Source organism: Micromonospora orduensis (assembly GCF_006228125.1).
In the GTDB taxonomy this organism is placed as follows: Bacteria; Actinomycetota; Actinomycetes; order Mycobacteriales; family Micromonosporaceae; genus Micromonospora; species Micromonospora orduensis.
On record NZ_VDFY01000158.1, the window covers coordinates 1 to 57,671 of the forward strand.

Here is a 57,671-nt window from a genome sequence, read left to right on the forward strand (position 1 = left end):
GTCCGGATGGCCGGCCCACCCCGGCCTGACCGTGGGTGTCAGGCCGTCCGCCGGCCGGGTCCCGTCGTTCCCCCGGACCCGGCCGAACCCCCGGGGTGGGCGGGGGCGCCACCCACCCCGGGTCGTTGTCAGCCGTTCGGGAACAGGTTGCCGTAGTCGGCGTACGCCATGGCGACGTCGGCCTGCGCCCAGAAGCGGTGGTAGTTGAATGTGGGTTCCGGGCCGCCGTTCAGGTACGCCTGCACCTTGGGCCAGTCCGGGTCGTTCTTGTAGAAGGAACGGATGTCCAGGAAGCTCTTGCCCGCGGCGATGGCGTCGCCGTTTGGCATTTTTCCGGTCCAGCCCGGCGGGACGTAGAGGCCCTGCCCGGTGGACGCGTCGTAGGTGTCGTCGAAGCGCCGGTAGTCGCCCCGCGACTCGGTGGTGGAGACACCCTTGGCGTCGCTGGCGGCCGAGAGCGCGTCGAGCAGACCCTTGGCGGTGTCCTTGGCCGCCGTGTTCCCCGACCTGGCCGCGTACGCGATCAGGGTCCGGGCGTAGGCGGCGGTGACGCCGACGTCCTGGCCCTTGACCGTGACCTCGACGTGCAGGTTGGTGTTGGGCTGCGGGCTGCTCGGGTTCCAGGTGGTCGGCTGGCCGGTCCACTTCATGTCCGAGGGGATCGACCAGTTGGTGCCGAGGGTGGTGTTGGCGATCGCCCAGGGCACCCACTTGTCCAGCAGCGCCTTGGCCTTCGCGTTGCCGGTCTGCTGGTACAGCTCGGCGATCCGCTGCATCGACCACGCCTGCATGCCGAACCACTGGTTCGACGGCGGGTCGTTGTAGACCGGGTCGACGTCGTAGTACATGCCGTAGAAGGTGCTGGTGCCGGCCGGCGGCTGGGCGTAGCTGCCGTCCCAGCTGTTGGTGGCGCCACCGGCGATGCCGCCCTCGGCGGACTGCAGCCAGGTGTAGAACTCCAGCTGCCGTTCGAAGCTCTTGGTCCAGTCGGCGACCGCGGTCGCCGACTGCGGCTTGAGCTCCGGGGTGTTGGTCAGCGCCCAGGCCGCGAACGGGTTCTGGTAGCCGAAGTGGTTGTGGCTGGAGCCGATCCGCCAGGACCAGTTCTGGCTGGCGTCGTACGCGCCACCCCAGGCGTAGTACCAGGACAGCAGGTAGTGCGCCGAGTCCTTGCCGCTGCCGGCAGGGCAGGTGCTCGCACCGACGCAGTTGCCGATCTTCTTGAAGTACTTGTCGAACATCGCGTACCGCAGGTAGTCGCCCATCTTGGCGGCCTTGGTGATGGTGGCCGCGACGTCGGCCTGCTTGTTCTGCGCCTTGGCCCAGGTCAGCGCCCAGTAGGCGGCCTGCACGGCGCGGGCGTCGGCGTCCGGGGCGTTCGTGTACTTCCACTGCTTGGCGGGGGCGCCGGTGTCCTTGACGAACAGGTCGAGGTAGCCGTACTGACCGCCGTGCTTGAAGGTGTCGCAGGACGGCTGCGGGACGGTCTCCCACACCGATTCCTGGGTGCCCCGCTGGAAGGTGTTGATGTAGGCCGGCTTGGTGGTGCCGTCGCCGCAGCGGCCGAAGCCGTAGGTGTTGTCGACGTCCAGCAGCCAGTGCATGCCGTAGATGTCACCGGTGCCGTAGGTGGACTGCAGCTCCGAGCGGAGCGGGTCCTGTCCGACCGGGATGTTCGGGTTCAGCGCCGAGGGGTACTGGCTGGGCAGGTTGTACTCCGCGGCGTACTGCGGCGTTCCTGCGGACCCCGCGGTGGGCTGGTCGGCGTGCGTCGGGATGATGTACTTCTCCATCACCGTCCAGGCGTTGTTGAACGGGGCCCAGTTCTGGGTGACCCGGCCGTAGTAGGCCTCCAGCCACAGCCAGAAGCTGAACGCCTCGGAGGTGGTCTCGTGGCCGTGGTCCGGCGCCTCGACGATCAGCGTCTCGACAGAGTGGTAGGGCACGCCCTCGGGGCTGAAGTAGCCCGAGTTCTTGATCTTGCCGTACTGGTCGAGGAACTTCTTGATGTAGGCGTTGTCGCCGCCGCCGGGGGTGTCGTTGTCGATCTCGGTGGCGGTGACCGCCAGCGAGGCGAGGCCGGTGGCGGAGGCGGTGATGGTGGCGGCGCCGCCTGCGGTGTCGCTGTCCTCAGCCGCGGCGACCGTGACGGTGACCCCGGTGTTCCAGTTGCTGGGCGTCAGCGTGACGGTGGCCGGCGAGACGGTGACGTCGGTGTCGCCGGTGCGGGTGAGGGTGACCGGCACGTTGGCCGTCGGCGCGGAGCTGAGCTTGAGGTTGAAGGTGGTCGTGCCACCCTCGTTGACGCTCACCGCGGACGGGGTGGCGACAAGCGTCGGGCCGGTGGCGGCGCCGACGGTGAACGACTTCTCGGCGACACCGATGCCGTTGGCGTTGTCGTACGCCTTGGCCTGGACGGTGTAGCTGCCGGCCGGCAGGTCCTCCTGCGTGTACGCGTACGGCGCGGAGGTGTCGGTGTTGATCAGCAGGCCGTTGCGGTAGAACTCGACCTTGCTGATCGTCCCGTCGGGGTCGCTGGCGGTGGCGGTCAGCGGCACGTCGGCGGGCGCGGTGAACGGCCCGGTCGGCACGCCGAGGGAGACCGTGGGCGGCTGGTTGGCCGGGGTGCCGTTGCAGGTGGTCCCGTTCAGGGTGAACGAGGTGGGCTTCGGGTTGCTGCCCGTGTGGGAGCCGTTGAAGCCGATGGTGGTGGAGGCGCCGGTGCCGAGGTTGCCGTTGTACGACTCGTTGGTCGCGGTGACCTCACTGCCGGACTGGCTGTACCTGGCCGACCAGCCCTGGGTGACCCGCTGGCCGCTGTTCGGGAAGGTCCACTTGAGGGTCCAGCTGCTGACCGCGTCGCCCAGGTTCTTGATTGTGACGTTCGCGGTGAAGCCGTTGTTCCAGTCGTTGGTCGCGTAGACCACGTCGCAGGCGGGTGCGGCCTGCGCGGCGCCGGCGGGCAGGGTCACCCCGCCGACGGCGAGCGCGATGGCGGCGATGATCGCCACGCGGCGGCGTCGTGCCAGTTGTCTCATGTGCGCGGTGTCTCCTCGGGCCAGGCCGGGATGGTCCCGGCGGGCGCCTGCCCGCGAGGGTGGTGGTCCGCGGGGATTCGAGGCGCCGGGAAGGTGGTCTCCCCCGGGCCCGGCCGGGGTACGGCGGTGTGGCCCGCACGGGAGGGGGTCCCGTCGGCCGCATTCGGGTGCCGTGACCGGAAGTCGTGCTGCCGGCTGCCCTCGGCGGACCCGCGCTCACGCGAAGTTGGCTCCTGTCGCGTCGAATCGACAGTGTGCCATGGAAGCGCTCCCACGACAAGCGCGGAGCGGATCGGATCAGCTCCGTGTTTCGATCTCGTTTTGGGTCTTTCACAAAGGCGTGACGGGCGTTACAGTCGCAACATCGGTCGATGGGAGCGCTTCCATCGACAAGGTTCCAACTAGAAGATCGCCGGGACCGTCCTCTGGACGGACCCGGGGAACCAGCCCGAAGGCCGACGGCGGGCCAGCCCGGACGCCGCCGTCAGCCATCGTCCCGCCACACGGAGGGAGGTGGAACCAGAGCCACTCGCGTGGCCCGGCTCCCGCGCGACACGCACGGCAGGACCCAAATTCCGCCCGTGTGTGTGCAGTTACGGTGGGGACGGGGGTTGCCCTCCCCCGTCCCCACACTAAACCCCCGTACACGATGGGAAAAGAGGCCGACGGGACAGGCGCACCGCGCCGCCCGGTCGGCCTCGTTCGCTGTCCGGGGCCCTCACCCGCCTCAACCCGACATCGTCGGCCGCCAGGACGGCCGGCTGACCGGGAGGGCCGCCCCTGACCTATCCTGGGAGCGCTCCCGAATCTCGGCGGTGGCCCCGTATCCACGAGGAGAATCCATGTCGATACCCACCGGGCCCGCCGGCCCGCTGCGCTTCCCCGACGACTTCGGATGGGGCGCGGCCACCTCCGCGTACCAGATTGAGGGCGCCGCCAAGGAGGACGGCCGCGGCGAGTCGATCTGGGACACGTTCAGCCGCGCCCCCGGGCGCACCCGCAACGGCGACACCGGCGACGTCGCCGCCGACCACTACCACCGGTACGCCGAAGACCTCGACCTGATGCGCGACCTCGGGCTGCGCAGCTACCGCTTCTCCATCTCCTGGCCCCGGATCCAGCCCGACGGCACCGGAGCACCCAACCAGCGCGGCCTCGACTTCTACCGGCGCCTCCTGGACGGCCTACACGACCGGGGCATCGCCCCGATGGCCACCCTGTTCCACTGGGACCTGCCGCAGGCGTTGCAGGACGCCGGCGGGTGGGAGTCGCGCGACACCGCGCTGCGCTTCGCCGACTACGCCGACGCGGTCTTCACCGCCCTCGGCGACCGGGTGCCGGTCTGGCTCACCATCAACGAACCCAAGACCGTGGTGCAGAACGGCTACCTCATCGGCCACCACGCCCCCGGCCGGCAGGACCCGGACGCCGCCTACCTGGTCGCCCACCACCTCCAGCTCGCCCACGGGCTCGCCGTACGCGCGCTGCGCGCCGCCGACGGCACCGCCCGGATCGGCCCCGCGCTCAACCTGCACCCCTGCTACCCCGCCGACGACTCACCGCAGGCGGCCGCGGCCGCCCGGCTGTACGACGGCTACGAGAACCGCCTCTACCTCGACTCCCTGCTCAAGGGCAGCTACCCCGAGGACGTCCTGGCCGACCTGGGCCCCGGAAGTCGGATGGTCCGCGGCATCCGCGACGGCGACCTGGAGGTGATCTCCTCGTCGGTCGACCTGCTGGCCGTGCAGTACTACACGCCCATCTACGTCACCGCCGACGGCGGCACCGAACACCGCTGGCCGACCTCCGAGGCCGGGTGGCAGCAGATCTACCCCGACGGGATGTACGACATCCTGACCCGGGTCACCCGCGACTACGGCGCCATCCCGCTCACCGTCACCGAGAACGGCCTGCCCACCCCCGACAGCCTGGCCGCCGACGACACCATCGACGACGCCGGCCGGATCAGCTTCCTGCGTGACCACCTGGCCGCCGCGCACCGCGCCATGACCGACGGGGTGCCGCTGGAGAGCTTCCACGTCTGGTCGATGCTTGACAACTTCGAGTGGGACGAGGGGTACGACCAGCGCTGGGGGCTCGTCTACGTGGACTATCCCAGCCAGCGGCGGGTGCTCAAGCGCAGCGCCCACTGGTATCGGTCGGTCATCGCCGACGGCGGCTTCTGAGGCAGGCAACCCGGACGGACGGCCGGGCCCGGACGGCTCGGCTCCGGCGCAGAGCCGTGACCGTCCGGGCAGCGGTCGGTCAGCGCGGCAGCGCCTGCTGCAACTCCGCCCGCAGCGCCGGGGTCAGCATCTCCCCAGCCTGCTTGGCCAGCCGGGCCATCTCGTAGCCCACCACGCCGATGTCCGCGTCACCGGCGGCGAGGGTGGCCAGGATCGACCCGTCCCGCACCTGCATCACCAGGAAGTAGCCCCGGCCCATCTCGACCACCGTCTGCTTGACGACGTCGCCGTCGAACATCTGGGCCGCGCCCGCGGTGATGCTCATCAGCCCGGAGGTCACCGCGGCGAGCTTGTCGGCGTGATCGCGCGGCAGGTGATCGGAGATCGCCACCAGCAGCCCATCGGAGGAGACCACCACCGCGTGCGCCACACCCGGCACCCGCTCCGCGAAGGCGCTCACCAGCCAGCTCAGGTCCCGCGCCTCCTGGCTCAACGTCGTCACTGTCGTCGTCCCCCTTCGTCGTGCCCCCTGGACGGTGGCACGGGTATCTCAGTGGTGTCCTCGGCCTCGGCACGCCGTACCCCGCTGTAGAGCCGGGAAAGCATGCCGCCTACCGCGTCCGGGTCCAGGTCGTCACGCGCTGGGACCGATTCGGGTCGGGCCGGGCGGGTGACCGCGGAGAGCTGTGCCATGGGCACCCGCATCGGCAGGCCCCGTTCGTTCGTGCCGGCGGTCACCGGAGTGGCCGGCGGCACGGCCGGCCCGGACGACGCCGACGCGGACGGACCCTCGCGGGACCACCAGCCGCCCACGGCGCCCGGCGCGGCGGCCGGGGCGAGCACGTCCTCGGCCCGTACCGGCACCGGTCGGGCCTGACGTGGCACGGCGTTCGCCGGCGGGCGACCGGCCACCGGCAGATCCAGCGACGCCATGACCGGCGCCGGGGCCGCCGGCTGCCGCTGCACACCCACCCCCCGGGCTGCGCCCGCGGCCACCATCCGGGCCGGCGCCGGCGGATCCAGCTCCACCCCGCCCGCCGGCGCCAGCAACCCGGCCGGCAACGCGAGCCGGGCGACCAGGCCGTTCTGCCCCCCGTCGAGCCGCACCCGCACACCCAGCCGGGCCGCCAGGTGACTCACCACGAACAGGCCCATCCGCTCGACCGCCGCGACATCCGCGGCCGGCGGGGTGGCCAGCACCTCGTTCGCCTCGGCCAGCGCCGCCGGGCTCATGCCCAGGCCACGGTCGACGATCTCGATCAGCGCGCCGGAGGCCTCCAGCCGCACGTCCACCACGACCACGGTGTCCGGGCGGGAGAAGGCGGTGGCGTTCTCCAGCAGCTCCGCGAGCATGTGCACCAGCTCACCGACGGCGTGGCCGACCACGTGCACGTTCCCCACCGGCTCGATCCGCACCCGCCGGTACTGCTCGATCTCGGCGGCGGCGGCGAGCAGCACCGCGCCCAGGCCGACCGGCCGGTTCCAGCGGCGGGTGGAGTCGGTGCCGGCCAGCACCAGCAGGCTCTCGTCGTTGCGGCGCATACGCGCGGCCAGGTGGTCCAGTTTGAACAGGTTCTCCAGCTGGTCCGGGTCGCTCTCCTCGCGTTCCAGGTCGTCCAGCAGCTCCAGTTGGCGCTCCACAAGCACCTGGCTGCGGCGGGCCAGGTTGACGAACATGGCGTTGACGTTGCGGCGCATCATGGCCTGCTCGACGGCGACCGTGACCGCGCTGCGGTGCACCGCCACGAACGCCTCGGCCAGCTCACCGATCTCGTCGAGGGACCGGACCACCGCCGGCGCGACGTCGATGGGCGGCACCCCGCCGGTGACGGTGCGCAGCCGGTCCAGCGCGTCCGGCAGCTCGACCTGCGCGATCCGCAACGCCTGGCTGCGCAGCAGCCGCATCGACCGGGCGACCGACCGCCCGACCAGCAGCGAGATCAGCAGGGCGACCAGCAGCACCGCGACGATCCCGCCGACGACCAGCAGGGTGGTCCGCAGCTGCCCGGAACTGGCCTCGTCACCCTGCCGCACGGCGTCGTCCAGCACCCCGGCCTCGACCTGTCGCAGCAGCTCCTGACGCTGCTGGCTGGCCGACCACCACTGCTCCGACGGCAGCACGTCCGGCGCGGCGCTCCCGGTGGGGAGGCTGCGCTCCTCCAACTGGGTGGCGACCACGAACATCGGATCCACCGACGTCTCGTCGTACCGGCGGATCTGATCGGTCGTCGCGGCCACCCGGAACGCGCCGAGGGCGGTCAACTGCTGGGCGCGCAGGTCGGCGAGGATCACCCGGTCCTCGGTGCCGTACCTGCCGGCGCGGGACGCCGCGTACAACTGGGCCCGGACCCGGGAGGACAGCTCCTTGACCCGGGCCAGCTGCACGTAGCGCAGCACCGCGTCGTTCAACGCCGCCTGGCCCTGCCCCGGCGTCGGCTCGGCGAGCAGGTCGAGCAGCGCGCCGACGGCACGGTGGTAGTTGCTCAGGATGGTGTCGTTGCTGAGCACCGCCGGCGGGATCGCCGGACGGATGTCGATCACCTGGTCGTACGCCTCCTGCGCCTCGGAGAAGGCCACCCGCCAGGACGCGTCGGCGTCGGCCAGCGGCTGTGCCGCCCGACTCAGGTCGGCCATCGCCCGGTCGGCGGCCGTCTGCAGGGGCTTGAGCGTGGTGGCCGCGGCCTCCCGGTCGGCGCCCCGGCGCAGTTCGCCCAGCTCCCCCGCCGTACGGTCGCGTTCCTGCTGGAGCTGGTGCACCGCCGCGGTGATCTGCCTGCCGATGCCGACCTGCCGGGCGAAGTCGTTCAACGCCGTCGTCCGCCCCACCAGCGCGCTGGTCTGCACACCGGCGAGCACCAGGAACGCCACCGACGGCACCACCAGCACGGTGGCCAGCTTGGTGCTCATCCGCCAGTCCCGCAGACGGAACGGGGACCGGCGTCGATGTGGAACGACCCGGACGTCGAAGCGACGCCGGCGATGGTTCGACACCGTGCCGTTCGCCGGGTCGGGACCTGCCGCCACCCTGCCTCCTCCGTCCTACCGCGTCCGCCGCGGTCCGGGGAGCGCAGTCCATCCAACCAGGCTCGGGAGCGCTGTCAACGGCCCGAACGAGGCGGAAGTTCAGGAAGGATACTGCGGGTGGGAACGTCCTGCCGTCGTCGGTGACGCCAGTTCGTCCATCCGGCCGATGTCGGCGAGCCCCACCGCGTCCCCGAAGCGGTCCAGCGCCACCAAAGCCGCCCCGGTGGCACCGATCTCCGGATTGCGTTGGTACGACACCGGTCGCGGCGCGAGCGCCGCGGCGAACGCCTGCCGCCACCACACCGACGCGGCCACCGCGCCTCCGCCGAGCACCACCTCGACCGGTTTGTCGATCGTGGACTCCAGCACGGCCAGGTCGTCCGCGACCAGCCCGCACAACCCCTGCATCAAGCTGGCCAGGATGTCCACCCCGGTGGTGCTGAAGCTGAGCCCGCGCAGCTCACCGGAGCCCGCCGGGGCCAGCCCGGGAGGCCTGTCGCCGCCGAAACGCGGATCGGCCGGCCGGGCGCCACCGGGCGGCACCAGCGCCAGCGCCGCGTCCAGCTCCGCGCCCCGGGGCAACCGCAGCTCCCGGTCGGCCCAGGCGAACAGGTTGCCGCCGCTGGAGTACGCCGCGCCGGTCACCACGTGGTCGTGGTCGACCCGGTAGCGCCAGAGCTGTTCGGGCAGCCGGGGCAGCGGCTCACCGGCGGGGACCCGCTGCATCAGTCGTACGGCCGCGGAGGTGCCCACGGTGACCGCGGCCCGGCTCGGGTCGACGCAGCCCGAGCCGACGTTCGAGGCCGCGCCGTCGCCCACCGGCGGCGACCACCGCGCACCCGCCAGCTGCGGCCAGCGGCGGGCCTTGTCGGGCCGCAGGCGACCGTGCCAGTCCAGCTCGCCCAGCGGCGGCAGGTCCTGCGGTCGCGCCCCGGCCACCGCCAGGGCCTCCTCGTCCCACCGCAGGCTCCCCAGGTCCAGCAGGCCGGTGCCGGAGGCCTGGGAGACCGACATGGGTGCCGCCTCCAGCAGCTCACCCAGCACGTACTCGGGCAGGCCGACGAACCGGGCGATCGGGGTGCCGGACCGTTCCCGCAGCCAGGGCAGCCGCACCGACCAGTAGGAGCGGTGCCACCAGCACCCGGTGCGCTGGTGGAAGTCGTCCGCGTCGGCCGGCCCGGTCGCCCCGTCGACAGGCGTCGGCCGGGTGTCCAGCCAGGTGATCACCGGCCCCAGCGGGGTGCCGTCGCGGTCCAGCGGGAGCACCGAGTGCCACTGGGCGGAGACCGCCACGAGATCGACGTCGCGCAGGTGACCGCCGTCGGCCAGCTCGTCGAGGCACTCGATCAGGCAGGCGAGATAGCCGGGACCGGACACGGTGCCGGTGCCGTCGTCGCCGATGGTGAGGCTGACCTTGCGCCGGGCCAGCGCACCGGGCAGCGGCTGGGTGTCGGCGTCCAGCACCAGCCCGCGTACCGAGGAGGTGCCCAGGTCGAGCGCGAGAATGTTCATCGCCGGTCAAGTTACCCGGTGCCAACGGGGCCGCGGGCGCGTAGGGTGGATCCATGCTCGCGCATCCGACCTGCTGGTGGCCCGCCGACCCGGCGGGCACCCTCCGCGCGTAGCTCCATCCACGCGGCCGCCACTTGAGGCGGCCGCCGGATCTCCGGCCCCGGACGGCCGCCCCGAACGGCGGCGCCCGGCCTGACGGAGACTCCGATGACCCACCTGACCGACCTGCTCGCCGCCGTGACCCGTGGCGCCGATCCGGGCCCCTTCGCGCTGCTGCGGCGCGACGGCGCGGACGAGCTGGAGCTGTTCACCGGCACCGTCGACACCGTCGACCAGCTGGCGGACATTCCCCTGCCGCAGGGCACGCCCGGGGCGCGGACGCTGGCCGTGGTGCCGTTCCGGCAGATCGCCGAACGCGGCTTCGCCTGCGTCGACGACGGTGCCCCGCTGGAGTGCCTCCAGGTCCGCGGGCATCACCGGATCCCGCTGGCCGACGTCCTGGCCGAGCTGCCCGACGAGGCGGTCCGCGCGGTCGACGCCGCGTTCGACGTCACCGACGAGGAGTACGCGCGGATCGTGGGCCGGGTGCTGGCCGAGGAGATCGGGCGCGGCGAGGGCGCCAACTTCGTCATCCACCGCACCCTGCACGCCACCGTGCAGGGCCCGCCGCTGGTGGCCGCGCTGGCCGCGCTGCGCCGGCTGCTGGTCGCCGAACGCGGCGCGTACTGGACGTTCGTGGTGCACACCGGCACCCGGACGCTTGTCGGCGCCAGCCCCGAACGGCACGTAAGCGTCGACGACGGCCTCGTCATGATGAACCCGATCAGCGGCACCTTCCGGCCCGCCGGTGGCGTGCCGGACCGGGCGGCGCTGCTGCGCTTCCTCGCCGACCCCAAGGAGGTCGAGGAGCTGTACATGGTCCTCGACGAGGAGCTGAAGATGATGGCCACCGTGGCCGAGCACGGCGGCCAGGTGATCGGCCCGTACCTCAAGGAGATGTCGCACCTCGCGCACACCGAGTACCTGCTCGCCGGGCGCGGCACCCGCGACGTGCGGGAGGTGCTGCGCGAGACGATGTTCGCGCCGACCGTGACCGGAAGCCCGATGGAGAACGCCTGCCGGGTGATCGCCCGCCACGAGCGTCGCGGCCGGGGCTACTACGCGGGCGTACTGGCCCTGCTCGGTCACGACGAGGCCGGCCGGCAGACGCTGGACGCGCCGATCCTGATCCGTACCGCCGAGATCTCCCCCACCGGCGAGCTGCGGGTGCCGGTCGGCGCCACCCTCGTGCGGCATTCGACGGCGGCCGGTGAGGTGGCCGAGACGCACGCCAAGGCCGCCGGGGTGCTGGCCGCGCTCGGTCTCGGCCCGGCGGCGCCCGCCGGCGACCGGGCGGCGGTCGCGCGGCTGGCCGACGACCCGGTGGTACGCGACGCGCTGGCCGCGCGTAACGCCCCGCTGGCACGGTTCTGGCTGGACCAGCGGTCGCCGGACGCGCCGGGACTGCCCGGGCTCGTCGGCCGCCGGGCGTTGATCGTGGACGCCGAGGACACCTTCACCGGCATGCTGGCCCACCAGCTGGGCGCGTTGGGTCTCACCGTCACCCTGCGGCCGTGGCACGCCGGCGGCCCGGTCGACGACTACGACCTGGTGGTGGCCGGCCCCGGACCGGGCGACCCGGGCAGCCCGGACGAGCCGAAGATGGTGGCGCTGCGCGAGCTGCTGGCCGGGCTGCTCGCCGAGGGCCGGCCGACCCTCGCGGTCTGCCTCGGCCATCAGGTGCTGGCCGGGCTGCTGGGTCTGCCGCTGCACCGCCGGGACGCGCCCTACCAGGGGTTGCAGCGGGAGGTGTCGCTGTTCGGCCAGAGCCGCCGGGTGGGTTTCTACTCGACGTTCACCGCCCAGGCGGAGGCGGATCGGCTGGACACCGCGTACGGGCCGGTGGAGCTGGCCCGGGACGTACGCGACGGTGCCGTGCACGCGCTGCGCGGGCAGGGTTTCGCCGGGGTGCAGTTCCACCCGGAGTCGGTGCTCAGCCCGGACGGCCTGATCGTCCTGGCCGAGCTGCTGGGTGACCTGCTGCCGGCGACCCGGCCGGACGAGCTGCCCACTGCCGGCGGGCGGGCATAGTCGCCCCCCGACGCGGGTAGGGCTCTGTGGATCGGCGGCGCGGACGGGTCGAGAGCCCCCGTCCGCGCCGCCGGTCGTCGGCTGAGGTCAGCCGGCCAGGCCCGCCTTCAGCGCGGCTCCGATCTGGACGGCACGGCGCGCGGTGAGCGCGCACGCCCCCAGCGCCACGGCGTCCGGGGCGATCTCCCCGTTGTTGCTCGTGTGCGACGGGCCGTACGGGTTGCCGGCGATGAACTGGCTCGTGTCGGTGTAGCCGGGGGTGACCACGACGCCACCCCAGTGGTAGAAGACGTTGAAGAGCGAGGTCAGCGTGGTCTCCTGGCCGCCGTGCGAGGTCGCCGTCGAGGTGAAGGCGGAGTAGACCTTGTTGGCCAGCGCACCCTGCGCCCAGAGGGGTCCGGTGGTGTCGATGAACTGCTTCAGCTGGGCGGCCACCATGCCGTACCGGGTGGGCGAGCCGAGGATCACCACGTCGGCCCAGGCCAGGTCGTCGACCATCACCTCGGGCACATCCTGGGTCTCCAGGTGGTGCGCCTGCCAACCGGAGTTGGAGCGGATCGCCTCCTCCGGCGCCAGCTCGCGCACCTTGCGCAGGCGCACATCGGCACCGGCGTCCCCGGCGGCCTCACACACCGCCTGCGCCATCTGGTAGGTGATGCCGGTGGCGCTGTAGTAGATCACCGCTACCTTGGTCTGGGCAGCCATCAGATGTTCCCCTTCTCGTCTGGTTTCAGCTCCCGCGACTACCCGTGACCCGCGCCGACAAACGCCCACCGGGGCGCTCCCGCCCGCACGACGGGCTCAAGTTTTCCGCAAGTTCCCGGTCATGAGGGCCTCGCGACCGTCGCGGACAGCGATCCTGATGTCACCGGTGCCGACGGAAGCCATCCGCCGCCCCGCACCGAGAGCCTGAACGGGGGATCGCGCTCCGCCGGCAACGACGCTGGCGCAGCGCGATCAGGGGATCGGCACGGGCCCGTCCGCTCAGCGGACCAGGGCCACCATCAGCCGTTCCAGCTCGGCCGCCGGGTCGGCGGTGAGCCCGGTGTGCACCGGCCCCGTCTGGATCATCGTGCTGCGCGGGGCGACCAGCCAGTGGAACCGCTCGCCGAGTCGCATCCGGGTCGCCGGCCCGTTACCGGAACATGTCCGGTCCCACGAGTCGAGCACCGCCGCCACGGCCGGCAGGTCGACGTCGGGCGCCAGCGCTTCGACCCGGTCCACGTCCAGATGGGTACGCGCGGACAGGAAGTCGCGCTGCTGGCAGTAGAGCAGCACGCCGACGTTGATCTGCTCGCCGCGCTCGATGCGGGGCACCAGCCGGATCAGCGCGTACTCGAAGGGATGCCTCACGCCACGCCCCCTGTCGGCAGCCAGTCCGCCGGCCGGGCGGCGCGGCGGGACAGGTGCGCCACGTACGCGGCCCGCGCCTCGTCGGCGGAGTCGAAGTCGGCGGCGGTCAGCCACTGCGCCGGCACCAGGTCCAGCACCTCGGCGAGCAGTTCCGGGGTGACCTGCGGGGCCAGTTCGGCGTCGGCGTCGGCGAGCCGGTCGGCGTACGGCGCGAGCACGTGGTCGTCGGCCGCCCGGTAGGCCCGGTGCACGGCGGCTTCGGCGCGGGGCCAGTTGTGGTGGAAGTACAGGGCCGCGCCGTGGTCGATGAGCCACAGCTCCCGGTGCCAGACGAGCAGGTTCGGGTTGCGCCAGCTCCGGTCGACGTTCTCCACGTACGCGTCGAACCACAGCACCCGCGACGCCAGCATCGGATCGACGGGGTGCGCGACCGGGTCGAAGCCCAGCGCCCCGGGCAGGAAGTCCATCCCCAGGTTGGCGCCGCCGCTGTTGCGCAGCAGCTCCTGCACCTCCTGGTCGGGCTCGGCGCGTCCGATCACCGGGTCGATGTCGAGCACGACCAGCGGCGGTACGCGCAGCTCCAGCCGGCGGGCCAGCTCACCGCAGATCACCTCGGCGACGAGCGCCTTGGGCCCCTGCCCGGCGCCGGAGAACTTCGCCACGTACGTGCCGAGGTCGTCGGCCTCGACGACGCCCGGGAGCGAGCCACCCTCGCGCAACGGGGTGGCGTAGCGGATCGCGGTGACCTGGCGGAGCACGCCGCCCACCCTACTGTGATCTCCGAGGGTGCCCGCCGGGAGTGCCGACACCGGTCACCGCGGTTGCGCCAGGCCCCGCAGGAGCAGGGCGACCAGGCGTCGGGGGTCGTAGCGGGGGTCCTTGTCGCCGCCGATGCAGAGGTTGCCGATGCCGCGCATCAGTTCGACCGCGCTGATGCCGGGCGTGATCTCGCCGGCGTCGGCGGCGGCGTCGAGCAACTGCGCGCAGACGGGCACCAGGTTGTCGAGGAAGTAGGTGTGCAGGGCGTCGAAGCCGCCGGTGTCCGATTGCAGCGCGTTGGCGAGGCCGTGTTTCGTGACCAGGAAGTCGATGAAGAGGTCGACCCACTGCCGCAGCGCGGCGAACGGAGAGTCGGCGCTGGCCAGCAGCGCGGGGCCGGCGTCGGCGCAGGCCTGGACCTGGTGCCGGTAGACGGCGACGACGAGGTCGGCCCGGGTCGGGAAGTGCCGGTAGATCGTCCCGATGCCGACCCCGGCCCGGGCCGCGATCTCGCGGATCGGGGCTTCCACGCCGGAGGTGACGAACACCGCGGCGGCGGCGCTGAGCAGCGTCTGCTGGTTGCGTACCGCGTCGGCCCGTCTGCCTCGGGCTGGCACCTGCGGGGACTGGCTCGTCGCCGACACCGGTTCTCCTCACGCGGACGGTTGGCAAAACGGATCAGTGTTCCGTATAGTTTTAGCGGAACGGCGATCCGCTTTGACTGTAGCGGAAGCAGGAACGTCCTGCCCGGCCCACCGCGCCGGCTCCGCACCAGCAGCCCGGGAAGGCATCACCATCATGACCGCACCCACTCTCGTCGCCGACACCAGCAACGCCCCGGTCCTGTCCGTCAGCCCGATCGCGCTACCGGCTCCCGACCGCGCCGTGGACCTGCAGGTACGCGTCTCCGCGCCGGTGACCGGCAGCGAGTTGCCGATCATCCTGCTCTCGCACGGGCACGGGCTCTCGAACAACCTCTCCTCGCTCAACGGCTACGGGCCACTGGCCAACCACTGGGCGGCGCGCGGCTTCGTCGTGATCCAGCCGACCCATCTGGACTCGAAGACCCTGAGCCTCGATTCCGCCGACCCGGAGGCCCCGCTCCACTGGCGGTCACGGGCCGAGGACATGACCCGCATCCTCGACCACCTCGACCCGTACGTCCTCTCCCCCGGCCCCAAGTCTCTCCTGACCCTCTTCGACGCCGAGCACTGTCTCGGCGGGATCTCCGGCTACGACGCTGCCGAGACCACTGACGAGAACCCGCGGCGGGTGGCGGCGGTCCAGGCGCTCACCTGGGCCTACCTCCGCAGCGCGCTCTACCCCGGGGATTCCGCGTGGCAGACGACGTGCGCCGAACTGACCTCCGGGGTCGACGGGGTCGGTCGGATCGAGTCCAAGTAGGCCCGGTCGGGGGGCCGGCGACACGCCGTGGCCCCCAACCCTCGGGCCCACTGTCAGTCGAGCTTGTCGCGCAGGTCGTCGACCTGCTGCTGGAGGCGGTCCACCGCGCCCTCGTTGTTGACGAAGGTGGTGATGCCCGCGGCGAGGCCCAGACCGATCAACACCGCGAGGATGCTCAACACCAGACCGCCGATGGCCACGCCCCGACCGGTCACCCCGGGCCGTTGGCTCATCTTCAGTCCGACGATGCCGAGAATGATCCCGATGATGCCCAGCACCAGCCCGATCCAGGCCAGGATCGCGGTCAGCACGCTGAGCAGGCCGGCGACGCCGAAGACCAGAGCGAAGGTGGCGGCCGCGCTCGTCTTCGCGCGGGCGTCCCCCCGATGGGTCCGGGACCCGGCCGATGTGCCGGCACCCCGGGCCGGCTCACTTGCGGCAGTCATGAGACTCCCTTCCGCACGCGCGGCGCGCGTACTTCCGGCCGGCCGTTTTCCCACGTCGACCACCGTTACGCCTCGCGCCGGCACGATCTGTCGGTGCCGCCGCCTAGGCTGGCGGCCCGGCCACCGGAAAGGGGCGTGGCGATGCCTGCCGACCTCAGCGCCGCCGAAGCGCTGGCACTGCGGATGACCAGCCTGCTGCTGCGTCCACATCCCGGTGGCCGACCGGGCACCGTCGCCGAGGTTGTCGAGTGGTTCGGCGCGATGCAGGCTCAGGACCTGGCCAGCGGGTTGTGGTCGCTGGGCGCCCGACTGCCCGGTTTCCGCCTGGCCGACGTGCAGGAGGCGCTGGAGCGGCGCGAGGCGCTGCGCACCTGGCCGATGCGGGGCACCGTGCACCTCGTCCCACCCGCCGACGCGCGCTGGATGCTGGAGGTGACAGGCGTCCGCTCGCTGGCCGGCGCGGCGACCCGCCGGGCGCAACTCGGGCTCACCGACGCCGACGCCGATCGGGCGTTGGACGTCCTCGGTGCCGCGTTGACCGGGGGCGGTCGGCTCACCCGGTCGCAGTGCCTGGCCACCCTGCGGGACGCGGGGCTGGGCACCGACGGGCAGCGCGGCTACCACCTGCTGTGGTTCGCGAGCGTGCGCGGGGTGACCTGCGTGGCCCCGAACGTCGGCACGGAGCAGACCTTCGCCCTGCTCGACGAGTGGGCGCCCACGCCGCGCCACCTGGACCGGGACGAGGCCCTCGCGATCCTGGCCCACCGCTACGTCCGGGGGCACGGCCCGGTCACCGACCGCGAGTTCGCGGGCTGGACCGGCCTCACCCTGACCGACGCGCGACGCGGCCTGACGGCCGCCGGCGACGCGCTGAGCACGGTACGGGTCGACGACCAGCCGATGTACGTGGACGCGGCGCTCGCCGACGCGCCGCGCACCCCGCTGGACGAGATCCTGGCGCTGCCCGGGTTCGACGAATACCTGCTCGGCTACCGGGACCGCACGCTGATGCTCGACCCCGCCCACCAGGCCGCCGTCGTGCCGGGCAACAACGGGATCTTCCAGGCCACCGTGGTCCACGCCGGTCGGGTGGTGGGCGTGTGGAAGCGCCGGATCGGCCGGTCCGCGGTCACCGTGACGATCCAGCCGCTGACGCCCCTGACCGCCACCGCGCGTGCCCGGGTGGAGCACGCCCTGGGCCGGTACGCGGACTTCCTCGGTCTGCCGCCCCGCTTCGAGTGGCCGGCCTGACCGTCAGCGCGCCGGCCGTGGCTTGGCGTCGCTCAGCTTGCCGGCCTCGGCCGGGCCCCGGTCAGCAGCGCGGCGATCCGGGCCACCCGGGGGTCGGCACGGATCTGCGCCACGGTGGCCGGCAGCGGCAGTCGCCAGTTCGGATACTCGTCCACCGTGCCGGGCATGTTGGGCTGGCGCACCTCGCCCAGCACGTCGTAGAGGGACACGCCGAGCAGCCGGGCCGGGCTGGCGGCGAGGGCCGCGTGCATCGCCACCACTGCCTCCTCGTCGTCGGGCGGCAACTCCCCGTCCGGCAGCAGACCCTCGGCTCGCAGCATCGCCAGCAACCGTTCCCGCTCCTCGGCGGCCCGCGCCCGCTCGACCGCCGTGTCGGTGCTGAGCAGCTTCAACTCGTCGCGTACCCGCACATGCTCACCGGTCAGGAAGCCGGGCGCGGTCGGCAGGTCGTGGGTGGAGATGGTGGCGAGCGCGTTGCGGGGCCACCGGCTCGGCGGGACGAAGTCGCCGTCGTCGTCGCGGGCGAACCACAGCACGGTCGAGCCGAGCATGTTGCGCCCTCGCAGCCCTCGCGTCACCGCCGGCTGGACGGTGCCCAGGTCCTCGCCGACGACCACCGCGCCGGCCCGGTGCGCCTCCAGCGCGAGGATGCCCAGCATCGCCTCGGCGTCGTAGCGCACGTAGGTGCCCTCGGCCGCGCCGCCGCCCGGCGGCACCCACCACAGTCGCCACAGCCCGGCGACGTGGTCGACCCGCAGGCCGCCGGCGTGCCGCAGGGCCCGGCGCAGCATGTCCCGGTAGGCCGCGTACCCGGTGGCGGCGAGCCGGTCCGGTCGCCACGCGGCGAGCCCCCAGTCCTGCCCGAGCTGGTTGAAGTCGTCCGGTGGGGCGCCGACCCGTACGCCCTGGGCCAGCACGTCGGCGAGCTGCCAGCCGTCCGCGCCGCCCGGGTCGATGCCGACGGCGAGGTCGTGCACCACGCCGACCGGCATCCCGGCCGAGCGGGCCGCCGCCGTGACCGCGTCGAGCTGCTCGTCGCACAGGTGTTGCAGCCAGGCGTGGAACGCCACCCGATCGGCGAGCTGGCGGCGCTGCTCGGCGACCGCTGGCGAGTCGGGGTGGTGCAGCTCCGCCGGCCACGCCCGCCAGTCGTTGCCGTGCCGCTCGGCCAGCGCGCACCAGGTGGCGAACGACGCCAGCGCCGGGTCCGCGTCGAGGTCCACCGGTTGGGCGTACGGGTGCAGCAGCTCCAGGGCGTGCCGTTTGGCGGCCCAAACCTCGTCGTAGTCGATCAGGTCGCCACGGTCGGGGCGGAGGGCGTCGACGATCGCCCGGGTCGGCGGGTCCGCCGCCCGGTACGCGGCGGTGGCGCCGACGCGCAGGTAGAGCGGGTTGACGAACCGCCGGCTGGCAGGTGAATACGGTGAGGCGGCGACCGGGTGCGACGGGCCGACCGCGTGCAGCGGGTTGAGCAGCACCAGCCCCGCGCCGTTGGCGCCGGCCCAGCCGGTGAACTCGCCGAGGTCGCCGAGGTCGCCCATGCCCCAGGAGTGCTTCGAGGTGAGCGCGTAGAGCTGGAGCATCCAGCCCCAGGTGGGGGGCGGCTCCGGCAGCCGTCGGGGCACCACGACGAGTGTCACGTCGCGCCCGTCGCAGGCCAGCCAGTGCCAGCCCAGCGGCAGGTCCCCCGGCAGCTCGGCGTCGACCGCCCGGCGGCCCCCGTCCTCGAGGGTCACCACGCCGGGGCCGGGTAGCGCCCGGGTGGCGCCGTGGGTGAGCACCACTGTCGGCGGCAGCGCGGCCTTGTCGACGGCACGGGCGGCGGCGAGCGCGTCGGCGATGGCGGCCGGGCTGGTGGCGTCCACACCCAGCAGACCGAGGACACCCACGACGGTCTCGGGGGCGACCTCGACGCGGCGGTGCCGCCAGTCCTCGTACCAGGTGGACACGCCGTGCGCGTTGGCCAGCGCGGCCAGTCGTCGGTTCATCCGTCCCCCGCTTCACGACGCGACCTGCGACCACCTTGCCACGGCCGGGCGTGCGGCGCAGGACACGACGGGGCCGGCGGGCGAAACCCGCCGGCCCCGTCGCGGTGGACGTTGTCAGTCGGCGAGCGCGCCGGCCGCCCGGCCCTCGTGCAGGGTCAGGTTGCGGCCGGTGCTCGGGTCGAACAGGTGGATCTTCTCCAGGTTGAACCAGACCCGGCGGGTCTGCCCCTCGGTGACCGGGGACTCGGCGGACAACCGGGTGACGAGGTTGCCGCCGGCGCCGGCGAAGTCTGCCGCGCCCGCGTCGGCGGCCAGCTCCTCCAGCTCGGCGGCGCTGGCCTTCTCCCCCTCCACGGTGAAGTAGACGTACTTGTCCGAGCCCATCGACTCCACGATGTCGGCGGGCGCCTCGAACTCCAGGCCCCGCCGGCGGGTGTCGTCGTCGACCAGTTCGGCGTCCTCGAAGTGCTCGGGGCGGATGCCGAGGATCAGCTCGCGGGGCGCGTCGGCGGCCTCCAGCTCGCGGCGCACCCGGTCGCCGAGCGGCACGTCACCCAGCGCGGTGTGCAGGCCGCCGTCCTGCACGGCGGCGTGCAGGAAGTTCATCGACGGCGAGCCGATGAACCCGGCCACGAAGAGGTTGCGCGGGTGGTCGTACAGCTCCTGCGGCGGGCCGACCTGCTGCACCGCGCCGCCGCGCATGATCACGACCCGGTCGCCGAGGGTCATCGCCTCGGTCTGGTCGTGGGTCACGTAGACGGTCGTGGTGCCGAGCTGCTTCTGGAGCCGGGACACCACCGTGCGCATCTGCACCCGCAGCTTGGCGTCGAGGTTGGACAGCGGCTCGTCCATCAGGAACGCCTTGGGCTGGCGGACGATCGCCCGGCCCATCGCCACCCGCTGCCGCTGGCCACCGGAGAGGTTGGCCGGCTTGCGGTCCAGCAGGGGCGTCAGCTCCAGCACCTTCGCCGCCTCGTCGACCTTGGCGTTGATGGTCTCCTTGTCGAGCTTCGCCAGCCGTAGGGGGAACGCCATGTTCTCCCGCACTGTCATGTTCGGGTACAGGGCGTACGACTGGAACACCATCGCGATGTCCCGGTCCCGGGGAGCCTTGTCGTTGACCCGCTGGCCGCCGATACGCAGCTCGCCGGAGCTGATGTCCTCCAGACCGGCGATCATGTTGAGGGTGGTGGACTTGCCGCAGCCCGAGGGGCCGACCAGGATCACGAACTCGCCGTCGGCGATCTCCAGGTCGACGTCCTGCACGGCGACGGTCCCGTCCGGGAAACTCTTGCTCACCTTGTCGAGCACGATGTCAGCCATGACTACTCACCTATCCCTTGACTGCGCCGGAGGTCAGGCCGGACACGATGCGGCGCTGGAAGAAGAGGACGAACAGGATGATCGGAACGGTGATCACCACGGCGGCGGCGCAGATCGCCCCGGCGGGGTCCTCGAACTGGGACGCGCCGGTGAAGAACGACAGCGCGGCCGGCACCGTGCGGGACCGCTCGGTGGAGGTCAGCGAGATGGCGAACAGGAAGTCGTTCCAGCAGAAGATGAACACCAGGATCGCGGTGGTGAACAGGCCGGGAGCGGCCAGCGGGGCGATCACCCGGCGGAACGCCTGGGCCTGGGTGGCGCCGTCCATCTTCGCCGCCTTCTCCAGGTCCCACGGGATCTGCTTGAAGAACGCCGACAGCGTGTAGATCGCCAGCGGCAACGCGAACGTGATGTACGGCAGGATCAGCCCCGGCCAGGTGTCGAAGATCTTGAGCTGACGCTCGATCTCGAACAGCGGTGACACGAGCGACACCTGCGGGAACATGGCGATCAGCAGGGACACGCCGACCAGCAGCCGCTTGCCGGGGAAGTCCAGCCGGCTGATCGCGTACGCGGCCATCGCGCCGAGCACCACCGCGATGAGCGTGGCGATCAGGGCGATGCCTATCGAGTTGATCAGCGCCCGGACGAACTGGTCGGTGTCGAAGATCGTCTTGTAGTTGTCAAGCGTCCACTCCCGGGGGATGAACTTCCCGTCGGTGAGGGTGGCCGGCGTCTTGAAGGACAGCGAGGCGATCCACAGGACGGGGACCAGCGCGAAGACGACCACGAGGACGTCCAGCAGACCCCAGCGCAGCTTCGCCCGCGTGGTGGTTTCGACAGCCATCTCAGCGCCTCTCGGAGTCGTCGCTGCCCGGGGCAGCGGTGCCGAACAGCTTCACGAAGACGAAGGCGATGATCGCCACGGTGATGAAGATCAGCACCGACATCGTCGAGCCGATGCCGAGGTTCAAACCCCGGATCAGGTTGTTGTAGGCGAGCATCGACACCGACGACGTCTCGTTGCCGCCGGCGGTCAACACGAAGATGTTGTCGAAGACCCGGAACGCGTCAAGGGTGCGGAACAGCAGCGCGACGAGGATCGCCGGCTTCATCACCGGCAGCATCACCTTCGTGAACTTCTGCCACGCGGTCGCCCCGTCGGTGGAGGCGGCCTTGAGCAGGTCCTCGGGGACCAGCGCCAGCCCGGCCATCAGCAGCAGCGCCATGAACGGGGTGGTCTTCCAGATCTCGGCGAACATGATGATCGCCAGGGAGCTGGCCCGCTCGGTCAGCGGCGCGCCGTCACTGAACAGGTCGGCCAGGTAGCCGGTGCCGGGCGTCCAGGCGTACCGCCAGGAGAACGCGGCGACGACAGTGACGATGCCGTACGGGATGAGCGCCGCGGTCCGCACCAGGCCGCGCCCGACAAGCGTGCGGTGCATGATGATCGCCAGCCCCATGCCGAGCACCAGCTCCACGGCCACGGTGACCACCGTGATCAGCGCGGTCACCCCGAACGCGGTCCACCAGAACTCGTTGGTGAGCACGGTGACGTAGTTCTCCAGCCCGATGAACTCGCGCTGGTCGGGAAAGCGCAGGTCGTAGCGCTGCAACGACAACCAGACCGAGTAGAGGATCGGGTACGCGGTCACCGCCACCATCACCAGCGCGGCCGGCGCGCAGAGCAGCCAGCCGAGCCTGCGTTCGGCCTTCTTGTTCTCGCTCAGCGGCGCCTTGCGGCGTCGGCCGCCGCGCTGGACGGGGACGGTGGCCTGCCGTTCGGTCTTCTCGACGGCGATGTCCGTACCGGTTGGCGTGGCGTTGATGCTCACGGCAGGACCCCCTTGGACTGGAGGGCGTCGGAGATGGCGTCGCGCAGCTCGTCGGCGGTCTGTTGCGGACGGATCGCCGACGGCGGGGACAGGATCGCCGACATGACTGTGGAGATGCTCTGGTAGGCGGGGGTCAACGGCCGGGTTGCCGGGTCCTTCAGCTCCTCCAGGATGGTGTCCTTCATGGGGTACGCCTCGGTCATCTCCGGGTCGTCGAAGACCGCCTCGATGGTCGGCGGGACGCCGTCGTTGATGGCGGAGAACTTCTGGTGCTCGGCGCTTCGCAGGCACCGGGCCGCCTCGAAGGACAGCTCGGGGTGCTTGGAGTACGAGCTGACGGCCAGGTTGACCCCGCCGATGGTGACCTTGCTGGGGGTGCCCTCGTCGACGCCGGGCACGCGGGCCCAGCCGACCTGCTTGGCCAGCTCCGGGTTGGCCTCCTGCAGGGCTGGATACACGAACGGCCAGTTCACCTGGAACGCGCCGGCGCCGGACTGGAACTCCAACCGGACCGGGTCCTCGGTGGCGTTGCTGAACGACGGCGAGGTGACGCCCGACGTGGCGAACTTCTTCAGCTGCTCCAACGCCCGGACGGTGCCGTCGTCCATCACGGCCTGCTTGCCGTCGTCGGAGAGGATCTTCCCGCCGGCGCTCTCGGCCAGGGTGTTGTAGAGCACGACCAGGCCCTCGTACTGGGCGCCCATGGTCAGCACCTGGTGTGGCTTGCCCTGGTCCCTGAGCTGCTCGGCCGCGCTGATCATCTGGTCCCAGGTGGTCGGCGGCTGCGGCACCAGGTCCTTGCGGTACCAGAGCAGCTGCACGTTCGTGTTCTTCGGCGCGGCGAAGAGCTTGTCCTCGTAGCGGGCGGTGTCCAGCGGCCCGGCGAGGGTGCCCTGCTCGACCTCGGCCTTGTCCTGGCCGGTCCACTCCCGGATCCAGTCGGCGCTGGCGAACTCCTGGGTCCACGTGACGTCGAGACCCAGGACGTCCATCCCGGGGTCCTCGGCGGCCAGCCGGCGCACCATCTGCACCCGCTGGTCGTCGGCCTGGCGCGGCAGCACGCGGTATTCGATCTTGTACCGGCCCTGGGCCTGCGCGTTGCAGTCGTCCACGACCTTCTGCAGGTTCTGCTCCGGCGGGTAGTACAGGTTGATCGTCGGCGTACCGCCGCTGTCGTCGCCGGCGCACGCGGCCAGCGGCGCGACAAGCGCCATCGCGGCGGCGGCCGCCCCCAGCCGGACAACCGGCCGACGTCGGTGTCGAGCCGTTTCGGGGTCCGTCATCGCCCTCCCCCTCTCTTCGGCGAAAGACCGGGGAGGGCATCCGTGCCCCGGCGCACGGCGAGTCGATTCCGAGCCGGCAAGCTGCGGAAACTCCGGCCCGGACACTCTGTAGCGGCTACTCTGCCCCAGTCGTGAAGCCGCGAAACCTGGCTGTCACCTCGCCCAGGAGAGGAAGCGCTCGGTCATCCGGGCCGGCGGGTGCTCCGGGTGGAGTTGGGTGAGCTGGTTCGTCGCCTCGTGCATCAGCGTGCCGAGATAGATCAACAGTGCGGTCCGGTTGGTCCGGTACTCGGTGAGCAGGGCGAGCTTGGCCGGCTGACAGGGCCACTCGCTGCCACAGCTCCGGCACCGCCACAGCGGGCGCATGGCGACGTGCGGCACGGGCGGCCGGACCACCATCATCGCCACCGCACAGCGGGCTGCTGCTTCGTCGGGCTCCACACATCGACCTCCTCGCCGGCGGGGAGGGGTCGCTCCCGCAAGGGGGGAGACGGGAGCGACCCCGAGGGCAGGGGCCCGCCGCCGCCACTCCGGCCACCGGCGGACCCGCCACTGGTGACAGTCTGGTGATGACGCGACTACCGTCGATACGTGCTCGCGCCATCCGTGCAGCTCAGCGGTCTAGATGAGCACACATGAGGGACACGCCGAGCCAGACTGAGCGAAGGTTGGGGAATCGATGGGGACCGTCACCGACTACGTGCTGGAAGAGTTGCGTCTGTTCCGAACGGGCTTCGGGCTCAGTCAGGACGACTTCGGCAGGGGCATCGGCTATTCGGGTTCACACGTCAGCTCGGTGGAGACCGGCGGCCGACCGCCCACGAAGGAGTACATGCGGGCGGTCGACACCCAGCACCAGACCGGCGGGCGCTTCCTGCGGATGCTGGACGGGTTGGCCCGGCTCGACGCCGAGCCGGCCTGGCTGCGCGAGTGGATCGAGTTCGAGCGGGAGGCGACCACGCTGCGCTGGTTCGAGTTGGCGTACGTGCCGGGCCTGCTCCAGACCGAGCGGTACGCGCGCGCCACGCTGGCCGGCGGCCGGTTCGACGCCGAGGACGTGGACCGGATCGTCGCCTCCCGACTGGAGCGGCAGGCGATCCTGCACCGCCCGCGCCCGCCGCAGCTCATCGCCGTGCTGGACGAGGCGGTGCTGCGCCGCCCGGTGCTCGACCAGCCGGGCCTCATGGTCGAGCAGTGCGAGCACCTGGCCCAGTTGGCGACGGCGGAGCATATCCAGGTGCACGTCGTGCCGACGGATGCTGGGATGTATCTGGGACTGGCCGGTCAGTTCATCATCGCCGAGATGCCGGACGGTGAGCGGGTGGCTCACGCCGACAACCAGCTCACCGCGCAGTTCGTCGACGCAGCGACCGACGTCGCTAAGCTGGCGAAGACATGGGAGATCGTACGGAACGAGGCGCTCCCCCGCCGGCAGTCAATCGACCTGATCAAGGAAGTGACAAAGTCATGGGCATGCTGACCCCCCAGTGGCGCAAGTCGACCCGGTCCGGCGGCAACGGCGGCTCCTGCGTCGAGGTCGCCGACAACCTGCCGAGCGTGGTGCTGGTACGCGACACCAAGGACCGCGACGGCGGCACCCTGCACGTCGAACCGGCGGCCTGGAAGGCGTTCGTCGACTACGCCAAGCAGCACTGAACGCGAAACCCGGAGACATGCCCCGACCGGCCGCCCGCGCCGATCTTGCAGTTTCGGTCGCCAAAAAGCGTGAAATGCCCCCTACGTTGGGACAGTAAGTGCAAGATCGCGATCAGGCCCGGTCGATCATGGAGTTGTGGTGCCTGGATTGGTGTCTCGCGAGGACTTTGTCACCCACCACGACTCCATGATCGACCCGGGCGTCGAGCGGCACTGACACTGCCGAGCGGCGCTTGCCCCACGGGCACGCACGGACCAGGCATGCTGGAAGCATGATCGCGCGCTTCAAGGACCTCTGCCTGGATGCGACCGACCCGCTCGCCCTCGGTGGCTTCTGGGCCCGGATCCTCGACGGTGACGTGGCCGATGCCGGTGACGACGACACCCGGGTCGACCCGCGCTCCGCGCGCTCGAAAGCCGAGTCGATCTGGGTGAACAAGGTGCCCGAGCCTCGGGTCGGCAAGACCCGCGTACACCTGGATCTGCGCCTGGCCGACGCGGAGCCGGCGGCGCTGCTCGCAGCCGGCGCGCGACTGGTCCGCGAACCGGCCGGTGACGCCACCTGGTGGGTGCTCGTCGACCCGGAGGGCAACGAGTTCTGCGCGTTCGAAGCCCGCGAGGGCACCGGGCCGGGCCCGTTCGAGCTGGTGGTGGACTCGGCCGACCCGGCCGCGCAGGCGACCTGGTGGGCCGGTGTGCTCGGCGGCACGGTCGAGCACGAGTCGACCGTGTCCTCGGTGCTCGGCGCGGCCGGGTTCCCCTGGGACTACTGGGTGTTCGCCGAGGTGCCCGAGCCCAAGACGGTCAAGAACCGCCTGCACTGGGACGTCGCCCTGACCGACCCGGAGCCGATGGCGTTGATCGCGGCGGGCGCGACGCTGCTGCGGGAGCCACTCGACGAGGCGCACTGGTGGTGGGTGCTGGCCGACCCCGAGGGCAACGAGTTCTGCGCCTTCGCACCCCGTCCCACCGGGTGAACGACCGACTACCCAGCGCGGGCGGCGTCCGCTAGCGTTTTCCGCAGCCAGCGCGTTCGCCGCCGCCGTCGACACGCCTCCGGCCGACCCCAGCCTGCCCGATCGGTTGGTAATCGCGGGTTCGTCCCACCGCCGCTCCCCCGGTTCGGCAGGATCGTTCCAACGAGGAGGTGCCGTCGTGCGGGACACCCGCGCTCTCGCCCTGACGTTCGAGGTGAGCGGCCTGCCACCGGTCAAGACCGAAGCGTTGTCCATCTTCGCCGCCGGGCACCGGCAGGCGACGAGGGTCCGCACCCTGCTCCAGGCCGCCCTGACGGCGGCCCAGCGCACCGGCTGGACGCCGTTGCCCGGGCCCGTCGAGGTCGATCTGGTGCTGCGCTGCCCGCCCGGGCACCGCACGTCCGACGCCAGCACCCTGCTCGGCGGCGTCTGTGCGGTGTTGCAGGACAAGAAGCGCGTGTCGAGCATCGGCCTGGCCCACCTCGGCGTCCTGGTGGACGTCGCCCTCTACGACGACGACCGGCAGATCCGCCGGTTGTCGTACCACGAGGAGCCGGCGGAGGACTTCTCGTACCAGGTGCGGGTCGCCGCCGTACCGACCGGGGTTTGACCGACGTCCGCGATGGGGTATCGCGGACGCCGACGAAGGGAGCACCGATGTCGGAGCCACATGTCACGCTCGACCCGCGCGGGCTCGACCCCGTGCAGCAGAAGCTGCGCGGCCCGCTGGAGGACCAGCTGACCTCGGCGCTCCAGGCGGCCATCGACCGGGTCCGCGGCGACTACGCGGGCGAGCCGGTCGAGCAGGTCTGCCAGCGACTGCTGGACGAGACGCGGTCCGGGCTGCATCCCGACATCGCGGCCGGGTTCAACCCGGACATGGACGAGTTCTGCCGGGTGGCGGTGGCGATCGTCCGCGGCGACGGCTCCTGAGCGCGGGGCCTCGCGGTCAGTACCTGCCGATCCGCCCGTACGGGCCGAGCATGATCCGCGGTGACAGCGCCGGGTCCAGCCAGGCCAGCACGTCGACGAGGTGGTCGTGCGCGAGGGCGACGCAGCCGGCGGTGGCGTTACCGCCGCTGGTGCTGAACTCGTGCAGGAAGATGCCGCTGCCCGCGTTCGGGATCGGCGTCGGCACGTTCGGCGGCATGTTGTAGGTGATCACCGCGAAGTGCGTGTACGCGGGAGTCTCCTGCCACAGCGCCTCGCTGGCCCCGCCCGGGTTGGTCGAGCTGTGCTGGAAGGTGTTGTACAGCGGGGACGACGGGTTCTCGTTCCACCAGTCGCCGCTGACCAGCCGGTGGTACGGATACCGCACGCCGGGGTTCGCGGCGATGCCGTACATCGTCGGGCCGATCGAGTAGACACCGGTGGGGGTGGTGGGCACGCCCTCCACGTGGTTGTCGCTGAACCCCTGGGAGCCGATCCGGGCCGGCATCGGCGCCGCGGCCGGCTGCCAGCGGCGGTTGACCCGCACGTACGCCTCAAGGGTGGCGTAGGTGGTGGTGAAGCTGGTGGCGCTGACGATGATCGCCTGCCGCGTCTGGGCCGGCAGGATGGCCAGCCGGGCCGCCAGTCTGTGGTTCGGCGGAGTCGGCACGCGCGGATTGGATATCGAGGCCCGGCCCACGGCCGGCGCCGACGGTCTGCCCGCGCCGAGCGCGGGGATCGTCGGGGCGAGAGCCGCCGGCAGCGCCAGGCCCGCAGCGCCGAGCAGGAGATTTCTGCGCTTCATGCCGCCCATCCTGACAACTGACTGGTGTGTTGGTCTGCCCCGTGGCCGGCCGGCAGCCGGATCAGGACCGGGTCCGCAACTACCCGGCCCTGACCCTCGGCTGTCCGGCATGGGAGCGGACAGCTCCGGCACCCTGCCGCGCGGGCGTGGCACGACGCCACGCGCGGGTGACCGGCGATCCGACCGCCGCGCACTCAGCTCCACGGTGCCCCTCGCCGAACGCCGGCGCGCCCCGGCACACCCCGAAGGACCGTGAGCGCCGGCCCAGGTTAGGCGGGCTCCGGCGGGCCGGACAAGCCTTGTCGGACGTCCGGCGGCGTGACTGATCTCAAGGTGAAAAACAGGCATGTCGGCGTAACGCGACCATGATCGCGGACGCTGTTTCGGGTGCGGAACCCTCAGAAGTGCCGCAGCAGGTCCCGGAACGCGGCGAGCCGCAGCACGCCGTCATCGGTCGGATCCAGTTCGTCGTCCTCGAGCACCCAGGTGTTCTCGTTCGGGATGAACACCGCGTTCAACCCGGCCGCCCGGGCCGGCAGGATGTCCGACCTCGGAGAGTTGCCGATCATCCAGGCACAGTCGGGCGTGAAGCCGTGCTCCCGGGCCAGCCACCGGTACGTGTCGGCGTTCTTCTCCGCGACGATGTGCGCCGCGGAGAAGTGGTGCAGCAGGCCGCAGGCGTCCAGCTTGCGCTGCTGCTCCGTCCGGTCCCCTTTGGTCAGCAGCAGCAGCTCGTGCCGGCCGGCCAGCTCGTCGAGCGCGTCGGCCACCCCCGGCATCAGTTCCACCCGGTGTTCGACGAGCGCCAGGGCCAGCCGGTCGATCTCCTGACGTTCGGCGTCGGTGGCCGGTCGCTCACGCAGCCGCTCCAGGCAGTCCGCGAGGCTGCGCAGGAAGACCTTGCTGCCGTACCCGTGCGCCACCGTGTTCGCCCGCTCGATGTCGTCGAGGACGGCTCGCAGTTGCGCCCGGTCCAGGGTGGGATGGTCGAGCCAGGCCAGGAAGTCGTCGATCACCCGCTCGAAGACGACGTTGTTCTCCCACAGGGTGTCGTCCGCGTCGAAGATCAGCACCTGCGCCCCTCGACGGGCCGTCCCGTCCACCGTCATGCCGCCCCCTCGCGATCATGCCCATTGCGGTCCGGAACTCTAGGGCATGTCGGCCGACGCACCCAGTGAGTTCCCGCCCGCCGGGCAGGGCCACCGCAGCAACCGTTGGGCGATCATCGCCTCCCGCTCCTCCTGCCCCTCGGGTCGCAGCCGGCCGCCCCGGGTGAGCATCACCACGCCGTGCAACAGGCTCCAACCCACCTCGGCGAGGGTGTCCGGATCCCGCCCCTCGGCGAGCGGGGCCAGGGCCGCCCGCAGCTCCGTGAAGACCGCGCGCGGCGCGGCCGGCACACCATCGACGCCGAGGGCCAGGTCGGGGGTCAGCGCGAGCATCGCGTCGTAGACCTCCGGATTCGCGTACGCGAAGTCGAGGTACGCGGCCGCGACCGCCGGCCAGGCGCCCTCGGGTTCGTCTGTGGCATCCGCGTGCGCCTCGGCGAGATCGGCGGCCAGATCGGCGAAGGCGCACACCGCGACGGCGGCGAGCAGCGCCTCCAGATCGGCGAAGTGCCGGTAGACGTCCCCGATGTCGATCTCGGCCCGCTCGGACAGCCGGCGGGTGCTCACCCCCGCCCAGCCCTCCGTCTCAGCCAGCTCTCGCGCGACCCTGACGATGAGGTCGCGCCGGTCCTGTTCGGTGGCCTTCTCGGCAGGTCCGGGCACGCGTACGAGCGTAGAGGCGAACACGTGCCGCAGCCGTCCGGTGACAGATTGGTGACTGCTCTGGACCGGTGCCGTGCTCACCGGAGGCACCCATGCCCACCGCGCTGAGGCCCCGACAACGGGGTCAGCCAGCGCCGGTCTCCTCATCCGGTCCGGGATCGCGCAGTTCGGCGACGATCGCTTCCGCCAGCGTGACCGCCACCGAGAAAACCACCCGCGGATAGTGGGCGCGGTGCTTCGCCAGCCAGTACCTGTTGATGACCTCCACGAGGGCGGCGACGACCTCGTCGGCCGGACGGGCCAGCGCGGCACGGATATGACCCGCCCAGGCGGGGTTCGCGAGTGCTTCGTTCATCAGACGTTCCGTGGTGTCGAAGTCGGAACGTTCCAGTCGTTGGAGCTCAGCATGCCCCTGCTCCACGAGAGTCGCGGCCATCACCGCACCGACCCGCTCCTCCAGGACACTGCGGAGTTGTGCCGCGACCTCCAGGTGCGCGCTCCCGTCGGCACCGACGATGGACCTGGCGATCGCGGTGAGCCACCCCGTCCAGTCGCCGTCCGGTTGGGGCCAGGTCTCGGCGATCGACGCGTCGACGCCTGACCGCCGGATGTACGGCCGGAGGAAGGCCAGGCCGAACCGGGTGTACGAGGCGAGGAAGTCGTTGAACGCGGGCTCCCACTCGAAGGAGCCGACGTCGCCGGCCTCGATGTGGGGCACCGCCTCACCCAGCACCTCGAGCCGCGCCACCGCCGTGGCGACCTCCTCGACGTCGTGAAACCCCGGCCCGTCCCCCCAGGCCGCCCGATAGGCGAGCAGCGCGTACGTGCGCGCCTCGTCGGGGCGACCGAGCAGGACGAGGCTGTCGGCTATGTACCCCGGCTGGCGCAGCCACGGCTCCAACCGCGTCTCGATCGCCGTGGCCTCCTCGAGGACCAGCGGGGCCTCGGGCCGGCGCAGCGCGGCCAGCGCCCAGGCCACGCGCGCTGTGCTGTGCGGGCGCCCGATATCGCGATACAGCCGCGCCATGTCGTTCGCCGCGTCCAGGGCGACCTCCAACTCGCCGGTACGCGTCGCGAGATCGAATCGGAGTTCGAGCAGATCGAGCCGGTAGTAGATGGACCGCTCCATCGACCCGGCACGGTCGAGGTCCTCGAAGGTGAGTGTGCCCAACCTGAGCCGCAGGTAGAGGTCCACCATGTCCAGACGTTCGACGAAGTGGCGGTCGTAGGGATTGGCGGGCAAGGCCCGCGCCCCGGTCACGAGCGCTGCAACCGGTTCCAGATCGCCCGTTCTCAGCGACTCCTCGGCCCGCTGAGCGAGGATCCGCGCCCGGTCTCCTCCGTCCTCACCGGTCGCCTTCATGAGCCGCTCCAGGAGCTCCAGCGCCCGAGCCGAGAGGGCGAAGCGGTTCAGTTCCCTCATGTACCCCGCGATGTTGCTGAGGTAGATCCCCACCCTGATCGGGTCGCGCTCCGCCAGCGCCGACGTGACCGACCTCTCGTGGTACGCGAGTCCGTCGGCCACATTGCCCAGCGCCGCACACGCCTCCATGAGGTAGTCCTGGCACCAACTCTCGGGACCGTCAGCCAGCGGTTCGAGGAGTTCGACGACTGTGGCGAAGGCGCCCAGGTCGAGTAGCTGGGGAAGGTGGCCACCGATGCCCCGCAGCGCCGCCTCGGTCTGACCGGCGTCGACCAGGGCCCGGAAGGCGGTGATCGCGGGAGCGAGATCCTCGACCGTGCGGATCTCGGCGGGCGGATGCCAGGAGGCGAAGTGGTCGATGATCCGGTTGGACACGTCCAGCCGGCCGTCGACGTCGATGCCCTCGTGAGCGGCGGCCCGGATGACCGGATGCAGGTCGTACCTGTTGGCCACCCGGTCCCACCAGAGGAGCCCTCGGTCCTCGAGGTCCCGGAGGGCCTTCTCCAGTTCGACGAGGGCGAGGCGGGTCTCCCGTGAGGCGGCCCACCGGCGCATCTCGTCGGCGTGGGCGCGGGCAGCGGCGCCCGTCAGCTCACGAGCCTGGGCGTCCCACCGGTCCCGCGCGCCGAGGGCCTCCGCCCGCTCCGGCCCGGGTGGCATCCACGTCAGGATCGGGCGGGGCCCGAGCGAGCTGAGGTCGGGAGGCTGACGTCGGGGCTTGCCCGGAAGGAACGGGTTGAGATCCTGCACGAGGTCCCAGTCCGCGGCGCTGGACAGGGCGGACAGGTATCGCAGGACACGGGCGCTCGCCTGGTCCAGGTTCTTGAGGGCGGCCGCCACGACATGCGCCCGCCGGTGTACGAACTCCTGCTCGGAGAGCCGGAAGCTACCCCCGTGCAGCGGGTCCTCGCTCCAGGCGTCGAAGTCACCCGGCGCGCGCCGGTAGTTGTTCACCAGGCCGACGACGATCTCGATGACCAGCGGGTGGTAGTCGAGCTTGCTGAAGAAGCGGGTCACCACCTCGGGGTTGCCGGTCACGCCGAGGTCTGCGACGAGCGTGGCGGTGGAGTCGGGACCGAGACCGCCCAGCTTCTGCACGGTGACGCCGGCGGTGGGTCGACCCCCGGAACCGAGCAACGCGTCCGGAGTCAGCCGTGTGGTGATCAGAATCCGTGACGGTTTCGCCCGGGATAGCCGGGCCAGAAGATCGTAGGCCGCGACATCGACGATGGCGTTGGGCCGGTGGTGTCCACTGCGGGCAACGTCCTCGTCGGTCACCTTCGAGGGATCCAGTTGGTGGTACGCCTGGGTGAGCCGTTCCACCCCGTCGAGGACCAGGAGGTACGGCCCCGACGCCAGCACGTCCTCGACCTCCGCTACGAGCTGGCTCGACGTCAGGGTGCTGGTGTCCCGCTCCGGCCGGGCATAGGCGAGGAACTCCACGATGAAGTGCGTGACCGACGACGACCCCTCGTAGAAGCTCCACCAGAACCGGCCGGCCCAGCGCGGAGCCGCACTGACGGCGCTGCCCGTCAACCACGTCCAGGCCAGTGCCGACTTGCCTGTGCCACCGATGGCCTCCAGCACTCGTACCGGCCCGCTCTCGCCACCACACCAGTCATCGAGTTCAGCGAGTTCTCCGGCTCGGCCGGTGAAGTGTGCCGCCCCCGTGTAACTGGGATAGGCGACGAGATTCGGAGCGCGGCGCGCGGCATAGCGTTCGGTCGTGGCCCAGGATTCGGAATTGACGAGGTTGTCGCGCTCGCGCATGAGAGAGACCGCGAGGTCCGCCTGAAAGTCGCCGACGTCTCCGAAGCGGTCGACGGTGTGTTTGGATGACACCCGGTCGACGAATACCCGGACCGCCGTCCGGTCCTCGTCGGACCGGTCGAGTTCCTTTGGTGGCCAAGGGTGATCCGGGTCGACCACGAACACGAGGACCCGCAGTCCGCCGTCGGTGGCCCAGTCGTATTCGACCTCCGTGTACGACCTCGTCTCGCCCGGCGGCCGCGACCCGTACCGGTGCCCGATCAGGAGCAACAGCACGTCGCTGCCCGTCACGCCCGCTCGGCAGACCTCGAGCGGGGGCGGCGCCTGGGCACCGAAATCCTCCATGTAGACCGGCTCGAAGCCGACCCGGGAAGCCATCTGAATGGCGGCACTTCGGTATTGACTCAGGTAACCCTGAGCGCTGCTGATGAACAACCGCGGTCGCCGGCCCGTCATGCCAACCACGGTAGTTGGCCGCGTACAGCGTGGTTCAGCCTGGCTTCAGTCGGAAGTTCCGGAAATCCGGTCGACCGGGCCACCCGTCCGGGCCGTCCCGGGTGGCCCGACAATCAACCACGGACGATATCTGGGAGTTCCGCACCAGCCGTGTCGGCCGCAATTCGGCGACGCAGAGAGGTCGCGCGTCGCATGTGCGACAGCTTCTCGGGGTTGCGGACGGCGTAGAGCCCGGTGACGAGGCCGTCGTCGATGCGCAGCGTCAGGACCGTGTCGAGTTCGCCGTCGACGGTGGAGGCAGGTTCATCGTGCTCAACGCGGTGTACCTCGCGCTGGCCGCCTACGTGGCCTGGGGACGACTCGGGCCCGAGCCCTGCACCGGGTGACTACACCCGCGCCCCCGGGACGAGGACGGTCACCGCCTCGGGGAACGTCGTCACCACACGGCGGGTGTCGTGGCGCGGGTCGACGACGATCAACTCGGTGCCGCCCGTGGTCGAGCGCAGCAGCGCGACACCGTCGGCCACCACGCCCAGACAGAGCTGCCGCCCGCCGGTGGAGGGGATCTCGACCCTGGTCATCGGGGCTCCCGATGTCACGTCCACGCCCAGCAGCGCCACCGACGGTGCCACCAGCGGCCCCTCCGGAAGGTCGGCCGGGACCAGGTCGGGCCGGCCCACCTCCATCCAGATGGTCGGCGGGTCTCCGCCCGTGCGCCAGAGGGCGACCATCGGGCCCACCGCCTCGCCCGGCCTGAGCTGACCGGACCCGATCACGGTCAGGTTCCGGGACGAGCCGGTGAGCACGTCGCGAAGGGAGAGCGTCAGGTCCTGCGTCGCGGAGACGCTCTCCAGTGGGTTCGCGTCGTACACCGCCAGCTCCCGGCCGGCGATGAACGCCACCTCGCCGCCGAGGGCGGACAGCGGCAGACCCAGGAGGCGTACGTCGCCGCCGGGCAGCGCCATGGTGGCGAAGGCCCGACCGGCGGCGCTCGGCTCGGCGAGCAGCACCGACCGGGCGTCAGTGGACCAGAGCCAGAACTCGTACCCGGCCGCCACCTCGTACTCCGCCGTGCCCGACAGGTCCCGGATCCGCCACCGACCGTCGCGCTCGGCGGCCAGCCAGCGCCCGTCGGGTGACAGTGACAGGTTCAGCGGGCCGGTGTCGGCGGGGGTACGCCCGATCCGGAACTGCTCACCCGACCGCGTCACCAGGTAGACGTCGTTCTGCTCGAACGAACGGCTGCCGGGGTCGTACCTGCCGGTGCTGATCTTCCGGTGGTAGATCAGCGCGCCCGGACCCGCCGCACGGTCGGTCGGCAGGTCCGTCACCCGCGTCGGCTCCGGCAGGTGGGCCGGCAGATCGGTGAACACCTCCCCAACTCCGGCAGCCACCGGGCGCAACGGTTCCTCCCGCTCGGCCACCGCGACCCGCCACCCGACCACGCCCGCCGCCACCAACACGACGATCACCACGCCCGCCGCCGCCATCGTTCGCGATCGCCGCCGCGCCGGTGGCGGAACCGCTTGCGCCGATGCCTCCGCAGAATCCATGGCGGTGCCCCCGTTTCCGGGCGGCTACCCGCCCACGCAGAGCGAAGCGGACCTCGCCGGTCAGGTCAACGAGTCAGCTCGATCCGTCACCCGACCTAGACCGGATCGAGATCAGGAACGGTCACCCACAGACCGATTCGTCGTCGGCGGAGCCGACCCCGCCACCCGCACAGTCAGTCCAGCTCATCGCCGCTCCCTCTGCCTCGGTATCCGGTGCCCCCCGAGGACGTCAGCGGCGCAGGGTGAGGATCAGGTCGGCGACCAGGGCCGTCCAGCCGGTCTGGTGCCACGCGCCCAGCCCTGCCCCGTTGTCCCCGTGGAAGTACTCGGGGAAGGCGACCAGGTCCCGCCAGTCCGGGTGGGTCTGGAAGATGCGGCACGCGCCGTAGATCGGCCGTCGCCCCCAGTCGTCCTGGGTGAACAGCGAGATCAGTCGGGCGGACAGGTCGTTGGCGATCTCGTCCAACGTCCGCTTCACACCGGAGCGGGTCGGATACTCCACCTGGAGGTCGTCGCCGAAGAACGCCGCGTAGTCGCGCAACGCGCTGATCAGCAGGAAGTTCGTCGGCATCCAGATCGGCCCGCGCCAGTTGGAGTTGCCGCCGAACAGGCCGCTGGTGGACTCGGCCGGCTCGTACCCGACGGAGAACTCCTGCCCGCCGAGGGTCACCGAGAACGGCTTGTCCAGGTGGGCGCGGGACAGCGTACGCAGCCCGAAGTCGGACAGGAACTCGTCGGAGTCGAGCATCCGGGCGAGCAACCGGACCACCTGCTCCGGGCCGACCATGGACAGCAGTCGCTGCTGGCGCCCGTCGGGGCCGAGCCGGCGGGTGCCGATCACCTGGGCGTACTCGGGGCGGTTGGTGAGGAACCAGCGCAGCCGGGCACCCAGCTCCGGCAGGCGGTGCAGGGTCTTCGCGGTGAGCCGGGTGGTGGCGGCCAGCGGCAGCAGCCCGACCACCGAACGGACCTTCAGCGGCACCTTCGTGCCGTCGGCGAGGCGCAGCACGTCGTAGAAGAAGGCGTCCTCGTCGTCCCACAACCCCTGCTCGTACGCGGCGGCGGCGATGTACGCGAAGTGCTCGAAGAACTTGGTGGCGGTGTCCACCCACGTCCGGTCGTGTTCGGCAAGCACGATCGCCATGTCCAGCAGGTTGAGCGCGTACATGGCCATCCAGCCGGTGCCGTCGGACTGCTCCAGCACACCGGCCACCGGCAGCGCCGCCGAGCGGTCGAACGGCCCGACGTTGTCCAGCCCGAGGAAGCCGCCCTCGAACACGTTGTTGCCGCCGGTGTCCTTGCGGTTGACCCACCAGGTGAAGTTGAGCAGCAGCTTGTGCATCACCCGGCCCAGGAACTCGAAGTCCCGACCGCCGTCGATCTCGAAGACCTTCAGCGCCGCCCAGGCGTGCACCGGCGGGTTCACGTCCCCGAACGCCCACTCGTACGCCGGGATCTGCCCGTTGGGGTGCAGGTACCACTCGCGCAGCAGGAGCAGCAGTTGGTCCTTGGCGAAGCCCGGGTCGACGCGGGCGATGCTCACGCAGTGGAAGGCCAGGTCCCAGGCCGCGTACCAGGGGTACTCCCACGGGTCGGGCATGGAGATAACGTCGAAGCTGGTCATGTGCCACCAGGCGCTGTTGCGCCCGTGCCGGCGCCCGGCCGGCGGGGGCGACGAGCCGGGATCGCCCTCCAGCCAGCGTTTGACGTCGAAGTGGTAGAACTGCTTGCCCCACATCAGCCCGGCGATGGCCTGCCGGGCGACCAGCGCCTCGTCGGGCGTGGCGGCCGGCGGGATCACCCCGGCGAAGAAGCGGTTCGCCTCGGCCCGGCGGGCCCACACCACTGCCTCGAACCCCGCGCCGAGGTCGGCCGGGGGCGGCGGGGTGGCGGCCGGTGGCGACGCGGTACGGGTCAGCCGCAGCCGGATCTGCCGCTGCCCACCGGCTGGCACGTCGAGCACGTAGTGCAGCGCGCCCTTGGTGCCCTCCCGGGCCGGGTTGACGGTGGCCGCGCCGTTGACCACGTGGTCGTTGATGCCGTCCTTCGGGTACGCCGAGCGGCCGGGCAGTCCCCAGAGCCGCTCGGCGTTCGTGTCGTTGTCGCAGAGCAGCGGCACCGGGTCACCGTCGCCCTCCAGCAGCAACTGGCCGAGCACCCGGTGCTCACCGACCAGCCGGGCGCCCTCGCCGGTCAGCCGGGGAATCCGGTCGCCCCCGGGCAGGCCCCAGGACCAGGTGTTGCGGAACCACAGGGTGGGCAGCACGTGCAGCGTGGCCGCCCGGTCGCCCCGGTTGGCCACGGTGATCACCATGCACAGGTCGGTCGGGGACGCCTTGGCGTAGTCGACGGTCACCGCCCAGTACCTGTCGTCGTCGAAGATCCCGGTGTCCACCAGCTCGTACTCGGTGTCGTCCCGGCCGCGCAGCGCGTTCACCGCGACAAGCTCGTCGTACGGGAAGGCGGCCTGCGGGTAGTGGTAGCGCCAGCGCATCCAGGAGTGCGTCGGGGTGCTGTCGAGATACCACCAGTACTCCTTGACGTCCTCCCCGTGGTTGCCGCCGTCACCGCCGAGGCCGAACATCCGCTCCTTGAGGATCGGGTCCTTGCCGTTCCAGAGCGCGAGGGCGAACGCGAAGGTCTGTCGGTCGTCGCAGACGCCCGCCATCCCGTCTTCGTTCCACCGGTAGGCTCTGGACCGCGCGTGGTCGTGCGGGAAGTAGTCCCAGGCCGTACCGTGCTCGCTGTAGTCCTCCCGTACCGTCCCCCACGCCCGTTCGGACAGATAGGGACCCCATGCGCGCCAATCCTGCTCACCCGAGTCGGCCTGGGCGAGCCGGAGCCGCTCAGCGTCGGGTGGCGGGGCGTCGGAGGACGAACGGTCAGTGATCACGTGCACATCTTTGACGCCGCCGCGGTACTTGACCACAGCGGCCATTCTCGTCGTGGCGTGTTACACCCCGCCGCCGGTGGAGGAAAGTTGATCGACATTCACTTCGGCCCGCAGGTCTGTGGCGATCTGGGCAGCGCGGCGAGCCGGGAATGGCTGGTGCCCGACGGTGTCGGCGGGTACGCGATGGGCACCGTCGGCGGCCTGCGCACCCGCCGCTACCACGGTCTGCTGGTGGTGCCCGGCGAAACTCCCGCGTCCCGCCAGGTGGGACTGGTCAGCCTGGATCCGGCGGTCACCCTGCCGTCCGGCGCCCGGGTGCGGCTCGGCGCGCACGAATGGTCCTCCGGCGTCGTGGACCCGCGCGGCTTCGAGTTGCTGGAACGCTTCGACCTGGTCGACGGGCTGCCCCGGTGGCGGTGGCGGATCGGCGCCGTGGTGATCGAACGGGAGCTGGCCATGCTGCCGGGCCGCTCCTGCGTGGCGGTGGTGCACCGGCTGATCGCGGGTGGTCCGGTCCGGCTGGAGCTGTCCGCCGCCTGCACCTGGCGGGACGCGCACGGCGAACGGCGTGCCGACGGCCCGACACCCCAGGTCGAGGCGGTGGCCGACGGCGCGGTGGTCGAGGGGGCGTACCGGCTGGCCGGCCCGGGCTGGGCGCCCGAGGGGCAGTGGTGGCTGGGCGTGCACCACCGGGAGGAGGCCCACCGGGGCCTGCACCCCGACGAGGATCTCTGGTACGCGGGACGCTTCACCGGCGAGCTGGAACGCCCCGGTGACACCGTGTCGGTGCGCGCCTGGGCGGGCCGGCTCGACGAGGAGCCGCCGAGCGCCACGGAGATCGTGGCGACGGCCCGGCGGCGCAACCGGCAGGTGGTGGCGACGGCCCAGTCCGCCGACCCGGTCGACGCGACCCTCGCGCTGGCCGCCGACGCGTTCGTGATCCGTCCCGGCGGCGCGGCGGTCGACGTGGTGGCCGGGTACCCGTGGTTCGGCGCCTGGTCGCGGGACACGATGATCTCGTACGAGGGGTTGTTCCTCTGCACGAACCGCGCCGACGAGGGTCGGGAGCTGCTGCGGTCGTACGCGGCGACGCTGTCCGAGGGGATGCTCGCCAACACGGCCGACACCGGGCGGGTGGAGTACAACACCGTCGACGGCACGCTGTGGTTCCTGCACGCGGTGAGCCGGCACGTGACGGTCACCGGCGACACCGATCTCGGCGACGAGCTGCTGCCGGCGCTGCGCACGGTCGTCGACGCGCACGTGGCCGGCACCCGCTACGGGATCGCCGTCGACCCGGCCGACGGGCTGCTCGCCCAGGGCGCCCCGGGCACCGCCCTGACCTGGATGGACGCCCGGGTGTACGGGGTGCCGGTCACCCCGCGTACCGGCAAGCCGGTCGAGGTCAACGCGCTGTGGATCAACGGGCTGGCCGGGCTCGCCGAGTTGACCGAGCTGGCCGGGCAGGACGCGGCCGAGCTGTGGCGGCGGCACGGGCAGGCGGTCGCCTCGTTCCGGGACCGGTTCCCCGCCCCGACGGGCTGGCTGCACGACGTGCTGGACGCGCCCGCGCCGGCGTACCCGCTGGGTGGCGCCGCCCTGCACGACGACGACGCGCTGCGCCCGAACCAGCTGCTGGCGTGGTCGTTGCCGTTCGCGCCGCTGGAGCCCGACGAGCAGACACTGCGGCGGGTGGCGGCGGGGCTGCTCACCCCGCTCGGGCTGCGCAGTCTCGCCCCGGATTCGCCCGAGTTCGTGGGCCGGCACCAGGGCGGTCCCGCCGAGCGGGACGGCGGTTATCACCAGGGCACGGTGTGGCCGTGGCTGCTCGGCCCGTACGTGGACGCGTGCCGCCGGAGCAAGATGTCGGTCGATGACGTATTCATCGGCATTGAGGCCCATCTGACCGAATATGGGCTAGGATCGGTAAGCGAGACGGCCGACGGCCTCGCGCCGCACTCCGCGACCGGCTGCCCCTTCCAGGCATGGTCGGTGGCCGAGCTGCTGCGGGTACGCCGAAAGGGCCAGTAGCGCTTTACACGACCGCAACGGCGGTGTCGCCGCTGGTTATCTCGGCCCCGGCAGGATTGGCCCCGATCCAGACGCGACGGCGACACCGACTCCGGTGTCGGTCGGCGCGCGCCCGGGGACAACTCAAAGGGGGCCGCATGTCACCCGACGCCCACGTGATCGACATCCACCCCGCCCGACACCTGCGGGTGCTGATGCTCTCCTGGGAGTATCCGCCGGTGCTCGTCGGCGGCCTCGGCCGACACGTGCACGCCCTCTCCGTCGCCCTCGCCGCCGCCGGCCACGAGGTCACAGTCGTCACCCGCCACAGCGACGGCGCACCCCTGGAGGAGTACGCCGACGGCGTGCGCATCCTGCGCGCCCCCGAGGACCCCGTCACCTTCCCCCTGGTCACCAGCTCCCTGCTCGCCTGGACGATGGCCTTCAACCACACCCTCACCCGCACCGCCCTGCGCGCCACCGAAGCCGGCTCGTACGACGTCATCCACGCCCACGACTGGCTCGTCGCCCACACCGCCATCACCCTGCGCGACCACCTGGACCTCCCGCTCGTCACCACCATCCACGCCACCGAGGCCGGCCGGCACCAGGGCTGGCTGCCCGAGGAGATGAACCGCACCATCCACGGCGTCGAACACTGGCTCAGCGGCTCGTCCACCCGCGTGATCACCTGCTCGGGGTACATGCGCGACCAGGTCACCACCCTGTTCGACCTGCCGGCCGCGCAGGTCGACGTGGTGCCCAACGGGGTCGACGACCGCGCCTGGCGGGCGCGGCCGCGTGCGGTCGCCTCGGCCCGCGCCCGGTTCGCCAGCAGCGGCCCGCTGGTCGGGTACGCCGGGCGGCTGGTCTACGAGAAGGGGGTCCAGCATCTCGTGCACGCGCTGCCCCGGCTGCGCGAGGAGCACCCCGGGCTGCGCGTGGTGATCGCCGGCGACGGCCCGTACCGCGCCGAGTTGGAGGCCCAGGCCCGCCGGCTGGCGCTCAGCTCGACCGTCCGCTTCACCGGCTTCCTCGACGCCACCCAACTGCCCGCGGTGCTCGGCGCCACCGACGCGACAGTGGTGCCCAGCCTCTACGAACCGTTCGGCATGGTGGCGCTGGAGGCGGCGGCCGCCGGCGCGCCCCTCGCCGTGGCCCGCACCGGCGGCCTCGCCGAGATCGTCGAGCCCGGCGTGACAGGTGTGACGTTCCCGCACAGCGACCCGGACGCGCTCGCCGGTGCGGTCGGTCAGCTCCTCGGCGACGAGGTCTTCGCCCGCCGGGTGGCCCGCAGGGCCCGCACCATGGTCGGCGAACGGTACGGCTGGGCCACGATCGCGGCGCGCACCGCCGCCAGCTACGCCAGCGCACGCCGGGAGCACGGCCCCCTCCAGGCCCGGCGTGCCGCCGCCCAACTTGCCGGCGGACGTACCCGGATCGCCATTCCGGACGGCAATCTGCTCGCCGCCGTCGACCACGCCGCCTGCTGAGGTTACGTCAGATGACCTATAGGTGACTTCCGATCCGCTGGTTAGGGTGTAGCCCGGACAGCGGCTGAGGAGGAGCGTGCGCAGGTGCTGATCGCTGGTCGGTACCGGTTGCTCGACCTGGTCGGTCGCGGGGGCATGGGTCGGGTGTGGCGGGCCCGCGACGAGATGCTGCACCGCGAGGTCGCGGTCAAGGAGGTCGTGCCGCCGAGCTGGCTGGCCGACCACGAGCGGGCCGAGCTGCGCTCGCGCACCCTGCGGGAGGCACGCGCGGCGGCCCGGCTCATCCACCCCGCCGTGGTACGGCTGTACGACGTCGTGCCGGTCGAGGGCAGCCCCTGGATCGTGATGGAGTACGTCCCGTCGCGCACCCTCCAGGACGTCCTGGACGCCGAGGGGCCGCTGGAGCCGGCCCGGGCGGCCCGGATCGGCTTGGCGCTGCTCGGTGCGCTGCACGCCGCGCACACGGCCGGGGTGCTGCACCGCGACATCAAGCCGCAGAACGTGCTCATGGCGCACGACGGGCGGGTGATGCTCACCGACTTCGGGCTGGCCACCTTCGACGGCGGCGACGGCGCGATGACCCGCCCCGGGATGGTGCTCGGCTCCCCGCAGTACGTCGCCCCGGAGCGGGCCGCCGAGGGGGTGTCCACGGTGGCCGCCGACCTGTGGTCGCTCGGGGCCACCCTGCACGCCGCCGTCGAGGGCCGCTCCCCGTACGCCCGCAGCACCGCGATGGCCACCCTGAGCGCGCTGGCCGCCGGACCGCCGGACCCGGCCCCGCACGCCGGGCCGCTCGCACCGCTGCTCGCCGGCCTGTTGAGTCGTGACCCGCGTGACCGTCTCGACCACGCCGCGGCCCGCCGGCTGCTCACGAGCGCGGCGGGCGGCCACACCGATGCGTCCGGGACGTCCGACGACCCCGACCCGCGCGCGGCGTCCGCCCGCGACGAGCCGCCGCCTGGCGACCGGCCTGCCGATGCCGACGACCCGGCCGACCAGGACGCCACCATCCCGCTACCCGAGCCCGGCGGGTCCGCCACCGACCCGGCAGACTCCGCCTCCCCCGCCGCTCCGCGTCGGCGCCGGGGCGCGCTGATCGCGGTGGCGCTGCTGGTGGCCGCCGCCGCTGGCGTGGGCACCGCGTTGGCCGTCACCGGTGACGAGCCCGGCGACACCGCGGGCCGGCCCGCCGCGTCGCCGTCGACCCCTTTCCCGGACGGGCCGGGCTACCCGGGTGGGCCGGGTCGCGGCCCCGACCGGCCCGGTCCGCCGCCGGTCGGGCGGGGGGACGTACCCCCGCCGCCGTTCGAATGTGTCCGGCCGCACGTGACCGGCGCGCCGGTGCTGGCCGGCACGCCGCTGCCGGGCGAACGGCTCCGGCCGCCACCCGGCTGGGTCTGGCACGCCGACACCACCGGCTTCCGGGTCTCCGTACCGGCGACCTGGTACTACTCCCGCGACGGCGCGGTGGCCTGCTTCCAGGACCCGGCGACCGGCCGGGCCTTCAGCGTCGCCGCGGGCGGCGGCGCCGATCCGCTGGTCCGGCTGCGCGCGGCCCGCGACGCGGCGGCCGGGGCCGGGGCGTTGCCGGGGTACGACGAGATCCGGCTCGCCGCGATCGACGGCGGGGCGGAGTGGGAGTGCCGCTGGACGGCCCCGTACGGCGCGTGGCTGCACGCCCGGCAACAGGCCGTCACGGCCGGCCGTTGGACGCTGGGTTGGATCACCGACGACAGGGACTGGATCCGGGCCGGCACCGACTGGACGACAGTCCGAAACAGTTTCCGACCACCCCCCTGACCTGCGCCGTATGGTCATGATCCCGACCACCGTCCGGCGTGGACCGAGGCCGGTCAGCGGATGAGAAACCCGACTTTGGTGGTTATCGTGTAACTCGGGGTGACCGAGGGGGAGCGACCGTGCAGCAGTTGCTGATCGCGGGTCGGTACCGGCTGCTCGACCTGGTCGGCACCGGCGGAATGGGTCGGGTGTGGCTGGCCCGCGACGAGATGCTGCACCGCGACGTCGCGGTGAAGGAGGTCGTGCCGCCGTCCTGGCTGGCCGAGGCCGAGCGCGAGCAGGTGCGGCTGCGGACGCTGCGCGAGGCGCGTACCGCCGCCCGGCTCAACCACCCCAACGTGGTCCGGATCTACGACGTCGTGCACGACCGGGAGAGCCCCTGGATCGTGATGGAGTACGTGCCGTCCCGCTCGGTGCAGCAGATCCTCGGCACCGAGGGGCCGCTGAGTCCGCAACGTACCGCCCGGATCGGGTTGGCGGTGCTCGCCGCCCTGCGGGCCGCGCACGCCGCCGGGGTGCTGCACCGCGACGTGAAGCCGCACAACGTGCTGGTGGCCGACGACGGGCGGGTGGTGCTCACCGACTTCGGGCTGGCCACCTTCGACGGTGGCGACGGGTTGATGACGGGCCCGGGCACGGTGCTCGGCTCGCCGCAGTTCGTCGCCCCGGAGCGCGCCCGCGAAGGGGTGTCGGACCCGCGTACCGACCTGTGGTCGCTGGGGGCGACGCTGTACGCGACAGTCGAGGGGCAGTCGCCGTACGCCCGGTCGAGCGCGATGGCGACGCTCAGCGCGTTGGCCACCGAACCACCGGATCCGATGCGCCGGGCCGGGCCGCTGCGACCGGTCCTGACCGGCCTGTTGCAGCGTGATCCGTGGCGGCGGTTGACCGCCGCCGAGGCGGAGCCGCTGCTGCGCCGGGCCGCGGCCCACCCCGGCGAGCCCGCCGAAACGGCCCGTTCCTCGGCGGTGGCGGCGGTACGCAGCGCGGGCCGGAGCCTGGCGCAGACCCCCCTCGACCCGCTCGGCGGTCCCGCGCCGCTGACCGCCCGGCGAAGGGGCCGGACCGCCGGCCGGCGTCGCCTGCTCATCGGCCTGGCGGGCGCGGCCAGCGCGCTGGCCATCGCCGGTGGCGTCACCGTGGCGCTGGCGACCCGGGACGCCGAACGGACGCCGCCGTCCGGCTCCGGGGGCGGCGCGGCCACCGCCCGGCCGGCCGCGTTCGCCTGCTCGACGCCTCCTCCCCCGACGGCGACTCCGGTGGTGTCGTTGTCGCCGGCCGCCGACGGGCGGTACGGGCTGCGTGAGGGCTGGACCTGGCATGACGATCCGACCGGGTTCCGGATCGCCGCGCCGGTGGGCTGGGCGCGCTGGAACGAGGGTGCGGCGACCTGCTTCCGCGAGGCAGACGGGGCCCGGGTGCTCAGCGTCGAGGCGGGGCCGCCGCGGGACGACCCACTGGCCTACTGGAGGGCCGAGGAGGCTCGGCTCACCGGCAGCGAGGCGTTGCCGGGCTACCGCAGGGTGGACATCTCCGCGATGGACATCTTCGAGGGCGGCGCGGTGTGGGAGTGCGGCTGGGAGAACGCCGTGGGCGAGCAGGTGCACAGTTTTCGCCTGCTGGCCAACACGTCGGCCGATCGGTCGTACACCGTCTCGTGGTTGACAAAAGAGTTCGACTGGCAGGTCAACGCGGCATACTTGCCGATGATCCGGCAGAGCTTCACCCCCGCTTCCTGACACCATCCTCTGTGGACCGTCCGGGTGATGCCCCTGCGGCGCCGACGCTGACTACAGTGGCGTAGTTTTGGGCGCTCAAGATCCCTGGGGAGGGTGAGCCGAGATGATGGGACCGTCGCACGCGCTGTCCGGCGCGGCGGTGTGGCTGGCCGGGTCCTGGGCACTGGACCAGTTCGCCGACTACCACCAGTCGCCTCTCGCGTTGGCGGTGGGCACCGCGGTCTGCGCGGGTGGCGCCCTGTTTCCCGACCTCGACATGTCGGGCAAGGTGACCAGGAACCAGGGTGGGGCCACCGTGGCCCGCACCTTCGGGGTCTTCTCGCTCTTCGCCGCCGAGGTGATGGAGAAGATCTCCCTCGGGGTCTACTACGCCACGAAACTCAGCAAGGATCCACGCCGCAACAACGGGCACCGGACGCTGACGCACACTCTCCCGTTCACGGTCCTCGTCGGGTGGGGCACCACCGCGCTGTGCGCCGCGTACGGCAAGTGGGCGGTGATCACCATACTGTTCTTCATGTTCGGCCTGGCCCTGCGCGGGCTGTTCGACGAGTGGGCCGAGCGGGCCGGCTGGGTGATCATCACCCTCGCGTCGGCGGGGGCGGCCTGGTTCACCTTCGCGAACCTCCCGGGCGGGCGCGGCTACCCCCTGATCGGCACGGCCCTGGGGGTGGGCTGCTTCGTGCACATCCTCGGCGACATGATCACCCGAGCCGGCGTGCCGATCCTGTGGCCCATCCCGATCAAGCGGCGCATGTGGACGATGATCGGCCTGCCGAACAGCATCGCCCTGCGTACCGGCAGCAAGGCCGAGGTGGTCGTGCTGCGTGCCGTGCTGACCGTCGTGGCGGTCCTCGCCACGACGGGCCTGATCGCGCCCTCGGTGCTGCAACGCTTCAACATCGAGATATGACCGGACCGGCGACGCAGTCCCCGCCCGAGGCCGACCAGCAGGTGCCGGACATCTGGCGAACGCTGGGGCTGCCGGGGCTCGCCGACGTGCACGTGCACTTCCTGCCGCCGCGCCTGCTGCGCCGGGTGTGGGCGTACTTCGACGCGGCCGGCCCCCTGGTCGGCACCGAGTGGCCGATCCGCTACCGGTGGAGCGACGCCGAGCGGGTCGCGCACCTGCGCCGGCTCGGCGTGCGGGCGTTCAGCGCGTTGGCGTACGCGCACCGGCCGGGCATGGCGGCGGACCTCAACCGGTGGACGCTGGAGTTCGCCCGGGACACCCCGGGCTGCCTGGCCTCGGCCACCTTCTTCCCGGAGCCGGACGCCGTCGGGTACGTCGAGGCGGCACTCGCCGACGGCGCCCGACTGTTCAAGGTGCACCTTCAGGTGGGTGGTTTCGCGCCGACTGATCCGTTGTTGGACCCGGTCTGGGGGATGCTGGCCGACGCGGGTGTGCCGGTGGTGGTACACGCCGGGCACGCCCCGGTGGGGACCACGCACACCGGGCCGGACCCGTTCGCCGCCCTGCTCGCCCGTCACCCTCGACTGAGCGCCGTGGTGGCCCACCTCGGTGCCCCGGACTACCGGGCGTTCCTCGACCTGGCGGAGACGTACGAGCGGGTCCGGTTGGACACGACGATGGCGTTCACCCCGTTCTTCGACCGGTTCGTTCCGTTCCCCGCTGACGAGTTGCCCCGGCTACGCGAGCTGGGACTGGCCGGCAAGGTGCTGCTGGGCAGCGACTTCCCCAACCTCCCCTACCCGTACGCCGACCAGCTGACCGGCCTGGTCCGGCTGGACCTCGGCGACGACTGGCTGCGGGCGGTCTGCTGGGACAGCGCGGCAGCCCTGTTCGACCTGCGCTGACGACGCGTCACGCCGCCGCGGCCCCGGGATCGCGCCCCGATCCTGACCGTGCGGCCCGGCGCGAGCGGGACGACTTCTTTTCGACATCGGCTATTGACGTCCCCGTAACGGGTGGCCTAGCGTCCTGTCGAACCGCTTCGTCGAAACGCTTCGACGCCGATTCGGGAGCGGTCTCACGCCTGGCCGGAGGAGGTGCGCGTGGCCACCATGCACGACGTCGCCCGCCTCGCCCGGGTCTCGGTCAGCACCGTGTCGTACGTGCTCACCGGCGCCCGCCCGATCTCGCAGGCCACCCGGGACAAGGTGCTCGCCGCCATGGAGGAGCTCCACTACCAGCCCAACGCGATGGCCCGCGGCCTGGCCAGCCGGCGCAGCCGGATCCTGGGCCTGCTGATGCCGATGGACGAGCGTGGCCTGGGCGCGACCGAGACGGCCTTCGTCACCGGCGCCGCCGCCGCGGCCAGCGCCGCCGGCTACCACCTGGTGCTCTCACCGGTCGGCGGCGGTGACCTCGACGACCTGCGCCGGCTCGCCACCCAGCGGATGCTCGACGGTGTCGTGCTGATGGAGGTGCAGCTCGCCGACGAGCGGGTCACCGTGCTCCAGGAGGCGGACGTGCCGCTGGTCCTGATCGGGCGCACCGGCGACACCAGCGGGCTCTCCTACGTCGACATCGACTTCGAGCAGACCGTGCGGGAGGCCGTCGGGCACCTGGTCGGCCTGGGGCATCGACGGATCGTCTACGTCAACCACTCCGCCGCCACGCTGGCCACCGGCTACGGCCCCGCGCTGCGTACCCGGGACGCCTTCGTCTCGGCGATGACCGACCACGGCCTGGAGCCGGTGATGATCGCCGCCGAGGACAGCGCCGCGGGTGGGCGAGCCGCCCTGGCCGCCGCGTTCGCGCAGGCCCCGGAGCTGACCGCCGTGCTGGCCATGAACGAGACCGCGATCTTCGGCATCCTCGGCGAGCTGACCGGCCGGGGGCTGTCGGTGCCCGACGACGTATCGGTCGTCTCGATGGTCACCTCACCGCAGGTCGCCGAACTGGCCACCCCGGCGCTGACCGCGATGACGTCCCCCGGGTCGGCGCTGGGCCGGATCGCGATCGAGGCGCTGCTGCGCCACCTGGACGGCCCCGGCGGCGCGCGCCACCAGCAACTGCTGCCGTGCGCGCTGGAGATCCGGGGCTCGACCGCCGCACCACGAAGCCGCCAGCTCATGGGGGCCGACAAGTGAAGACAGCCCGCCGCCGCGCTGCAACGCGACGACGGGCCTCATCGAGGTACCGCTAGATACTCAACGAGGAGGATAGCAATGCAGCGATTCCGCCGGATCGTCACCGCGATCGCCCTGGCGGCGACCGCGACGACCGCCGTGGCCGCGTGCGGCGGTGGTGACAGCGAGGACGACAGCGGGGCCAAGACCCTCAAGCTCTGGCACTACGAGAGCGAGAACAGCGCCATGGGGGTCGGCTGGAACCGGGCGATCGAGATCTTCAAGGCCGAGCACCCGGGCGTCGAGGTGCGGTTCGAGCGCAAGGCGTTCGAGCAGATCCAGCAGAACGCCGGCATGATCATCAACTCGTCCGAGGGCCCGGACATCATGGAGTACAACAAGGGCAACGCCACCGCCGGCCTGCTGTCCTCCCAGGGCCTGCTCACCGATCTGAGCGCCGAGGCCGACAAGCGCGGCTGGGCCGGCAAGCTCAGCCCCAGCCTGCAGACCACCGCCCGGTACAGCGACAAGGGCGTGATGGGCTCGGGCAACTGGTTCGGCGTGCCCAACTACGGCGAGTACGTCACGGTCTACTACAACAAGGACCTGTTCGAGCGCAACGGCGTCAAGGTGCCGACCACCATGGCCGAGATGACCGCCGCGATGGACACGTTCGTCGGCAAGGGCGTCACCCCGCTGGGGATGGCCGGCGCCGAGTACCCGGCCGGGCAGCTCTTCTACCAGCTGGCCCTCTCCAAGGCCGACCGGCAGTTCGTCGACAACTACCAGCTCTACAAGAACCCGGTCGACTTCAAGGCCGACCCGCTCAAGTACGGCGCGGACACCTTCGCCGACTGGGTGCGCAAGGGCTACGTCGCCAAGGACTCGGCGAGCCTCAAGGCCGAGGACATGGGCACGGCGTTCATCGCCGGCAAGACGCCGATGATCGTCTCGGGCAGCTGGTGGTACGGCCGGTTCAAGACCGAGATGAAGGCCAACTGGGACACGTTCCTCTTCCCGGGCAACACCCTGCACGCCGGCTCCTCCGGCAACCTCTGGGTGGTCCCGGCGAACAGCAAGGCCAAGAGCCTGGCGTACGACTTCATCGACATCACCCTGCGCCCGGAGATCCAGGACCTGATCGGCAACAACGGTGGCGTCCCGGTGGCCGGTGACCCCGCGAAGATCAGCGACCCGAAGGACCGCAAGCTGATCGAGGACTTCAACACGGTCAGCAAGCAGGACGGCCTGGCCTTCTACCCGGACTGGCCGGTGCCCGGCTACTACGACGTGCTGGTCGGCGGCTTCCAGGGCCTGATCAACGGGTCCAAGGCCCCGGACCAGGTGCTCGACACGATCGCCAAGCCGTACGCCGATGGCGTCAAGGAGATCACCGGCAAGTGACACGGCGAGCGGCGGGCACGACCGGCGTGCCCGCCCGCCCCGCCGGGAAGGATCTTCCATGGCAGTCTCCGAGACCGTCGCCGCCCCACACCCGACGGCGACCCCCACCCCGCGCAAGCCCCGCCGTGGACCGCGCGGCCGCGACGCGGCGTACTGGCTCTACCTGCTCCCCGGAGCGGTACTGTTCATCCTGGTCATCGGCGCGCCGCTGGTCGGCACCGGCTACCTGTCGCTGACCAAGTGGTCGGGGATCGGCGACCCGACGTTCGTCGGCCTGGACAACTACCAGCAACTCCTGCACGACGACGTGTTCTGGGCGTCGTTCCGCAACACCGTCGCGATGATCGTCGCGATGGTCGTGGTCCCCACACTGCTCGGGCTGCTGCTCGCCGCCGTGCTCTTCGACGTCATCGGCCGCCGCTTCAAGCCCCGCACGGCCGCCGCGCTGCGGGCCGCGTTCTATCTCCCGCAGGTGCTGCCCGTCGTGGTGGCCGGCATCGTCTGGGGCTGGATCCTGCGCCCCGACGGCGCGTTCAACAGCCTGCTCGACGCGGTCGGCCTCGGCGCGCTGCGCCACGACTGGCTCGGCGACCCGGGCACCGCGCTGCCGGCCGTGATGGCGGTGATGATCTGGGTGCAGATCGGCTACCCCGTGGTCGTGTTCATGGCGGCGCTGCAGCGGGTCGACCCCGAGTTGTACGAGGCGGCCGAGGTCGACGGCGCCAACTGGTTGCACCGGTTCCGGGCCATCACCCTGCCGCAGATCCGGCCGGAGACCTTCGTGGTGGCGCTGACCTGCACCATCGCCGCGTTGAAGGTGTTCGGGCCGATCTTCGCCCTGACCCGGGGCGGCCCGGAGAACGCCACGAACGTGCCGTCGTACTTCGCCTACTACACGTTCTTCAAGAAGCTCCAGGTCGGCTACGGTTCCGCGATCTCCACCGTGCTCACGGTGATCATCGTCGTGGTGGCCGTGCTCTTCATCTGGATGCAGGCCCGCAGCGAGCGCCGCGACCGGGGGTTCTGAGATGGCCGTCATGATCACCGAAGCCCCGGCGCCGGCCGGTCGGCCCGTCCGCGACCGGCACCACCGTGGCGTGAGCCGCTGGGTGGTGCTCGCCCTGGTCACCGTCGGCGCGCTCGTCATGCTTGTGCCGTTCGCGTTCATGCTGCTCAACGCGTTCAAGTCACCCGGCGACTACTCCTCGGGTGGGCCGCTGAGCTGGCCGACCGAGTTCTACACCAAGGGTCTGCGCACGTACTGGACAGAGGTGAACTTCCCGCTCAAGCTCTGGAACTCGACGCTCATCGCCGGTTCCGTGGCGGTGCTCGGCGTGGCCGTCTCGCTGCTCAACGCGTACGCCCTGGGCATCGGACGGGTCCGTGGCCGCCTCTGGATCGTCGGGCTGTTCCTGCTGGCCAACATGCTGCCGCAGGAGGCGCTGATCTACCCGCTGTACTACGTGGCGAAGGAGATCGGTCTCTACAACACCCAGCTCTCGGTGATCATCATCTTCACCGTGATCCAGAGCGCGTTCGGCACGTACCTGCTGGCCTCGGTCATGGGGACGTTCCCGCGCTCGCTGCTGGAGGCCGCCGCGCTCGACGGCGCCGGGAAGTGGACGGTGCTGTGGCGGGTGGTCTTTCCCAACCTGCGACCCACCCTCGCCGTACTGCTCATCTTCTTCTTCATCTGGACCTGGAACGAGTTCCTCATCCCGCTGGTCATGCTCATCGACAACCAGACGCAGACCATCCCGGTCGCGCTCGCGTCGTTGCAGGGTGACCGTCTGATGGACGCTCCGACCACGAACGCCGGCTCGCTGATCAGCCTGGTGCCGGCCATCCTCTTCTTCCTCATCTTCCAGCGCACCCTCGCGCGCGGCATCACGGCAGGAGCCGAGAAGTGAAGTTCACCGACGGGTACTGGCAACTGCGCCCCGGTGTCAGTGTCCTGCGACCCGGCACCGTCGAGTCGGTCGAGCCGGACGACCGCGGGTTCACCGTCTTCGCGCCGGCCGGTCGGATCACCGGACGCGGCGACACCCTCAACCGGCCCGTCGTCACCGTCCGGTTCTTCACCCCCGCCCCCGGCGTCATCGGGGTCACCATCGCCCACCACACCGGCGGGCTGCCCCGCGAGCCGCACTTCGGGTTGACCACCGACGACGCGCACCCGGTCACCGTGGACGTCACCGGCCTCAGCGCGTCGCTGACCACCGGCGACCTGACCGCCCGGGTCGCGCTCGTCGACGGCTGGCGGGTCGAGTTCCTGCACGGCGACCGGCTGGTCACCGCGTCCACCGGGCGCAGCGTCGGCGTCGTCACCGACGCCGAGGGCCGCCGGCACGTCCACGAGCGGCTCGCGCTCGGCGTCGGCGAGACGGTGTACGGCCTGGGCGAGCGCTTCGGCCCGTTCGTCAAGAACGGCCAGACCGTCGACATCTGGAACTCCGACGGCGGCACGGCGAGCGAGCAGGCGTACAAGAACGTGCCGTTCTACCTCAGCAGCACCGGCTACGGCGTGTTCGTCGACCACCCGGAGCACGTGTCGTTCGAGGTCGGCTCGGAGGTCGTCACCCAGACCCAGTTCAGCGTCGAGGGGCAGACCCTCACCTACTACGTCATCGACGGGCCCACCCCGAAGGACGTGCTGCGCCGCTACACGGCGCTGACCGGCCGGCCCGCCCGCGTGCCCGCCTGGTCGTACGGGCTGTGGCTGTCCACGTCGTTCACCACCTCGTACGACGAGAAGACGGTGACCGAGTTCGTCGACGGGATGGCCGAGCGGGGCCTGCCGCTGTCGGTGTTCCACTTCGACTGCTTCTGGATGCGCCAGTTCCACTGGGTCGACTTCGTCTGGGACCCGGCGACCTTCCCCGACCCGGAGGGGATGCTGCGCCGGCTGCACGAACGCGACCTCAAGGTGTGTGTCTGGATCAACCCGTACATCGCCCAGCGTTCCTACCTGTTCGAGGAGGGCCGCGAGGCCGGCTACCTGGTCCGCAACCCGGACGGTTCGGTCTGGCAGTGGGACAAGTGGCAGGCCGGCATGGCGCTCGTCGACTTCACCAACCCGGACGCGGTGCGCTGGTTCACCGGCAAGCTCAGGGCGCTGCTGGACATGGGCGTCGACTGTTTCAAGACCGACTTCGGCGAGCGCATCCCTACCGAGGTGGTGTGGCACGACGGCTCGGACCCGCAGCGGATGCACAACTACTACTCGTACCTCTACAACAAGGCGGTCTTCGAGCTGCTGGAGACCGAACGGGGAGAGGGCGAGGCGGTGCTGTTCGCCCGCTCGGCCACCGCGGGCGGGCAGCAGTTCCCGGTGCACTGGGGCGGCGACTGCGAGTCGACGTTCGCCGCCATGGCGGAGTCGCTGCGCGGCGGACTGTCCCTGGCGGCGTCCGGTTTCGGCTACTGGAGCCACGACATCGGCGGTTTCGAGGGCACCCCCGACCCGGCCGTGTTCAAGCGGTGGGTCGCGTTCGGGCTGCTCTCCTCGCACTCCCGGCTGCACGGCTCCGGCTCGTACCGGGTGCCGTGGGAGTTCGACGACGAGGCCGTCGACGTGCTGCGGCACTTCACGCAGCTCAAGCTCAGCCTGATGCCGTACCTCGCAGCCGCCGCGCAGGAGGCCCACCGCGACGGTACGCCGATGATGCGCCCGATGATCGTGGAGTTCCCGGACGACCCGGCCACGGCGTACCTGGACCGGCAGTACATGCTCGGCTCCGACGTGCTGGTCGCGCCGGTGCTCAGCGCCGACGGGGAGGTCACCTACTACGTGCCCGCCGGCACGTGGACGCACCTGCTCACCGGCGCGCAGGTCACCGGGCCGGCGTGGGTGACCGAGAAGCACGGGTACGACAGCCTGCCGGTGCTGGCCCGCCCCGGCGCGGTCATCCCGTTCGGCTCCCGCACCGACCGACCGGACTACGAGTGGGCGGACGACGTGCGGCTGCGGCTCTACGCACCGGCGCGAGGGCAGCGGACCCGGGTGCGGGTACCGTCTCCCGGGCACGGTCCGGGCGCCGAGTTCGAGGTGCGCTACGACGGCGTCGCGGCCAGCGCCGAACTGGTCGCCGGCGCCTCGACGGGCCACATCTGCGAGATCCAGGGGACGGAACGATGACGCAACACCACTTCCCGGAGAGCTTCCTGTGGGGGTCGGCGACCGCCGCGTACCAGATCGAGGGCGCCGCGACCGAGGACGGCCGCGGACCGTCCATCTGGGACACCTACAGCCACACACCCGGGCGGACGCTCAACGGTGACACCGGTGACGTCGCCGCCGACCACTACCACCTGTGGCAGCAGGACCTGGACCACATCGCCGAGCTGGGTCTGGGCGCGTACCGGTTCTCCGTCTCCTGGCCCCGGGTGCAGCCGGGCGGGGCGGGTCGGTTCAACCAGGCCGGCATCGACTTCTACTCCCGCCTGGTCGACGGGCTGCTGGAGCGGGGCGTCCGCCCGGTGGCCACCATGTACCACTGGGACCTGCCGCAGGAGCTGGAGGACGCCGGCGGCTGGGCGGAACGGGACACGGCGTTGCGCTTCCAGGAGTACGCGGCAGGCATCGTGGGCGCGCTGGGCGACCGGGTGCACACCTGGACGACGCTGAACGAGCCGTGGTGCTCCGCTTACCTGGGCTACGCCTCCGGCGTACACGCGCCGGGCCGGACCGAACCGGCGGCGGCGCTGGCCGCGGTGCACCACCTCAACCTCGCCCACGGCCTGGCCGGGCGCGTGGTGCGGGAGGTGGCCCCGGCCGCCGAGCTGTCGGTGACGCTGAACCTGCACGTCATCCGGCCGGCCTCGGACTCCGAGGCGGACCGCGATGCGGTACGGCGGATCGACGCGCTCGCCAACCGCGCGTTCCTCGGCCCGATGCTGGACGGGGAGTACCCGGCCGACCTGCTCGCCGACACCGCGTCGGTCACCGACTGGTCGTTCGTCCGCGACGGCGACGAGAAGCTGATCGCGGTGCCGCTGGACGTGCTCGGGGTGAACTACTACTCCAGCACCCTGGTCCGGGCCTGGGACGGGGCGTCGGCCCGTTCCGACGCCGACGGGCACGGCGCGTCGGCCTCGTCGCCGTGGGTCGCCGCGGAGAACGTCGACTTCCTGCCGCAGCCCGGCCCGTACACGGCCATGGGGTGGAACATCGACCCGCCGGCCCTGACCGAGCTGCTGCTGCGCCTGCACCGGGAGTACCCGAGCCAGCCGATGATGATCACCGAGAACGGCGCGGCCTTCGACGACGTGGTGTCGGCCGACGGCCGGATCCACGACGACCGGCGGATCGACTACCTGCGCCGGCACATCGGCGCGATGGCCGACGCCCGGGCGCAGGGCGCGGACGTCCGTGGCTACTTCGTCTGGTCGCTGCTGGACAACTTCGAGTGGGGCTACGGCTACGACCGCCGCTTCGGGATCATCCGCGTCGACTACGACACCCAGGTCCGCACCTGGAAGGACAGCGCGCACTGGTACCAGCGGCTCGCCGCCACCGGCGAGTTGGACCAGCCCGCGGAGTAAACCCCACCGCCTCCCCGCGATCTTGCACTTACCTGTCGCGACAAAAGCCGCAAGGTCAGGTGGGGAGGGTGTACGGCTCACCCACCTGATGCCCTCGGGGCCACCGCCGAGGGCATCAGGTGTTGCGTCGAGTAGCGCGGGTAACGGGACGCCGTCCCGGACGGTCTCCTTGCTCGGTCTGTCGATTCCCGGAGCCGTCCCCCGCGCCGTCGGCCGCCGCGTACGAAGAGGCGTACGAGCCGAGCCGCGCCGACGAGCGGGCCAACGGCGATCAGCCGACCGCGACGGTGCTCCCGTTCCCGCGCCGGTGGCCACTGCCGGCCCGCTCGACCTCACGCAGCATCAGGGCGAGGCTCTGTGACCGGCGTTCGGTCGGGAGGGCTTCCCACGCCCGGCGTGCGTATGCGACACCGCCGGACCTGTCGCCGGCCTTCGCCATCGTCAGGCCCCGGTGCAGCTCGATATGCGTCGCGAAGCGGGGCAGGCCCGGGGGCCGCGTTCCGTCGGCCTCCTGCTGCGCCTCGGTACCCGGACCGAGCATCCCGAGGCGGGCGTACAGCATGCTGCGAAAGGTCGCCATGCGCCACGGCGGCACGGCGGTATCCGAGACTTCACCGTCGGGTGACGCGACGTGATCGAAGACCCGCCGGGCCTCGGTATCGCGCAGGATCGCCCCGGCCTCGTCGCCGCGTCCAGCCGCGACGTGCGCCTGTGCCATGAGTGCCTGCACTCGCCCGAGCGATGGCCGATCCGACAACGCGATGGCCTGGTCGGCGTAGCGCCGTGCGATAGGCAGCGCCGCACCTTCGTAGGCGAGTGCGATAGCGGCCCGTCCCCGCACCCACACGCGCACGCCGAGGTCGTCGGACCGATCAGCGGCCGTCGCCGCGAGGTCGTACCAGCGGATCGCTTCGGCGGGGTTGGACGTGGTCTTGCCGTAGGTCACGAGTGCCCGGGCGGCGTGCGTCCACATGCGGGGCGTGTCGAGGTGCTGTTGAAGGATCACGAGGTCGCTGGCGAGGCGGGCCTGAAGCACCGCCGCGCCCACGGCCATGTAGTCCCGCCCATACCGGTCGACCCGCTCGCGCCAGTCCTCTTCGGCCCCTCGCCCGTCGAGGGCAGCGCTGAAGCCGGCCCGGATGAGTTCGCCGGCTACTACGGGGCCGACGACACCGGCCGCGAGCCCGAGCGCCTGTCGACGGTTCATGTCACCCTCCCCGAGTGCCCGCGCGTAGGCGAGCACGATGTCAGGGGTAGCGGTCCGCCGTCCTGCCTCGACGTTACTCAGGTGCGAAGCCGAGTAGCACGACCGCGCCGCCACCGAGGCGAGCGATACGCCAGCCTCGGTACGAGCTTGACGCAGCTGCGCGCCCAGATCGTCCACGGGTCCCCTGCTGAAAGCCTCTGAAAACATCGACCTACTTCCGAGCGTAGTCCTCTCATCGCAGGGTGGAGGCAGACGGCGCGGCCGGTAGCGACCCGAACCCGGCGGACGCGTTCGTATCCGGGGCCGCCCCTGACGGGCGAGTACTCACGGGGCGGCCCTTTCCATGACAGCGCGAAGGAGGCACCATGCGCTTCACGCTCTGGCGCAGCGAACCAGCTCCGAGGGTGTCCGCCCCCCACCCCACCCAGCGACGCCCAACCTGGGCCACGGCACCGACCCAGTACCAGCAGTTCCGGGCAAACGGGGGCCGGAGATGATCTCCGTACAGACGCCTGCTCCTGAACACGGGCCGGCCGCAAACCGCCCGCGTCAGCACGGCCAAGCCCTGCCACACACACCGTTGCGCCCGCACTGGGCGTGCCGTGCGGACGGTCAGCCGTGGCCGTGCCCGATGGCACGACTCATGCTGAAAGCCGAGTACGAGAACGCGATGCCGAGCTTGTCGATTTACCTGGTCGGCCTGTTGTACGAGGCGATGCGCGACCTGTACCACCTGAACCCGCACGACGGGCCGAGCCCTCGGGCTCTGTTCGACCGGTTCGTCGGTTGGGGACCGTTCCGCAGGCCGATCGTCGAGCCCGCGACGTCGCACAGCGGTACCTAGATTCCCGCTGGCCGCCGTCCTGGCAAACCGGCGGCAACCCGGGCGCACAGAGCACAACCGGCGCGGGGAACGCTTCTCCGCACAGCGAAAGCACCGGAAGGGACCGCACATGACCGTCACCACGAGCACGTCGAGGACGACCGCCGCCGACCCTCGAACCCTCGTTGACCCCGAGACGTTCGGCAAAATGGTCGACTACTTCGCCGCCGACGTCCACGTCACCCGGGCCTACGCGGAGCGGGCCGTCGAACAATTCCTGATCTTCCAGGCCGAGCAGAGCACAAATGGATGGGTGCACGATCTCGCCGTCTGGACCGGCGAATGGGCGACGCACCGGAGCCGCGCCGGCTGATCGCTACCTCTAGACGCCCACCCGCTGGGGCGGGACGGTCAGCCCGTAGAGCGCCATCAGCTCCGGGGTGTCGACCCGACTGCCGTCGGCCACCGAGTCGCAGGCGATGTCGACGATCTGGTCCTTGTGCGCCAGCAGGTACGGGCGGGCGCCCACGTCGGCGCTGGCCAGGGTGGCGATGCCGGGCCAGTGCCGGCGGCCGAACAGCATCGGGTAGCCGCGCAACCCGTCGTAGGTGGCGCAGACGAGCACGTCCGGGTACGGCAGCGCGGCCACCCGGCGGACCGCCGCGGCGGTCAGGCCCGGCATGTCGACCGGGACCACCACCACCGCCTCGATTCCGTCGTCGTCCATGGCGGCCAGGCCGGCCCGGATGGACGAGCCGACCCCGGTGCCCCACGCCTTGTTGATCACAACGGTGGCCCTGCCCAGGTCGGCGGTTTCCCGGACCTGATCGGCGGCGGCACCCAGCACG

General features: G+C 71.6%; 47 protein-coding genes (1 of these 47 running past the window's edge). 24 read left to right on the forward strand and 23 right to left on the reverse strand.

Annotation, left to right across the window (positions count from 1 at the left end; genetic code table 11):
- Positions 1-128 precede the first annotated feature (128 nt).
- Entirely contained in the window at positions 129-3,038 is a 2,910-nt protein-coding gene (locus FHG89_RS15650) for a glycoside hydrolase family 48 protein (RefSeq protein WP_139585123.1), read from the reverse strand.
- An 842-nt stretch (positions 3,039-3,880) separates the two neighbouring features.
- On the opposite strand from FHG89_RS15650, the gene FHG89_RS15655 reads away from it, so the two are divergent.
- A complete protein-coding gene (locus tag FHG89_RS15655) occupies positions 3,881-5,224 on the forward strand; it encodes a GH1 family beta-glucosidase (protein ID WP_139585124.1) in 1,344 nt (447 codons plus the stop codon).
- Between the two features lie 79 nt (positions 5,225-5,303).
- On the opposite strand, the gene FHG89_RS15660 is transcribed toward FHG89_RS15655, so the two are convergent.
- The 3 genes from FHG89_RS15660 to FHG89_RS15670 all read right to left on the reverse strand — a co-directional run bounded on the left by FHG89_RS15660 (position 5,304) and on the right by FHG89_RS15670 (position 9,760).
- Complete coding sequence (locus FHG89_RS15660; protein WP_139585125.1) at positions 5,304-5,726, reverse strand: roadblock/LC7 domain-containing protein; 423 nt, start codon at positions 5,724-5,726, stop codon at positions 5,304-5,306.
- Complete coding sequence (locus tag FHG89_RS34145; protein ID WP_208760988.1) at positions 5,723-8,248, reverse strand: sensor histidine kinase; 2,526 nt, start codon at positions 8,246-8,248, stop codon at positions 5,723-5,725. The genes FHG89_RS15660 and FHG89_RS34145 overlap by 4 nt, the downstream gene beginning before the upstream one ends.
- A 99-nt stretch (positions 8,249-8,347) precedes the next feature.
- Positions 8,348-9,760: a gluconokinase gene (locus FHG89_RS15670; protein ID WP_139585126.1), complete on the reverse strand. Its 1,413-nt coding sequence runs from the start codon at positions 9,758-9,760 to the stop codon at positions 8,348-8,350.
- A gap of 207 nt (positions 9,761-9,967) precedes the next feature.
- Here FHG89_RS15670 and FHG89_RS15675 point away from each other — a divergent pair, with 207 nt between their 5' ends.
- A complete protein-coding gene (locus FHG89_RS15675; RefSeq protein WP_139585127.1) occupies positions 9,968-11,890 on the forward strand; it encodes an anthranilate synthase family protein in 1,923 nt (640 codons plus the stop codon).
- Positions 11,891-11,977: 87 nt separating this feature from the next.
- Here the strand turns inward: FHG89_RS15675 and wrbA are convergent, their stop codons facing one another.
- From wrbA to FHG89_RS15695, 4 genes are all read right to left on the reverse strand, one after another.
- Positions 11,978-12,595, reverse strand: a complete 618-nt coding sequence (wrbA, locus tag FHG89_RS15680; RefSeq protein WP_139585128.1) for an NAD(P)H:quinone oxidoreductase — start codon at positions 12,593-12,595, stop codon at positions 11,978-11,980.
- 279 nt (positions 12,596-12,874) lie between these two features.
- Positions 12,875-13,243, reverse strand: coding sequence for a DUF3037 domain-containing protein (locus FHG89_RS15685; RefSeq protein ID WP_139585129.1), 369 nt, complete (start codon positions 13,241-13,243; stop codon positions 12,875-12,877).
- Positions 13,240-14,001, reverse strand: a complete 762-nt coding sequence (locus FHG89_RS15690; RefSeq protein WP_139585130.1) for a HipA family kinase — start codon at positions 13,999-14,001, stop codon at positions 13,240-13,242. Before FHG89_RS15690 ends, FHG89_RS15685 begins: the two co-directional genes overlap by 4 nt.
- Positions 14,002-14,055: 54 nt before the next feature.
- Positions 14,056-14,646 (reverse strand): TetR/AcrR family transcriptional regulator, encoded by a 591-nt coding sequence (locus FHG89_RS15695; RefSeq protein WP_139585131.1) that lies wholly within the window; start codon positions 14,644-14,646, stop codon positions 14,056-14,058.
- A 154-nt stretch (positions 14,647-14,800) separates the two neighbouring features.
- Between FHG89_RS15695 and FHG89_RS15700 the strand changes: the two genes are divergently transcribed.
- Complete coding sequence (locus tag FHG89_RS15700) at positions 14,801-15,406, forward strand: alpha/beta hydrolase family protein (protein WP_139585132.1); 606 nt, start codon at positions 14,801-14,803, stop codon at positions 15,404-15,406.
- Between the two features lie 53 nt (positions 15,407-15,459).
- On the opposite strand, the gene FHG89_RS15705 is transcribed toward FHG89_RS15700, so the two are convergent.
- The gene (locus FHG89_RS15705; protein ID WP_139585133.1) at positions 15,460-15,852 is read right to left on the reverse strand and encodes a hypothetical protein; all 393 of its coding nucleotides are present in this window, start codon (positions 15,850-15,852) and stop codon (positions 15,460-15,462) included.
- A gap of 141 nt (positions 15,853-15,993) precedes the next feature.
- Between FHG89_RS15705 and FHG89_RS15710 the strand changes: the two genes are divergently transcribed.
- Entirely contained in the window at positions 15,994-17,103 is a 1,110-nt protein-coding gene (locus tag FHG89_RS15710; RefSeq protein ID WP_139585134.1) for a winged helix DNA-binding domain-containing protein, read from the forward strand.
- Positions 17,104-17,135: 32 nt separating this feature from the next.
- Here the strand turns inward: FHG89_RS15710 and malQ are convergent, their stop codons facing one another.
- The 6 genes from malQ to FHG89_RS15740 all read right to left on the reverse strand — a co-directional run bounded on the left by malQ (position 17,136) and on the right by FHG89_RS15740 (position 23,973).
- Complete coding sequence (gene malQ, locus FHG89_RS15715; protein WP_139585135.1) at positions 17,136-19,091, reverse strand: 4-alpha-glucanotransferase; 1,956 nt, start codon at positions 19,089-19,091, stop codon at positions 17,136-17,138.
- 114 nt (positions 19,092-19,205) lie between these two features.
- Positions 19,206-20,414, reverse strand: a complete 1,209-nt coding sequence (locus tag FHG89_RS15720) for an ABC transporter ATP-binding protein (protein ID WP_139585136.1) — start codon at positions 20,412-20,414, stop codon at positions 19,206-19,208.
- Between the two features lie 10 nt (positions 20,415-20,424).
- The gene (locus FHG89_RS15725) at positions 20,425-21,261 is read right to left on the reverse strand and encodes a carbohydrate ABC transporter permease (RefSeq protein ID WP_139585137.1); all 837 of its coding nucleotides are present in this window, start codon (positions 21,259-21,261) and stop codon (positions 20,425-20,427) included.
- A gap of 1 nt (position 21,262) precedes the next feature.
- Positions 21,263-22,249 carry a carbohydrate ABC transporter permease gene (locus FHG89_RS15730; RefSeq protein WP_139585138.1) on the reverse strand — a complete coding sequence of 329 codons (987 nt, stop codon included), beginning with the start codon at positions 22,247-22,249 and terminating at the stop codon, positions 21,263-21,265.
- A complete protein-coding gene (locus tag FHG89_RS15735) occupies positions 22,246-23,532 on the reverse strand; it encodes an ABC transporter substrate-binding protein (RefSeq protein WP_139585139.1) in 1,287 nt (428 codons plus the stop codon). Before FHG89_RS15735 ends, FHG89_RS15730 begins: the two co-directional genes overlap by 4 nt.
- A gap of 153 nt (positions 23,533-23,685) precedes the next feature.
- A complete protein-coding gene (locus FHG89_RS15740; protein WP_244295483.1) occupies positions 23,686-23,973 on the reverse strand; it encodes a flavin reductase in 288 nt (95 codons plus the stop codon).
- A gap of 238 nt (positions 23,974-24,211) precedes the next feature.
- On the opposite strand from FHG89_RS15740, the gene FHG89_RS15745 reads away from it, so the two are divergent.
- From FHG89_RS15745 to FHG89_RS15765, 5 genes are all read left to right on the forward strand, one after another.
- Positions 24,212-25,012: a helix-turn-helix domain-containing protein gene (locus tag FHG89_RS15745; protein ID WP_139585140.1), complete on the forward strand. Its 801-nt coding sequence runs from the start codon at positions 24,212-24,214 to the stop codon at positions 25,010-25,012.
- Positions 25,006-25,188, forward strand: coding sequence for a DUF397 domain-containing protein (locus FHG89_RS15750; RefSeq protein WP_139585141.1), 183 nt, complete (start codon positions 25,006-25,008; stop codon positions 25,186-25,188). Before FHG89_RS15745 ends, FHG89_RS15750 begins: the two co-directional genes overlap by 7 nt.
- A gap of 272 nt (positions 25,189-25,460) precedes the next feature.
- Positions 25,461-26,165, forward strand: coding sequence for a VOC family protein (locus FHG89_RS15755; protein ID WP_139585142.1), 705 nt, complete (start codon positions 25,461-25,463; stop codon positions 26,163-26,165).
- A 178-nt stretch (positions 26,166-26,343) separates the two neighbouring features.
- Complete coding sequence (locus tag FHG89_RS15760; RefSeq protein ID WP_139585143.1) at positions 26,344-26,775, forward strand: RusA family crossover junction endodeoxyribonuclease; 432 nt, start codon at positions 26,344-26,346, stop codon at positions 26,773-26,775.
- A 47-nt stretch (positions 26,776-26,822) separates the two neighbouring features.
- Positions 26,823-27,098, forward strand: a complete 276-nt coding sequence (locus FHG89_RS15765; protein WP_139585144.1) for a hypothetical protein — start codon at positions 26,823-26,825, stop codon at positions 27,096-27,098.
- A gap of 16 nt (positions 27,099-27,114) precedes the next feature.
- Here the strand turns inward: FHG89_RS15765 and FHG89_RS15770 are convergent, their stop codons facing one another.
- From FHG89_RS15770 to FHG89_RS15785, 4 genes are all read right to left on the reverse strand, one after another.
- Complete coding sequence (locus tag FHG89_RS15770; RefSeq protein ID WP_139585145.1) at positions 27,115-27,900, reverse strand: L,D-transpeptidase family protein; 786 nt, start codon at positions 27,898-27,900, stop codon at positions 27,115-27,117.
- Between the two features lie 398 nt (positions 27,901-28,298).
- Positions 28,299-29,009 (reverse strand): HAD family hydrolase, encoded by a 711-nt coding sequence (locus tag FHG89_RS15775; RefSeq protein ID WP_139585146.1) that lies wholly within the window; start codon positions 29,007-29,009, stop codon positions 28,299-28,301.
- A gap of 39 nt (positions 29,010-29,048) precedes the next feature.
- The gene (locus FHG89_RS15780) at positions 29,049-29,672 is read right to left on the reverse strand and encodes a TetR/AcrR family transcriptional regulator (RefSeq protein WP_244295484.1); all 624 of its coding nucleotides are present in this window, start codon (positions 29,670-29,672) and stop codon (positions 29,049-29,051) included.
- Positions 29,673-29,796: 124 nt separating this feature from the next.
- Positions 29,797-33,321, reverse strand: a complete 3,525-nt coding sequence (locus FHG89_RS15785) for a DUF4062 domain-containing protein (RefSeq protein WP_139585147.1) — start codon at positions 33,319-33,321, stop codon at positions 29,797-29,799.
- Positions 33,322-33,515: 194 nt separating this feature from the next.
- Here FHG89_RS15785 and FHG89_RS33345 point away from each other — a divergent pair, with 194 nt between their 5' ends.
- Positions 33,516-33,707, forward strand: a complete 192-nt coding sequence (locus FHG89_RS33345; RefSeq protein WP_208760989.1) for a hypothetical protein — start codon at positions 33,516-33,518, stop codon at positions 33,705-33,707.
- Here FHG89_RS33345 and FHG89_RS15795 read toward each other — a convergent pair whose 3' ends face one another.
- Both FHG89_RS15795 and FHG89_RS15800 read right to left on the reverse strand, forming a co-directional pair.
- Positions 33,708-34,796 carry a TolB-like translocation protein gene (locus FHG89_RS15795; RefSeq protein WP_139585148.1) on the reverse strand — a complete coding sequence of 363 codons (1,089 nt, stop codon included), beginning with the start codon at positions 34,794-34,796 and terminating at the stop codon, positions 33,708-33,710.
- A 307-nt stretch (positions 34,797-35,103) separates the two neighbouring features.
- Entirely contained in the window at positions 35,104-37,812 is a 2,709-nt protein-coding gene (locus tag FHG89_RS15800) for an MGH1-like glycoside hydrolase domain-containing protein (protein ID WP_139585149.1), read from the reverse strand.
- 42 nt (positions 37,813-37,854) lie between these two features.
- Between FHG89_RS15800 and FHG89_RS15805 the strand changes: the two genes are divergently transcribed.
- The 12 genes from FHG89_RS15805 (at position 37,855) to FHG89_RS15860 (ending at position 54,793) form a co-directional block, all read left to right on the forward strand.
- Positions 37,855-39,798 (forward strand): amylo-alpha-1,6-glucosidase, encoded by a 1,944-nt coding sequence (locus tag FHG89_RS15805; RefSeq protein ID WP_139585150.1) that lies wholly within the window; start codon positions 37,855-37,857, stop codon positions 39,796-39,798.
- A gap of 137 nt (positions 39,799-39,935) precedes the next feature.
- The gene (locus tag FHG89_RS15810; protein WP_208760990.1) at positions 39,936-41,270 is read left to right on the forward strand and encodes a glycosyltransferase family 4 protein; all 1,335 of its coding nucleotides are present in this window, start codon (positions 39,936-39,938) and stop codon (positions 41,268-41,270) included.
- A gap of 84 nt (positions 41,271-41,354) precedes the next feature.
- The gene (locus FHG89_RS15815) at positions 41,355-43,070 is read left to right on the forward strand and encodes a protein kinase domain-containing protein (RefSeq protein ID WP_244295486.1); all 1,716 of its coding nucleotides are present in this window, start codon (positions 41,355-41,357) and stop codon (positions 43,068-43,070) included.
- 119 nt (positions 43,071-43,189) lie between these two features.
- Positions 43,190-44,809, forward strand: a complete 1,620-nt coding sequence (locus FHG89_RS33350; RefSeq protein WP_244295489.1) for a serine/threonine-protein kinase — start codon at positions 43,190-43,192, stop codon at positions 44,807-44,809.
- Positions 44,810-44,912: 103 nt separating this feature from the next.
- Positions 44,913-45,722 (forward strand): metal-dependent hydrolase, encoded by an 810-nt coding sequence (locus tag FHG89_RS15825; protein WP_139585151.1) that lies wholly within the window; start codon positions 44,913-44,915, stop codon positions 45,720-45,722.
- Positions 45,719-46,627, forward strand: a complete 909-nt coding sequence (locus tag FHG89_RS15830) for an amidohydrolase family protein (RefSeq protein ID WP_139585152.1) — start codon at positions 45,719-45,721, stop codon at positions 46,625-46,627. The genes FHG89_RS15825 and FHG89_RS15830 overlap by 4 nt, the downstream gene beginning before the upstream one ends.
- A 207-nt stretch (positions 46,628-46,834) precedes the next feature.
- Positions 46,835-47,866, forward strand: a complete 1,032-nt coding sequence (locus FHG89_RS15835) for a LacI family DNA-binding transcriptional regulator (protein WP_244295492.1) — start codon at positions 46,835-46,837, stop codon at positions 47,864-47,866.
- A gap of 78 nt (positions 47,867-47,944) precedes the next feature.
- Positions 47,945-49,249: an ABC transporter substrate-binding protein gene (locus FHG89_RS15840; protein ID WP_139585154.1), complete on the forward strand. Its 1,305-nt coding sequence runs from the start codon at positions 47,945-47,947 to the stop codon at positions 49,247-49,249.
- A gap of 58 nt (positions 49,250-49,307) precedes the next feature.
- A complete protein-coding gene (locus tag FHG89_RS15845; RefSeq protein ID WP_139585155.1) occupies positions 49,308-50,276 on the forward strand; it encodes a carbohydrate ABC transporter permease in 969 nt (322 codons plus the stop codon).
- Between the two features lie 10 nt (positions 50,277-50,286).
- On the forward strand, positions 50,287-51,159 hold the full coding sequence (locus tag FHG89_RS15850) for a carbohydrate ABC transporter permease (protein WP_341874262.1): 873 nt from the start codon (positions 50,287-50,289) through the stop codon (positions 51,157-51,159).
- Entirely contained in the window at positions 51,156-53,387 is a 2,232-nt protein-coding gene (gene yicI, locus FHG89_RS15855) for an alpha-xylosidase (RefSeq protein ID WP_139585157.1), read from the forward strand. The genes FHG89_RS15850 and yicI overlap by 4 nt, the downstream gene beginning before the upstream one ends.
- Complete coding sequence (locus FHG89_RS15860) at positions 53,384-54,793, forward strand: GH1 family beta-glucosidase (protein WP_139585158.1); 1,410 nt, start codon at positions 53,384-53,386, stop codon at positions 54,791-54,793. The genes yicI and FHG89_RS15860 overlap by 4 nt, the downstream gene beginning before the upstream one ends.
- 271 nt (positions 54,794-55,064) lie before the next feature.
- Here the strand turns inward: FHG89_RS15860 and FHG89_RS15865 are convergent, their stop codons facing one another.
- Entirely contained in the window at positions 55,065-56,177 is a 1,113-nt protein-coding gene (locus FHG89_RS15865; protein WP_139585159.1) for a helix-turn-helix domain-containing protein, read from the reverse strand.
- Between the two features lie 316 nt (positions 56,178-56,493).
- Between FHG89_RS15865 and FHG89_RS15870 the strand changes: the two genes are divergently transcribed.
- Positions 56,494-56,844 (forward strand): hypothetical protein, encoded by a 351-nt coding sequence (locus FHG89_RS15870; RefSeq protein WP_139585160.1) that lies wholly within the window; start codon positions 56,494-56,496, stop codon positions 56,842-56,844.
- Positions 56,845-56,953: 109 nt separating this feature from the next.
- Positions 56,954-57,196 (forward strand): hypothetical protein, encoded by a 243-nt coding sequence (locus FHG89_RS15875; RefSeq protein ID WP_139585161.1) that lies wholly within the window; start codon positions 56,954-56,956, stop codon positions 57,194-57,196.
- Positions 57,197-57,205: 9 nt separating this feature from the next.
- On the opposite strand, the gene FHG89_RS15880 is transcribed toward FHG89_RS15875, so the two are convergent.
- Positions 57,206-57,671, reverse strand: the 3' portion of a protein-coding gene (locus FHG89_RS15880) for a nucleotidyltransferase family protein (RefSeq protein WP_139585168.1). Its footprint extends 128 nt past the window's final position; only the last 466 of its 594 coding nucleotides appear in the window; its start codon lies beyond the right edge, outside the window; its stop codon occupies positions 57,206-57,208.

Excerpts from the sequence above, each read along its gene's own strand:
- FHG89_RS15650 (WP_139585123.1), bottom strand. The coding sequence starts at position 3,038 with ATGAGACAACTGGCACGACGCCGCCGCGTGGCGATCATCGCCGCCATC.
- FHG89_RS15655 (WP_139585124.1), top strand. The coding sequence starts at position 3,881 with ATGTCGATACCCACCGGGCCCGCCGGCCCGCTGCGCTTCCCCGACGAC.
- FHG89_RS15670 (WP_139585126.1), bottom strand. The coding sequence starts at position 9,760 with ATGAACATTCTCGCGCTCGACCTGGGCACCTCCTCGGTACGCGGGCTG.
- FHG89_RS15675 (WP_139585127.1), top strand. The coding sequence starts at position 9,968 with ATGACCCACCTGACCGACCTGCTCGCCGCCGTGACCCGTGGCGCCGAT.
- wrbA (WP_139585128.1), bottom strand. The coding sequence starts at position 12,595 with ATGGCTGCCCAGACCAAGGTAGCGGTGATCTACTACAGCGCCACCGGC.
- FHG89_RS15700 (WP_139585132.1), top strand. The coding sequence starts at position 14,801 with ATGACCGCACCCACTCTCGTCGCCGACACCAGCAACGCCCCGGTCCTG.
- FHG89_RS15705 (WP_139585133.1), bottom strand. The coding sequence starts at position 15,852 with ATGACTGCCGCAAGTGAGCCGGCCCGGGGTGCCGGCACATCGGCCGGG.
- FHG89_RS15710 (WP_139585134.1), top strand. The coding sequence starts at position 15,994 with ATGCCTGCCGACCTCAGCGCCGCCGAAGCGCTGGCACTGCGGATGACC.
- malQ (WP_139585135.1), bottom strand. The coding sequence starts at position 19,091 with ATGAACCGACGACTGGCCGCGCTGGCCAACGCGCACGGCGTGTCCACC.
- FHG89_RS15720 (WP_139585136.1), bottom strand. The coding sequence starts at position 20,414 with ATGGCTGACATCGTGCTCGACAAGGTGAGCAAGAGTTTCCCGGACGGG.
- FHG89_RS15725 (WP_139585137.1), bottom strand. The coding sequence starts at position 21,261 with ATGGCTGTCGAAACCACCACGCGGGCGAAGCTGCGCTGGGGTCTGCTG.
- FHG89_RS15735 (WP_139585139.1), bottom strand. The coding sequence starts at position 23,532 with ATGACGGACCCCGAAACGGCTCGACACCGACGTCGGCCGGTTGTCCGG.
- FHG89_RS15745 (WP_139585140.1), top strand. The coding sequence starts at position 24,212 with ATGGGGACCGTCACCGACTACGTGCTGGAAGAGTTGCGTCTGTTCCGA.
- FHG89_RS15750 (WP_139585141.1), top strand. The coding sequence starts at position 25,006 with ATGCTGACCCCCCAGTGGCGCAAGTCGACCCGGTCCGGCGGCAACGGC.
- FHG89_RS15755 (WP_139585142.1), top strand. The coding sequence starts at position 25,461 with ATGATCGCGCGCTTCAAGGACCTCTGCCTGGATGCGACCGACCCGCTC.
- FHG89_RS15765 (WP_139585144.1), top strand. The coding sequence starts at position 26,823 with ATGTCGGAGCCACATGTCACGCTCGACCCGCGCGGGCTCGACCCCGTG.
- FHG89_RS15770 (WP_139585145.1), bottom strand. The coding sequence starts at position 27,900 with ATGAAGCGCAGAAATCTCCTGCTCGGCGCTGCGGGCCTGGCGCTGCCG.
- FHG89_RS15775 (WP_139585146.1), bottom strand. The coding sequence starts at position 29,009 with ATGACGGTGGACGGGACGGCCCGTCGAGGGGCGCAGGTGCTGATCTTC.
- FHG89_RS15785 (WP_139585147.1), bottom strand. The coding sequence starts at position 33,321 with ATGACGGGCCGGCGACCGCGGTTGTTCATCAGCAGCGCTCAGGGTTAC.
- FHG89_RS15800 (WP_139585149.1), bottom strand. The coding sequence starts at position 37,812 with ATGGCCGCTGTGGTCAAGTACCGCGGCGGCGTCAAAGATGTGCACGTG.
- FHG89_RS15810 (WP_208760990.1), top strand. The coding sequence starts at position 39,936 with ATGTCACCCGACGCCCACGTGATCGACATCCACCCCGCCCGACACCTG.
- FHG89_RS15825 (WP_139585151.1), top strand. The coding sequence starts at position 44,913 with ATGATGGGACCGTCGCACGCGCTGTCCGGCGCGGCGGTGTGGCTGGCC.
- FHG89_RS15830 (WP_139585152.1), top strand. The coding sequence starts at position 45,719 with ATGACCGGACCGGCGACGCAGTCCCCGCCCGAGGCCGACCAGCAGGTG.
- FHG89_RS15835 (WP_244295492.1), top strand. The coding sequence starts at position 46,835 with ATGCACGACGTCGCCCGCCTCGCCCGGGTCTCGGTCAGCACCGTGTCG.
- FHG89_RS15840 (WP_139585154.1), top strand. The coding sequence starts at position 47,945 with ATGCAGCGATTCCGCCGGATCGTCACCGCGATCGCCCTGGCGGCGACC.
- FHG89_RS15845 (WP_139585155.1), top strand. The coding sequence starts at position 49,308 with ATGGCAGTCTCCGAGACCGTCGCCGCCCCACACCCGACGGCGACCCCC.
- FHG89_RS15850 (WP_341874262.1), top strand. The coding sequence starts at position 50,287 with ATGATCACCGAAGCCCCGGCGCCGGCCGGTCGGCCCGTCCGCGACCGG.
- FHG89_RS15860 (WP_139585158.1), top strand. The coding sequence starts at position 53,384 with ATGACGCAACACCACTTCCCGGAGAGCTTCCTGTGGGGGTCGGCGACC.
- FHG89_RS15870 (WP_139585160.1), top strand. The coding sequence starts at position 56,494 with ATGATCTCCGTACAGACGCCTGCTCCTGAACACGGGCCGGCCGCAAAC.
- FHG89_RS15875 (WP_139585161.1), top strand. The coding sequence starts at position 56,954 with ATGACCGTCACCACGAGCACGTCGAGGACGACCGCCGCCGACCCTCGA.